This is a genomic window from Azorhizobium oxalatiphilum (assembly GCF_014635325.1).
Taxonomy (GTDB): domain Bacteria; phylum Pseudomonadota; class Alphaproteobacteria; order Rhizobiales; family Xanthobacteraceae; genus Azorhizobium; species Azorhizobium oxalatiphilum.
Map to the genome: position 1 here is coordinate 1 of NZ_BMCT01000006.1, position 56347 is coordinate 56347.

The 56347-nt window shown below is 63.2% G+C and carries 50 protein-coding genes, 1 tRNA gene and 1 pseudogene (1 of these 52 cut by a window edge); 29 read left to right on the forward strand and 23 right to left on the reverse strand.

Annotated elements, in window-relative coordinates:
• Window positions 1-308: 308 nt before the first annotated feature.
• Both IEW24_RS18790 and ybaK read right to left on the reverse strand, forming a co-directional pair.
• Window positions 309-833 carry a YciE/YciF ferroxidase family protein gene (locus IEW24_RS18790; RefSeq protein ID WP_188581510.1) on the reverse strand — a complete coding sequence of 175 codons (525 nt, stop codon included), beginning with the start codon at window positions 831-833 and terminating at the stop codon, window positions 309-311.
• A 98-nt stretch (window positions 834-931) separates the two neighbouring features.
• On the reverse strand, window positions 932-1405 hold the full coding sequence (gene ybaK, locus IEW24_RS18795) for a Cys-tRNA(Pro) deacylase (protein ID WP_188581512.1): 474 nt from the start codon (window positions 1403-1405) through the stop codon (window positions 932-934).
• Window positions 1406-2202: 797 nt separating this feature from the next.
• Between ybaK and IEW24_RS18800 the strand changes: the two genes are divergently transcribed.
• The gene (locus IEW24_RS18800) at window positions 2203-3159 is read left to right on the forward strand and encodes a hypothetical protein (protein WP_188581514.1); all 957 of its coding nucleotides are present in this window, start codon (window positions 2203-2205) and stop codon (window positions 3157-3159) included.
• 268 nt (window positions 3160-3427) lie between these two features.
• A complete protein-coding gene (locus tag IEW24_RS18805; RefSeq protein WP_188581516.1) occupies window positions 3428-4663 on the forward strand; it encodes a tyrosine-type recombinase/integrase in 1236 nt (411 codons plus the stop codon).
• On the opposite strand, the gene IEW24_RS18810 is transcribed toward IEW24_RS18805, so the two are convergent.
• Window positions 4658-4912 (reverse strand): helix-turn-helix domain-containing protein, encoded by a 255-nt coding sequence (locus IEW24_RS18810; RefSeq protein ID WP_188581517.1) that lies wholly within the window; start codon window positions 4910-4912, stop codon window positions 4658-4660. The genes IEW24_RS18805 and IEW24_RS18810 overlap by 6 nt on opposite strands.
• A gap of 164 nt (window positions 4913-5076) precedes the next feature.
• Between IEW24_RS18810 and IEW24_RS18815 the strand changes: the two genes are divergently transcribed.
• The 5 genes from IEW24_RS18815 (at window position 5077) to IEW24_RS18835 (ending at window position 7883) form a co-directional block, all read left to right on the forward strand.
• Window positions 5077-5856: a helix-turn-helix transcriptional regulator gene (locus IEW24_RS18815; RefSeq protein ID WP_188581519.1), complete on the forward strand. Its 780-nt coding sequence runs from the start codon at window positions 5077-5079 to the stop codon at window positions 5854-5856.
• A 169-nt stretch (window positions 5857-6025) separates the two neighbouring features.
• Entirely contained in the window at window positions 6026-6460 is a 435-nt protein-coding gene (locus IEW24_RS18820; RefSeq protein ID WP_188581522.1) for a hypothetical protein, read from the forward strand.
• Entirely contained in the window at window positions 6457-6852 is a 396-nt protein-coding gene (locus tag IEW24_RS18825; protein WP_188581523.1) for a hypothetical protein, read from the forward strand. The genes IEW24_RS18820 and IEW24_RS18825 overlap by 4 nt, the downstream gene beginning before the upstream one ends.
• A gap of 39 nt (window positions 6853-6891) precedes the next feature.
• On the forward strand, window positions 6892-7296 hold the full coding sequence (locus IEW24_RS18830) for a hypothetical protein (RefSeq protein ID WP_188581525.1): 405 nt from the start codon (window positions 6892-6894) through the stop codon (window positions 7294-7296).
• 56 nt (window positions 7297-7352) lie between these two features.
• Window positions 7353-7883 (forward strand): 3'-5' exonuclease, encoded by a 531-nt coding sequence (locus IEW24_RS18835; RefSeq protein WP_188581526.1) that lies wholly within the window; start codon window positions 7353-7355, stop codon window positions 7881-7883.
• Here the strand turns inward: IEW24_RS18835 and IEW24_RS18840 are convergent.
• Both IEW24_RS18840 and IEW24_RS18845 read right to left on the reverse strand, forming a co-directional pair.
• Window positions 7880-8773, reverse strand: coding sequence for a hypothetical protein (locus IEW24_RS18840; RefSeq protein WP_188581528.1), 894 nt, complete (start codon window positions 8771-8773; stop codon window positions 7880-7882). The genes IEW24_RS18835 and IEW24_RS18840 overlap by 4 nt on opposite strands.
• A complete protein-coding gene (locus tag IEW24_RS18845; protein ID WP_188581530.1) occupies window positions 8773-10017 on the reverse strand; it encodes an MBL fold metallo-hydrolase in 1245 nt (414 codons plus the stop codon). The genes IEW24_RS18840 and IEW24_RS18845 overlap by 1 nt, the downstream gene beginning before the upstream one ends.
• 346 nt (window positions 10018-10363) lie before the next feature.
• Between IEW24_RS18845 and IEW24_RS18850 the strand changes: the two genes are divergently transcribed.
• Both IEW24_RS18850 and IEW24_RS18855 read left to right on the forward strand, forming a co-directional pair.
• Window positions 10364-10612 (forward strand): helix-turn-helix domain-containing protein, encoded by a 249-nt coding sequence (locus IEW24_RS18850; protein WP_188581532.1) that lies wholly within the window; start codon window positions 10364-10366, stop codon window positions 10610-10612.
• Complete coding sequence (locus tag IEW24_RS18855) at window positions 10609-10914, forward strand: hypothetical protein (protein WP_188581534.1); 306 nt, start codon at window positions 10609-10611, stop codon at window positions 10912-10914. The genes IEW24_RS18850 and IEW24_RS18855 overlap by 4 nt, the downstream gene beginning before the upstream one ends.
• A 573-nt stretch (window positions 10915-11487) precedes the next feature.
• Here IEW24_RS18855 and IEW24_RS18860 read toward each other — a convergent pair.
• A complete protein-coding gene (locus tag IEW24_RS18860; protein WP_188581536.1) occupies window positions 11488-12363 on the reverse strand; it encodes a hypothetical protein in 876 nt (291 codons plus the stop codon).
• Between the two features lie 155 nt (window positions 12364-12518).
• On the opposite strand from IEW24_RS18860, the gene IEW24_RS18865 reads away from it, so the two are divergent.
• Complete coding sequence (locus IEW24_RS18865) at window positions 12519-13523, forward strand: PGN_0703 family putative restriction endonuclease (RefSeq protein ID WP_188581538.1); 1005 nt, start codon at window positions 12519-12521, stop codon at window positions 13521-13523.
• A gap of 333 nt (window positions 13524-13856) precedes the next feature.
• Here the strand turns inward: IEW24_RS18865 and IEW24_RS18870 are convergent, their stop codons facing one another.
• From IEW24_RS18870 to IEW24_RS18885, 4 genes are all read right to left on the reverse strand, one after another.
• Entirely contained in the window at window positions 13857-14996 is a 1140-nt protein-coding gene (locus tag IEW24_RS18870) for an esterase/lipase family protein (RefSeq protein ID WP_188581539.1), read from the reverse strand.
• A 286-nt stretch (window positions 14997-15282) separates the two neighbouring features.
• Window positions 15283-16797 (reverse strand): argonaute/piwi family protein, encoded by a 1515-nt coding sequence (locus tag IEW24_RS18875; protein ID WP_188581541.1) that lies wholly within the window; start codon window positions 16795-16797, stop codon window positions 15283-15285.
• Complete coding sequence (locus IEW24_RS18880) at window positions 16794-18206, reverse strand: toll/interleukin-1 receptor domain-containing protein (protein WP_188581543.1); 1413 nt, start codon at window positions 18204-18206, stop codon at window positions 16794-16796. The genes IEW24_RS18875 and IEW24_RS18880 overlap by 4 nt, the downstream gene beginning before the upstream one ends.
• Window positions 18203-18391: a hypothetical protein gene (locus IEW24_RS18885; protein ID WP_188581544.1), complete on the reverse strand. Its 189-nt coding sequence runs from the start codon at window positions 18389-18391 to the stop codon at window positions 18203-18205. Before IEW24_RS18885 ends, IEW24_RS18880 begins: the two co-directional genes overlap by 4 nt.
• Window positions 18392-18781: 390 nt before the next feature.
• Between IEW24_RS18885 and IEW24_RS18890 the strand changes: the two are divergent.
• Window positions 18782-19231 (forward strand): annotated as a pseudogene (locus IEW24_RS18890) (transposase); the annotation flags it as partial.
• Between the two features lie 314 nt (window positions 19232-19545).
• On the opposite strand, the gene IEW24_RS18895 reads toward IEW24_RS18890, so the two are convergent.
• The gene (locus tag IEW24_RS18895; RefSeq protein WP_188581548.1) at window positions 19546-21792 is read right to left on the reverse strand and encodes a hypothetical protein; all 2247 of its coding nucleotides are present in this window, start codon (window positions 21790-21792) and stop codon (window positions 19546-19548) included.
• 521 nt (window positions 21793-22313) lie between these two features.
• On the opposite strand from IEW24_RS18895, the gene IEW24_RS18900 reads away from it, so the two are divergent.
• The 9 genes from IEW24_RS18900 (at window position 22314) to IEW24_RS18940 (ending at window position 32654) form a co-directional block, all read left to right on the forward strand.
• A complete protein-coding gene (locus IEW24_RS18900; RefSeq protein WP_188581550.1) occupies window positions 22314-23222 on the forward strand; it encodes a (2Fe-2S)-binding protein in 909 nt (302 codons plus the stop codon).
• A gap of 147 nt (window positions 23223-23369) precedes the next feature.
• Window positions 23370-25784 (forward strand): TonB-dependent receptor, encoded by a 2415-nt coding sequence (locus IEW24_RS18905; RefSeq protein WP_188581552.1) that lies wholly within the window; start codon window positions 23370-23372, stop codon window positions 25782-25784.
• A 67-nt stretch (window positions 25785-25851) separates the two neighbouring features.
• Complete coding sequence (locus IEW24_RS18910) at window positions 25852-26799, forward strand: iron-siderophore ABC transporter substrate-binding protein (RefSeq protein WP_244644539.1); 948 nt, start codon at window positions 25852-25854, stop codon at window positions 26797-26799.
• Window positions 26796-27815, forward strand: coding sequence for a FecCD family ABC transporter permease (locus IEW24_RS18915; RefSeq protein ID WP_244644540.1), 1020 nt, complete (start codon window positions 26796-26798; stop codon window positions 27813-27815). Before IEW24_RS18910 ends, IEW24_RS18915 begins: the two co-directional genes overlap by 4 nt.
• Window positions 27812-28798, forward strand: coding sequence for a FecCD family ABC transporter permease (locus IEW24_RS18920; RefSeq protein WP_188581554.1), 987 nt, complete (start codon window positions 27812-27814; stop codon window positions 28796-28798). Before IEW24_RS18915 ends, IEW24_RS18920 begins: the two co-directional genes overlap by 4 nt.
• Window positions 28785-29600 carry an ABC transporter ATP-binding protein gene (locus tag IEW24_RS18925; RefSeq protein ID WP_280514985.1) on the forward strand — a complete coding sequence of 272 codons (816 nt, stop codon included), beginning with the start codon at window positions 28785-28787 and terminating at the stop codon, window positions 29598-29600. Before IEW24_RS18920 ends, IEW24_RS18925 begins: the two co-directional genes overlap by 14 nt.
• Window positions 29601-29789: 189 nt before the next feature.
• Complete coding sequence (locus IEW24_RS18930; protein ID WP_188581557.1) at window positions 29790-30341, forward strand: RNA polymerase sigma factor; 552 nt, start codon at window positions 29790-29792, stop codon at window positions 30339-30341.
• Window positions 30342-30403: 62 nt separating this feature from the next.
• A complete protein-coding gene (locus IEW24_RS18935; protein ID WP_188581558.1) occupies window positions 30404-31360 on the forward strand; it encodes a FecR family protein in 957 nt (318 codons plus the stop codon).
• A gap of 607 nt (window positions 31361-31967) precedes the next feature.
• Window positions 31968-32654 carry a hypothetical protein gene (locus tag IEW24_RS18940; protein WP_188581560.1) on the forward strand — a complete coding sequence of 229 codons (687 nt, stop codon included), beginning with the start codon at window positions 31968-31970 and terminating at the stop codon, window positions 32652-32654.
• Window positions 32655-32837: 183 nt separating this feature from the next.
• Here the strand turns inward: IEW24_RS18940 and IEW24_RS18945 are convergent.
• From IEW24_RS18945 to IEW24_RS18955, 3 genes are all read right to left on the reverse strand, one after another.
• Window positions 32838-32927, reverse strand: a tRNA-Ser gene (locus IEW24_RS18945).
• Between the two features lie 286 nt (window positions 32928-33213).
• Window positions 33214-34068, reverse strand: coding sequence for a 2,3,4,5-tetrahydropyridine-2,6-dicarboxylate N-succinyltransferase (gene dapD / locus IEW24_RS18950; RefSeq protein ID WP_188581561.1), 855 nt, complete (start codon window positions 34066-34068; stop codon window positions 33214-33216).
• A gap of 358 nt (window positions 34069-34426) precedes the next feature.
• The gene (locus IEW24_RS18955; RefSeq protein ID WP_188581563.1) at window positions 34427-36031 is read right to left on the reverse strand and encodes a peptide chain release factor 3; all 1605 of its coding nucleotides are present in this window, start codon (window positions 36029-36031) and stop codon (window positions 34427-34429) included.
• Window positions 36032-36292: 261 nt separating this feature from the next.
• Here IEW24_RS18955 and IEW24_RS18960 point away from each other — a divergent pair, with 261 nt between their 5' ends.
• Window positions 36293-37384: an HD domain-containing protein gene (locus IEW24_RS18960; protein WP_188581565.1), complete on the forward strand. Its 1092-nt coding sequence runs from the start codon at window positions 36293-36295 to the stop codon at window positions 37382-37384.
• 102 nt (window positions 37385-37486) lie between these two features.
• Window positions 37487-38368, forward strand: coding sequence for a hypothetical protein (locus IEW24_RS18965; RefSeq protein WP_188581567.1), 882 nt, complete (start codon window positions 37487-37489; stop codon window positions 38366-38368).
• A 45-nt stretch (window positions 38369-38413) separates the two neighbouring features.
• Here IEW24_RS18965 and IEW24_RS18970 read toward each other — a convergent pair whose 3' ends face one another.
• Window positions 38414-39820, reverse strand: a complete 1407-nt coding sequence (locus IEW24_RS18970; RefSeq protein ID WP_188581569.1) for an FAD-binding oxidoreductase — start codon at window positions 39818-39820, stop codon at window positions 38414-38416.
• 203 nt (window positions 39821-40023) lie between these two features.
• Here IEW24_RS18970 and IEW24_RS18975 point away from each other — a divergent pair, with 203 nt between their 5' ends.
• The gene (locus IEW24_RS18975) at window positions 40024-40512 is read left to right on the forward strand and encodes a hypothetical protein (RefSeq protein ID WP_188581571.1); all 489 of its coding nucleotides are present in this window, start codon (window positions 40024-40026) and stop codon (window positions 40510-40512) included.
• A 5-nt stretch (window positions 40513-40517) separates the two neighbouring features.
• Here IEW24_RS18975 and IEW24_RS18980 read toward each other — a convergent pair whose 3' ends face one another.
• From IEW24_RS18980 to IEW24_RS18990, 3 genes are all read right to left on the reverse strand, one after another.
• Window positions 40518-42650 carry a hypothetical protein gene (locus IEW24_RS18980; RefSeq protein WP_188581573.1) on the reverse strand — a complete coding sequence of 711 codons (2133 nt, stop codon included), beginning with the start codon at window positions 42648-42650 and terminating at the stop codon, window positions 40518-40520.
• Entirely contained in the window at window positions 42647-43054 is a 408-nt protein-coding gene (locus tag IEW24_RS18985; RefSeq protein WP_188581575.1) for a hypothetical protein, read from the reverse strand. The genes IEW24_RS18980 and IEW24_RS18985 overlap by 4 nt, the downstream gene beginning before the upstream one ends.
• Window positions 43055-43155: 101 nt before the next feature.
• Window positions 43156-44106 (reverse strand): methyltransferase domain-containing protein, encoded by a 951-nt coding sequence (locus IEW24_RS18990; protein ID WP_188581578.1) that lies wholly within the window; start codon window positions 44104-44106, stop codon window positions 43156-43158.
• A gap of 360 nt (window positions 44107-44466) precedes the next feature.
• Between IEW24_RS18990 and IEW24_RS18995 the strand changes: the two genes are divergently transcribed.
• The 3 genes from IEW24_RS18995 to IEW24_RS19005 all read left to right on the forward strand — a co-directional run bounded on the left by IEW24_RS18995 (window position 44467) and on the right by IEW24_RS19005 (window position 47557).
• Complete coding sequence (locus tag IEW24_RS18995) at window positions 44467-45171, forward strand: SDR family oxidoreductase (RefSeq protein WP_188581581.1); 705 nt, start codon at window positions 44467-44469, stop codon at window positions 45169-45171.
• Between the two features lie 416 nt (window positions 45172-45587).
• On the forward strand, window positions 45588-46820 hold the full coding sequence (locus IEW24_RS19000; protein ID WP_188581583.1) for an acyltransferase family protein: 1233 nt from the start codon (window positions 45588-45590) through the stop codon (window positions 46818-46820).
• Window positions 46821-46897: 77 nt separating this feature from the next.
• Window positions 46898-47557, forward strand: a complete 660-nt coding sequence (locus tag IEW24_RS19005; RefSeq protein ID WP_188582092.1) for an aspartate/glutamate racemase family protein — start codon at window positions 46898-46900, stop codon at window positions 47555-47557.
• Between the two features lie 72 nt (window positions 47558-47629).
• Here the strand turns inward: IEW24_RS19005 and IEW24_RS19010 are convergent, their stop codons facing one another.
• Both IEW24_RS19010 and IEW24_RS19015 read right to left on the reverse strand, forming a co-directional pair.
• Complete coding sequence (locus tag IEW24_RS19010) at window positions 47630-49807, reverse strand: caspase family protein (RefSeq protein ID WP_188581586.1); 2178 nt, start codon at window positions 49805-49807, stop codon at window positions 47630-47632.
• Between the two features lie 3 nt (window positions 49808-49810).
• Window positions 49811-50170: a hypothetical protein gene (locus tag IEW24_RS19015; RefSeq protein ID WP_188581588.1), complete on the reverse strand. Its 360-nt coding sequence runs from the start codon at window positions 50168-50170 to the stop codon at window positions 49811-49813.
• Between the two features lie 507 nt (window positions 50171-50677).
• Between IEW24_RS19015 and IEW24_RS19020 the strand changes: the two genes are divergently transcribed.
• Window positions 50678-51433 carry an SDR family oxidoreductase gene (locus IEW24_RS19020; RefSeq protein ID WP_188581590.1) on the forward strand — a complete coding sequence of 252 codons (756 nt, stop codon included), beginning with the start codon at window positions 50678-50680 and terminating at the stop codon, window positions 51431-51433.
• A gap of 50 nt (window positions 51434-51483) precedes the next feature.
• On the opposite strand, the gene IEW24_RS19025 is transcribed toward IEW24_RS19020, so the two are convergent.
• Complete coding sequence (locus IEW24_RS19025; protein ID WP_188581592.1) at window positions 51484-52224, reverse strand: SDR family NAD(P)-dependent oxidoreductase; 741 nt, start codon at window positions 52222-52224, stop codon at window positions 51484-51486.
• Window positions 52225-52306: 82 nt separating this feature from the next.
• On the opposite strand from IEW24_RS19025, the gene IEW24_RS19030 reads away from it, so the two are divergent.
• Together IEW24_RS19030 and IEW24_RS19035 are read left to right on the forward strand one after the other, a co-directional pair.
• On the forward strand, window positions 52307-52954 hold the full coding sequence (locus IEW24_RS19030; RefSeq protein WP_188581594.1) for a TetR/AcrR family transcriptional regulator: 648 nt from the start codon (window positions 52307-52309) through the stop codon (window positions 52952-52954).
• A 98-nt stretch (window positions 52955-53052) separates the two neighbouring features.
• A complete protein-coding gene (locus tag IEW24_RS19035; RefSeq protein WP_210324252.1) occupies window positions 53053-54015 on the forward strand; it encodes a CE1 family esterase in 963 nt (320 codons plus the stop codon).
• Between the two features lie 12 nt (window positions 54016-54027).
• Here the strand turns inward: IEW24_RS19035 and recN are convergent, their stop codons facing one another.
• Together recN and IEW24_RS19045 are read right to left on the reverse strand one after the other, a co-directional pair.
• Window positions 54028-55707: a DNA repair protein RecN gene (recN, locus tag IEW24_RS19040; RefSeq protein WP_188581596.1), complete on the reverse strand. Its 1680-nt coding sequence runs from the start codon at window positions 55705-55707 to the stop codon at window positions 54028-54030.
• Between the two features lie 4 nt (window positions 55708-55711).
• Window positions 55712-56347 carry the 3' portion of an outer membrane protein assembly factor BamD gene (locus IEW24_RS19045; RefSeq protein WP_188581598.1) on the reverse strand. The gene runs 219 nt beyond the window's last position, so only the last 636 of its 855 coding nucleotides appear in the window; its start codon lies beyond the right edge, outside the window; the stop codon is at window positions 55712-55714.

Consider the following 56347-nt stretch of genomic DNA (forward strand, 5'->3'; position numbering starts at 1 on the left):
GCGGCAACCCGTCGTCGATGAACCGGGTTATAGAGGCACCCCTTTTGGGTGTCAACACCCTGAAAACGGGAATGTTGATCCGCCCTCTCGCTGTGGACAGGAGAGGCCAAAGAACGCCACGAACCATTATGTAGGCGCATTTTGCACCGCCGCAAGGGCCTGTGCGAAATTCACTGCACCGCACACCTGAGCCTGAAATTACGCGTTCTGGCTGGCGTGGGACTTGTCGCGTCAAACCACGCAAACACAGCGTTTCAAGGCCAATCCGCCGGCAACGCGTTTTTTCCGCCGCGCGCCGAATCCGCGTTTCAGTGCGCGTGGGGCGCGTCCTCCCCCGCCCGGACGTTCAGTTTGGCTTCGGCAATGGCGGTGAGCTTGCGGTCTGCCGCCTTGGCATCGTCCAGCGTGCGCTGGAGCACCCGGGCGCAGTCCGCCCGGCCAAGACGCCGCGCCCAGGACGTCAGCGTGCCATAACGGATCATGGCGTAATGCTCAATCTCCTGCGCAAACACGGCCAGCGCCGCATCCAGCACCTCGGGATCGGCGATTTCGCGGACGATATATTCCGCCTCGTCCATGATGCCGTTGATGGTGTGGCACACCACCGTCTTCGCCTCCGCCCCATGGAGGCGAAACACCTCCTCCAGCCGGACCAGATGGTCTTCGGTCTCGGCAAAGTGTGCGCGGAGGGTGATCTGAAGTTCCGGGTCGCTCGCCTTGCCGATGATATCCGGAAGCGCCTTCAGGATGCGCTTCTCGGCATAATAGGCGTCCCGCAGACCATGCACGAACAGATCGTCCATCGTCCGGATGTCGCGCGAAAACAGACCCATCAGCCTTTCCTCCCGCCTGTGGTGCGAAGGGAGACCGCGCAAGGCGGTCGCCTCATCAACCGTTGAAGGCGTGGAGGGTTCCGGAAGGCGATGGCCCCTCAGGCGATCAGGGCCGCGGCCTTCGCGCCAAGCGCCAGGCGCGCTGCCTCCGGCGCCACTTCCACCTGCAGGCCCCGCTGACCGCCGTTGAGGAAAACGGTCTCCTCTGCGAGCGCTGCCTCCTCCATGGCGGTGGGCACCAGCCGTTTCTGGCCGAAGGGGCTGATGCCGCCCACATGATAGCCGGTGAGGCGCTCGGCATCGGCGGGCTTCATCATGTGCGCCGACTTGCCGCCGAAGGCTGCCGCCAGCTTCTTCATGCTCACCTCCCGGTCGGAGGGCACCACCACGCACACCGGCTTGCCGTCCACCTCGGCCATCAGTGTCTTGAGTACGCGATGCGGCGCCGCGCCGATGGCTTCTGCCGCCTGCAGCCCGATGCGCTCGGCGTTCGGATCATACGTATAGGTATGGGTGCGGAAGGCGACACCGGCTTTCTGGAGCGCCTGCGTGGCGCGGGTGGTCTTGGACATGATGGCCTGTCTTAAGGCGGGAAGAAGCTCCCAAACCTCTGGGCGCCCCCGGGGGCAGACGTCAAGGCCGGACATGGCAGCGCCGCCGTACCGCATATGGGCCATCAACCGCAGCGGGGGGAGGGTCGCCGGTCGGAAGCGGAGGGGCGAGGCCCGGCCGCTGGTGGTGCGTGTGTCAAAGAAGGTGCCGCCATCAACATCACGCCAACGGTGCGCGGCAACGGTGCACGGCAACAGCTGCCCGTGCCCGTTCGGCGGGACGCGCACCCGCGCCAAGCCGGGAAGACCGCCGCGTACTGAATCGTGCTGAATATGGAGAGGCCCACCCCCGCGCGAGGGTGGGCCTCATGTTGCCAGCGATACCGCTGCTCCCCCGCAGGGCATCGTCAGGGCAAGGGCTCAACCGAAGCTCCGGCGCATGGCGTCGTCAGCTCCGGCGAACACGCTCCGGCATGGTTCCAAAAAACAGGATGCGGCCGCGACAGGAGCGTCCGTGCCCCCACATCGCCCCGTCCGCCGGCGACCAGAGAAAATGAGCGGCCGAAACCATCATTTCCAAGTCAAGGCACCCGTATCCAAACGACTTCTGCCATGATCGCGAGAGGAACAGAAAACTGTTCTTCACCGACCAAAATCAAAAAAATCGCTTGAGAACATTTCTCGGCACATGCCTGATCTCTGTGCCATTTTGATCGGCGGTGTAGCAAGCTCAAGCCACATCCATGCGGCTGACCATTTTTGGGGGCATCCGTCTATGCGCCGTCGGGATGCGATCCGCGGCTACGGATGGATCATGGATGCCCGCCCCCCTTGCGCCCGCCTTGAACCGCAGCGGTGCGCCGCATAGGTTGCCCCTCCCCGCCCACAGCGGCTCCTCTTTGCGAGTGCCGCGCCCCGTTATGCAAGCCTGCGCCGCCATGAAGCGATCGGACATCATCATGCATGGCGGGATGCGGACGGCCATCCGCGCCCAGGCCGCGGCATTCCTTGCTCTCCACTCCGTGGCGCCGCGCCTCGGATCGGTCTTTGGGACACACCAGCGCTATCTGATGAGCCAGGCCTTTCTGGCCCTCGCCTTCCGGAGCAAGGACCGCAGTGTGCTCATGGCCGAGTTTCTGAAGGCGATTCGCATTCACAAGCTGGCCAGCCCGAACACCGCCGAAGCCTTCGTGCGGGAGATGCTTCATTATGGCTTCGGCTTCTATGGCATCTCCCGGCAAGACCGCCGGTGCCGGCCGATCTTCCTGACGGACTCCGTCTACCTGCTCATCGGGCAGTGGCTCGCGATTCACCTGCGCACGCTCGACAGCCTCGACGGGGGCGGCCGGCTGGCGGAACTGGAACGGCGCCCCGAACTGCTGGCGCTCGCCCATCCTTTCATCGTCGATGCGGTGATGGTGTCCGACACCGGCTCCCAGCCCACGGGCACCTTCTCCCTGTTCACCTGGCTCAACGAGGGCGGGCTGGTGATGGACAGGATGATGGCCACGCTGCCGGACTTTCCCGATGACGCCGAGCAGGTGCCCACCAACTTCACGCGCTATACGGATCTCGAGGAATCGCTGCGCATCTCCCGCACCCACCTGATCCGCAAGCTTGGCATGGCCGAGCGCATGGGCAGCCTGGGCTGGCAAGGACAGCGGAACCGTTCCACCCTCTGGGTCTCCCGCGCATTCATTGCCGAGTATGACGCCTATCAGGCGGAAAAGCTCGCAATCATCGCCCACTGCTTCGCCGCCGCCGCAGCAGCGTAGCGGAACGCGCAAGCGTCCTCTGTGCGGCACATTGGGCAAGCGCCTGTTACCGGCGGGAATCTGATGAGGATCTCGGGGGAGTTCAAGAGAATAGCTGGCGGAGAGAGAGTCCGAAATACTCCTGTCCGCCAAGGTCTGCTTATGATCTCCAATGTCCCACATATCCCATATTTTCCAAGACCATGGCCTCCCCTCCGTCTATCTGCGTTCTCTCGCATTCGCTAAAATCCCCGTTCAGTGCTGGGGCACTCGCTAGGGCAGGATAGATATGGGACGAGAGACCAAGCGGCTGAACGCCCGCACTGTGGCGACGCTGACTGCACCGGGCCGACATGCCGATGGCGGCAATCTCTATCTCTCCATCTCGGCCAATGGTGGCCGCCGCTGGATCTTCCTGTTCCGCTGGAACGGGAGGCAGGTAGAGATGGGGCTTGGCTCGGCGCGGGACGTCTCTCTGGCGCGGGCGCGCGAGTTGGCCGACACGGCGCGGGCCCGGCTGGCCGAAGGCGTCAATCCGCTGGAGCAGAAAAGAAGCGAGCGGGTCATACCGACGTTCGGCGAGGCCGCCGACGCGCTGGTTGATGACATCGCCTCGGGTTTCCGGAACGCCAAGCACATTGAGCAATGGCGAACGACACTCAAGGAGTATGCCGCGCCTCTCCGGTCAAAGACCGTCGATGAAATCACCACGGAGCATGTGCTCTCCGTCCTGAAGCCCATCTGGACCACGAAGAGTGAAACCGCGTCGCGGCTGCGGGGCAGGATCGAACGCGTACTGGATGCGGCGAAGGCGCAAGGAAACAGGACGGGTGAAAACCCGGCACGTTGGCGCGGGCACCTCGACAGTCTTCTGCCCAAGCGACAAAAGCTTCAGCGAGGCCATCATGCAGCGATGCCCTATCCAGCGGTGCCGGCATTCCTCGCCCGCCTCCGTGAGCTCTCCGGCTCCTCCGCACTGGCTCTCGAGTTTCTGCTCTACACCGCTGCGCGAACGGGTGAGGTGAGAGGCGCGAATTGGGAGGAAGTCGACCTGCGCGCGAAGGTCTGGACCGTGCCTGCAACGCGAATGAAAGCAGCCCGCATTCATCGCGTTCCCCTCTCCACCGGAGCCCTTCATGCGCTTGAACGAGCAAAGGCGTTACAGGAGGGCGATAAGGAGCAGAAGGGTTCGGCCTTCATCTTCCCGGGCGGGAAACCCGACGCAAACCTGTCCGTGATGGCCTTGGACATGCTGCTTCGCCGCCTGAAGGTCGACGAGACAGTGCATGGTTTCCGTTCGTCCTTCCGCGACTGGGTTGGCGAGGAAACCTCGTTTCCCCGTGAGATCGCCGAAGCCGCCCTTGCACATACGGTTGGCGATGCAGTGGAGCGTGCCTATCGCCGTTCGGACGCACTGGAGAAGCGGCGAAAGCTCATGCAGGCCTGGAGCGACTTCATTGCCCCCGGTGACAGCGGTGCGGCGGAGCCCGACCCCGACAGTGGGACGCCCCCGTCATCTTTATGATGGTTCGTCTGAATTGATCGAGGCGACCTCGCGAAGCATCTCAGCCGGGTCGAAGCCGATCGCTTCCGCAAGCGCCAGAAATTCGATGATATCGACCCGCCGCTCGTTGCGCTCAATATCCGCGATATAGGACTGGGGCCGCCGCAGGCGTTCGGCAACGACGGCCTGCGATAGCCCGGCACCCTTCCGCGCCTCGATCAACAGAGCGCGCAGCCGGGCATAGCGGGGATGTCGAATATCTCGCGGCAAACTGGGGCATCCGCTTCGGAGAGCGAATGCCCGATTAATCGGCTTTTCAGATAATCGAGATTTCAGATAACGTGTGCCCGTTGCCGTTTGGTGAGGCCACTCCTAGGTTGTGGGTGGCGGCAGGGGGGCGGGCTGAGGTTTGCTTGGCCCGTAGGTCTATGGGCTTGGACAAAGTGAGAGCGACGCTCGATCTGGTTTTCGATCTGGCGACGAGTTCGACAGGGCTGACCATCGAGGACATCCGCATTTCCCGAGGCGTTTCCCGCAGCACGGCGGAGCGCATGCGCGATCTGGTCGATGAAATGTTCGGCCCTCTGGAACGCCGACGCGATGGGAAGACGGTGAGGTTCCGGCTTCATCTGCCCAAAGGGTTGAACTTCGTAACTGCTCCGACAGTGGCGGAAATGTCGGAGCTGATGAGCGTGGCGCGCGCCGCAAAGGCCCATGAGCCAGCACGAGCGGATCGCCTCGAAAGCCTTGCCGGAAAGGTGCTGGTGGCCCTTCGTCCGGCGGATAGACGGCGCATGGAACCCGACATCGACGCGCGCCTTGAAAACGAGGTCTGGCACCACACGCCCCATCCTTCTGCGGTCAGGCACGACGTCCTGGAAGCCATCCGGCATGCCATGCTGACTGGCCGAGCCATCAATATCATCTGCCATTGCCCCAGCCATGGGACGCCGACCACCCACAAAGTGGTTCCGTTCGGGCTGGTGCTGGGAGACCCCGCCTATCTGGTCGCGGCGGCAGTCGGTGAAAGCGTCCCCTATCTGCTGCATCTAGAGCGAATAGCTGAGGTGCTGGAGTTGGACGAGGAGGGCCACCGCCCGGCGGACTTCGACCTTCGATCTTTCACCGAACGAACGATTGGAACCAATACCGACGGGTCTAACAGAGCATCAGCAGGAAGTCGGCCCGACGTGTCCGCGGGGCACACGCTTTAGGGCAAAGAGCGTTGCCGTTTTGTCACGCCCGGCGTCGACAGCACCGCGCCTGTAAATCCAAACGCTCCTGAAGTGAAATTACACTCTGCGGGGGAAGCCGCCGCGGATGATGCACGCCTCGATACTCCGTTGGCATGTGCGTGCACACCGCGCACTGGATGGTCGGACAATGATCAATAATGGCTTATTACGGCACTATCTCCTGGGCCTCTCGGCCTTGGCCTTCCTCGTTACGGCCTACGTTCCTGCCCTTGCGCTTAACCGGAAGCTGGAGCCCATACAACCGGGCCTCTATGCGTCAGGCATGGACGGGGGCTGCCGCGACCCCGATGGCAAGGACCGCCTCTTCATCGATAGAAGCGAGCTCCATGAATATGAATCTCACTGCCAGATCCGGAAGGTGAGTCCGGTCGCCTATTTCTACGTTCTGGAGACGGATTGCAGCATTGAGGGGGAATTCGGCCACGTCACCTATGAGATCGCGCCCGTTGCCAGAGGCACGCTCCTCGTGCAGGCCCGCAAGGGGTCCTTCATGCCAAGGGACACCCCGCCGACGACCTATCATCTCTGCCCCAAGGTGGGCACCAGCTCGGGGGCACGATGATGCGCAACGGGATCGCTTTCTTCCTGCTCGCATTGCTTTGGCCGGCAGCATGCGGAGCAGGCACATTCCAATGGCTGGTTCCGAGCCGGTATGAGCTGCCAGATGGTGCGACTTCGTCTGAACCAAACTTCTTCGACCTTCAGCCGGATGCCATTGAGACAGGCAGCGCACGTTGCGACATCATGGCTGTCGTGCAAGAGGGTGGGGTCTATGAGATTGTCGCAGACTGCTCCAACGAGCGGCGGCGAGGAAGGACGACCTTCAGCATTCGCCCCCTGAATGCCTATCGCATTCTCGTCGAGATCAAGTCGGGAAGTTCGCTGCCCGGCCCAATTAACCCTACGCTCTACGAGCGTGAATGGCATCCAACCCGTGTGGACGCACATGAATAAGAATGGAGCCACATAAGGGCACGGGGTGCGGAGGCTCCGATGAATGACGTCCCTTGCATCGGTATCTTCTGGTTCGTGATGCGAGGAGACCGACCCCAGCTATTCGCTTGCCTGAGGCCATGGCCGGAGGGTGAGGACTATGGCGACTTCAAAACCGAGCCAACGGCACATTATGACCTCTGGCCGCGTATCAAGCGAAAGCTCAATATTTCGGGAGAATATGAGGATTGGCCGCGCGGGCGCGTCGTCTACGATCTGCCGGGCAAGCGCTTCACCGCCTACATCGACCGACAGTTGGCCGGAGACACATACCGGACTGCCATTCTTCATGCGTTCCATCTCCCTATTGAGCGGACTCGGTTCGCATTCGACGCGCACTACGGGCGCGCCAAGTTCAAGGTGACAGGAACCTGCCCTCTCTGCCCTCCGATCGCCTTCAGGTGAGAGCAGCGAAAGGAAGCGAGAAGGCTCGCGCTTCAAACAGAAGGAAGCCGCCATCGATGTCGGAAAACACGAAGCTTACGTGGCCGGTGAAAGCCATCGACTTCGAGGCAAGCTCGTTGGAAGACGGCAGCTATCCCATCGAGGTGGGCATAGCCGTATGGCTCGATGAAAACGCCCCCGTCGCGGTCTGGTCCACCCTGATCCGCCCGACAGATGACTGGCGGCGATTCGGCCACTGGAGCTTGGCTTCACGCCGGGTGCATGGCATCACCATGAGCGAACTGGCCGATGGCATGTCGGCTTTGGAAGTCGCAAAATTTCTGAACGAGAAGTTGGGCGGCGGCATCGTATGGTGCGATGGCGGCCCCTACGACGTTCACTGGCAGCGGGCTCTGTTTGGAGCCGCCAGCATCAAGCCGAACTTCGCCCTCGGAAACTGGGCGGGCTTGCTGCGCACGTTGCCCGAGAGATGCCGCGAACGTGCCTTGGCGGCGCTGGAGGAAGCGCCGCCCCGACACAGGGCCGGGGCCGACGCTGAACAGCTGATCAAGGCTCTCGCCGTTGGATTGGCCGAAGCCGCATCCTAGAGCTTGATGCCGGCTGCATCGCCACGAGCGATAATGCTGCCGGCAGGCAATTCGCCTTCCAGCTCTTCGAGCAAGCGCCGCCACAAGCCATCACGCTGATCGGCGTTGAACCCAAAGACCAGAAGCTTCACATCGGCAGGCTCGGCGAGCGTGAGTTCGGTCCCTTTCGCCACCTTCTCAATCGACGAGGCAACCCTCCGCACACCGCCGCTCATCTCGCAGAAGGCAGTCAGATTTCCGGCGATCATTGTGTAGCTGGAGACGATGTCAGCCGCGTGCTCGGACAGGAGGCCGACGTAAGCTCCGATCTGTTTGACGACGTTCTTCTCTCCCTTCACGCGCAGCTCGGGATTGCCAAGCACCTTGGCCTCCCAGAAGACAAGCTTCACGTCGTTCCCCACTTCGTCGAAGCTCGCAATATCGATGCGTGGGACACTCTGCCCGCTGGTGCCAGCGGGGAAGGCAATCTCCACATCAACCACGTTTGCGTTTGATGTCGCTATGGCCTGCACCCCGCGTTTTTCCTCGGATGCGAAGAGGTTCGCCGCGCGCTTCAGCTTCCCGAGCGTTTCACCCGGCTGGTAGGTCTGGATCAGAGCGTTCTGGGCGGAGAGCCCGAATGTCCCCGTCTCCGGATCAAGCGAGACCTGCCCAGAGAGATCAGGATCGAGGAGATATTTCGGATGCGTTGAGGCGACGATCTGCCCCCGCTTCATCTCCACCTTGAACAGGGACTGGCCGCGCCAATAGACATTCAGATAGTCGTCTCGCACGCCGATGATGAGGCTGGTATCGAGCAGCACGTCACGCCACCAGCCCTCCTGCTTCGCCAACTCGCCCAGTGCATCCATCATGCCCAGCTTCCGGATGCCACGCTTGAAACTCGACATTACGCCCCCCACCACTCGCCGTCCTGACGTAGAACGACGTTCTGAAACAACGACGGAAACCGTTCCGCCTCGAAGGTGTGTATCGGCACGAGCGAACGCGGTGCGATGGCGCTCGCCAGACGCTTCAAATCCGGGATGGAGGCGTGGCCGGACGTATGGATAAGATCCAGTCCGATGCCGTGCTCGCGCAGTTTGGAGAGAAGAGCCTGGGTGGGCTCGTCCTTGATGTAGCCAGCCCATTGTGACCACACCGCGTGAGCGCCCCCCAGGCACCCCGCGCGGACAAGGTCATCGAAGAGGCTTCCCCGGAAGAGCATGACATAACGATGCGGGTGCTCGGCGAGCTGTTCCGCATAGACCCGTCCGCTGCTGTGTCGCTCGATCACGTCGAACCGGCCGCTCTGCTTGATCTTGCGGCGCTGATGAAACGGCACAAAGAGGCGCACATCGTCCCACGAGGTCTGCGGAATGCTGTGCCGGCCGGTCGCGTGAAGAATCTCGGCCGCATATAGGTCGACCAGCAGCGATCGGCCGCTTCTCTTGGCCGCGCGACAGATGCTGACGACCCGGTCAATATTCTGTGCCGACGCCGCGACCAGAACCATGCCGGGCACCGCGCGTATGCGATCGGTGAGTTCATTCTCGATGTCGGTCTCGGATGGGAAATGGGCATCTTCGTTCAGGCGCCCGAGCGACGAGCCTTCCATGAGCATCGCATCGATGCCCCGTGGCGGATGAGCAATCAGCTTCTCGAAGAGCGCACCCTTCCGACCGTGGCTGCGTAGGTCGCCGCTGTAGAACAGCCGTTTGCCGCCGGCCTCGACCGTCAAGGCATAAGCGTCGAAGGCCGAGTGGTCCACGAGATGCGGGGTGATGGTGAAGGGACCGATGTCAACTGGCCGCCCATCGCTCAGATGAGCAGTCCCTTTCACAAATGGGACGTCAGGCACGAAAAATGCTGAGGCATTCAGAATGCGTTCCGTCGCCTCACCCAGATAAACTGGCAGCTTGTCGTGCGCGCGAGCTAGCAGGCCCCAATGATCTCGATGGCCATGTGAGAGTACCACGCCAAGGAGTGTGGGATCCGGTGAGGCGAAACCCGCCACGGACGGTAGGACGGCTTCGTCCTTGATGTCGCCGTCGAGCGGTAGTCCGCAGTCGATCAATAAGCGCTGTCCTGCCGCCTCCAGTTCGACCACGCTGCCGCCGATCTGCTTCGTCCCACGGTGAATGCGAACGCGCATAATGCCAACTCAACAAGACAGTGGCGGAAGGACGACGGGCGACACGCATCGGACAGAGAGACAGATCTGCGCCAGCCGCACCATTCCATCCTCCGCCACCCGTTCATTGCTCCCGGCGTAGCATGCATGTACGTCAAATTCAGACGTAGGAAGCGGCGTGAGGGGTCAGTCAGAGTGCCATTTCCACTAATCGGCCGCATCCTGGCAACGCGACTGTCAGCTCCCCGATCTTGCCCCCCCCTGCGTGTCTGCGGGGCAGCGAGCGGCGGAATCTCTGCGAAGGCCGACGTGAGCGGCGTCTGACCCGGCTTCTATATGCCTCGTGCCACCGACAACGGAGCATGAAATGGCACAAACGGAAAACCCTGGCGCACTCTCGATAAACGACTTCTGCCAATGGGCAGGCATTGGGCGGACGCTGGCCTACAGGCAGATCCAGGCTGGGAGGCTCAGCACCAAAAAGGTGGGCCGACGCACGCTGATCACGATGGAGGCCGCGAGAAGCTGGCTGGATGCCCTGACTATGGATCAGGTCCAGACCAAACCAGGGGCAGCAAGACCCGCCCGCACCGCCGGTCAGGAGAGCCACCCGTGACGATCGCCCCCAGAAGTGACGCCTCGGATGCCGAGCTCGCGCGACAGTTCATTGACGGGGAAGAGTTCCTCGAAATCCTGATGATGCTGGGGATCGAGTGCACCTGCGATGATGATAGGACGTGGATCCAAGTGGGTGATCTCGCCTACTTCCCTGGCACGGGCTACATCGTGCGCGCAGAGAAGGTCAGAGGGATCGACGGGATGCTCCAACTTTTGGGCCGGTCCCGGAGTGAACTCCCACCGGAACCTGTCTTTAAACCCACGGCATGGGGGCCATTCGGCGATCCCGTAAGTAAGTAAGCCTCGGGGCCCCGACAATGTTAAGCCGCCCACGCGACTGAGCGCGGGCGGCTTTGTGCATTTGGCCGATCATGAGGCCGATGGTTTGCAGGCGACCTGCCATCGATTGCTCAATGACAGGCCAGCATTATAAAATCGAAAGGATGCGAAGGTCTGCGCGATTCTGAAGAGGTAGACAGTGTGCGCAGAGTGCTGCGGAGGCTACATTTCAATTACCCCCCCTCCTATGTAGGTATGCCCCACTCCCCTCTTTCCACCCCTACCTACCACGCACCACCGACGGCCATCAGCCCAGCGACCGTAAGAGCCCGAACTCTCCCACGATCCCACCTCAACTATGACTGGGGATGGATGGTAGTTTCAGAGGATTCGGGTGGATTGGCAGGCGCCTCAATGAGCAGCTTCGCCTGGAGGATAAAGGATAAAACTCACCCCAAAATCGTTAGCCATTTTCGGTCCTGTAACTGATTGTTTTGTATGGCGTATTTGCTTCAAATTTCCGGTTTAGGGGCAATTCCCTCCTCTTTCAAATCCTCCGCTTTCAAAAGCGGAGGATTTGAAAATTCGGTGCTCTTATACGAGCTCCTCCATACCTCGCAGTGCATATGACATGTCATCTGTCAGCCGCTTCTGTTTACCCCGGCGGTATTCGGCATCGCTATAATCCGGCTCCGGCACCTCTCGTATGATTTCCACCGCAGGCGTGTAACGGGCAAGAGATCGTGCCTGAGGTCCAAGCGCCCGAGCGATCCGAACTCGGTCCATTTCGACCACACCCGTGTTTTGCTTCTTGAGACCAAGGGCGGAGTTCATATCTCCATCATATCCGTCGGGAAACACGCCTCGCGGAATCTCAGGATCCAAGCCCTTCATGCAATATCGGAACCATTTCCACTGACTGACGATGTGATCGTCAGCGCGAACGCCGACGTGAACCAGACATCCTTCAATATCTGACGGGCCAAAGTCATGAACTATATTCTTTAAACATTTATAAAACTGTTGCATGAGTCGCTTTGGAACGTGAATACCCGAATGAAAATGACAACCATGCTGAACGCCATTCTCGAATACTCCGAAATAGTGAAACGGGACGCCCCGGTGATGCAGAAATTTACGGATCCTGTCCATTGCCTTCGTATTCAGGCGCTCCGCCTCGGCAGCAGTGGTAGCCCCGGCGTACTTCCACGACATCGTCAGGTGTGCATTCAGTACAAAGCCTTGGTAATTTGAGTACTGCACTGCGTGATACGCCCGCAAGAACTGATCAAATGTGATGTAGTGGGGTGATCTGTCCACCCGTTGGGACTTGATCTTTACAGCATCATTGACGATGCCATTCATTCGATAGAGCGCCTCCCTCTGAGCGACTTGGTCGAACTGAAAGTTCACCCTTATGGAGAACGGGGTGGAGGGGGAGAGAAACGTACCAGTAAGAAGACTGTTCATGGCTCAGCGTCTGCCTTAATACCAAGACAACGCTTGGGGATACCCAAGCCTATAATATATAACGATTTCACGGCAAAACACGCACATGAGGCATGCGTAAAAATAAGGCAGCCTCTTAGCGAAAGCATTGTCCCCACTCGAAGGACAATGTCTAAATGCCCGATCTTACAACCACTTATGGACGACCTGCGCTTCATCTCCCCATCGTCCCATCCGAAATCCTCAAGCGATTTTTCGTAGACGAAGCCGCCGATACCCGCTTCGCCAGCAACGCTCGTCTCCTTCAGGCGATCTGGCGCGAAGACATGGGCATGGAGGCTGGGAGGCATCAGGGGCGGGACGGTCGGAGCCGGATCTTAGGCAGCAGGCTCTCGCCTGCGGACGCGGCCAAGGGACGAAATTTCCTGACCCCCGACATCGCCCGGATCGTGTATCGAGAGGTCGCCTACCGTGAGATCGGCGCATTGATTGATGAGCAAAGGCTTTGGGCCAACCTGCTATCCAGCCAGCCACTGACGTTCAATCTGTTCGCACGCTGCCGGGCCAATCCGGACTATGCCTCCGACCTATTCTCGATCCTCTTCCCCGACTTCATCAGCCGCGTCACCGATATCGCCTTCGAGCACTCTCCCGGACGAGGCGACCCAGCCTTCCTCGGGGATGGCACTGCCTTTGACCTGTTTGTCAGTGGCATGTCCCCAGACGGAGCCCCTGCCTTCGTTGCCATCGAAGTCAAGTACGCCGAGGCAATGCATCAACCATTACGGGGCGCGCGGCAGCGTTATCGGGAGCTCGCCTCGGCACAGGGACTTCATGTCGATCCTGAGGCGGGGGCGCTGGTGTCGGAAGCCCTGTCGCAATTGACGGCCGAGCACCTTCTCGCAGGGCTAATCCGCAACCAGATGGGCAGCACTACCCACGGCCTCTTCGTGGTGCTGGCGCCAAGGCAAAACCGAGAAGCCTGGAATGCAATCCTGCTTTATAAAGCGCAGGTTCGTGACGATGCCCCAGTCGCCTTCCTGGCCATTGACCTCGACGCCGTCATCACTGCCATCGGCCAAGTTGAGCAGGATGACCTCGCCTCACGCCTCCGCGCCCGATACACAGACTTCACACCCGTTCATGCGCTGATCGATGGCTGGGAGCCCTTCGCTGAGTGATAAGCTGCGGCAGGGGCACGCCGACGAAGGTGGGGCGAAGCCGCACCTTCACCTTCGGCCACAACGCAGCTTTTCGCTCTGCGGAGGGCGGCCTTCGTGCAGCAATTCCTGTGGTCGCAGATACCGGGAGTAGGGTCGTAGATCGCCAGAAACGGACCTTGCCAAGTGTGGGTCGGAACGTCCGGTATGGGGCCGACAGCGGTCTGTCAGCTTTCGGCTGCAGCCGTGTCTGTAGCTGCTATTCCGCAGCCGACCCGTTGCGGACTCTTATAGCGCCCGCTTACGGCAGGCGCGTCCCTTCTTTGCAGCGCCGTTGCACAGAAAGGTCCTATACTAACCTCCAGGCAGTGAAGCTCTAACTCTGAGCCAAACGTGGCTCTCCTCAGGAGATGGGCCATTTATCTTAACATCAGCTACATAAAGTCGAGAACCTGGCGCTAGTGTTTTGCAAGTGTAATTGACCTTTCCGTTCAAAGTGAAAGGACTATCCAGAGCCCTTGCAGTGCCACTCGTATCGTAGTCGAGGATCATAGTTCTGCGAGATGTTGTCAGACGCACCCACTCTCCTTGCGTCACTGCACCAGAAGGAAGATTTGCACCCTCCCGGATATAGACTGGTTCGATTTTGAAGCGGCTCGTTTTTTGATCGAACTCGCCCGCATAAATCCAGGCTGTTTCGCCGGGCAAGCCAGCGCAAGTATTTTGATCAGAAAGCGCACTGGGTGGTGAATAATATTTAGTCAAAAATTCTGTGACATGGGGGTAGGCGTTATAAACAGCTCCGGCCAGAGCCAAGGCGACCAACACGTATTTAAGTTTGACCACATTCAGAAGGGCGATGAGTACTGTGGGCGGTTCTGGCGAGGGTGAGCCTGGAACTACAGTTCCATCTCGTAGAAAGGGGAGCCAGAATGTGCGACAGAACTTCTCGTTAAGGAAAAAGCCATGGCCGGCACCGTTATGCCAACGGTCATGGACGAATGGTCGCCTAAACCCGAACGATCCTGCGGAACCATAGCCTGTTGTGACGCTTTCCGCGACCGCGGGCCAAACATCTCGGGTGCCGACCTCGTTCAGTATAGTCGAATAGAATCTGTGATCAAAATCTTGAAACGGGAAATTGTATCGCAGAACGCTTCCGCAAAATATTATTTTATCAACTTTTATATTAAAATTATCTCTAAGTACATGCGCAGCAATATATGTCCCAAAGCTATGAGCTATGATCGATACCTTCGATCCAGGGTTTTTGTAAAAAACAGCGTTCAACCAGACCAGAATTTCAGCTACCGCTTGTCTTCGAAAAAAACCAAAGGGTAGCAGAAATTTAATTAGGTTGAATCGACCGTAGTTCGTCGCTTCGACGTGGAACCCGTCAGCTTCCAGAGTCCTGCGTATCTCCTGTTGCCACAATCCATAATCTCGGATTCCGTGGATCAACACGACAACCGGTCGCCCTTCCGTGGCCTGCATCGATTCCTCCACGGAGAGCTAAGCTACAAGCCCAATCTTCGACGACACGTCCCCGCCACCCCAACATTTCGCTTGTAGAAGGTCGCTCGCGCAAGCTCCATTTCCGCCTTGGCGCTGAGCCGCATGTCGGAAATGGCGCGCGCAGCGAACGTCGGCCTTCCACCCAAAGCAGACACGTTCATCACTAGCTGCCGAGTTTACGACGAGGGTTCGATTGCCTTCACCCGCTCCAAGCGGATCAGAGGTCTCGAGGCAAATTGCAGGCTGCCGAGAAGCCAGGCCCCACCTAGATGTAGTGCCGGAACGGCAGCCTAGATGACATGCCTTCCGGGCCAGCAGTCAGGATTTCGCCCACCAAGTCGGCGAACCTCAGCGTTACGGGCAGGCCATCGGAAAAGCCGGCGCTGTTATAGTTCAGCTTGGTCAACGCCATCACATCCTGCAGTACAGTCTCGATCTCGGCACTGCCGCGACGGAGTCTTACGGTCAGCGGGTTGGGTACCTCGCGCCCAGGGTAGGTTTCAAGCCGGGGGACGTAGCCAGCGGTCCAGAGATAGGCCAACTTCTCGTCGACGATGATGCCTGTACCACGGAGCACAGGGTTCTGGCCAAACCTGAAAAGCTTGATCTCGTTCTGGCGTCGAATCTGGACGCCGACTAGGTTGGTCTCGGCTGGCACCGTACTGGTGAAGCCGGCCCACTCCTCGTCCCCAAACTCGATCTTCCCATGGATGAAGAGTTCCTTGGGGTAACTCCCGTGGATATCCTTGTAGCCCTCGACGATCATGGTCATGAGGCGGGCCGCTTGGGCTCTATCGAGCTTGAAGTTGTGGTCGTTCTCCGAATACCAGGGCCCGACAGCGCCCTTGAAAACCACGCCCTCCCCGGAATGGAGGAACATCTGCGCGCCGCAGCAGGCGTTGTCGCGGCCACGGGCGGCCGCCAGCTTCTTGAAGACCAAACCCACATAGCAGACGCCCTCCCGGACATTCGCGAGGCGCCACGGCGTACCACTGGACTTGTAGAAGGCGGTCGCACCCAGATTCCACGCAACGGATGCGGGATCCTGCAGCGAGCGCCGGCGCAGTGTGGGGTCTCGCTCCGTGGTCAGCGTGGTCTCGCGCACCACCTGGATAACCTTGCCGGTATCAAGGAGACGCGCCTTCAACTGGTTGTGGAAGTTGGGCTCGTACTCGAACGGCTTGGCCTCGTCGTTGATCTCGTTGAACATGGTCGGCTGCTTGAGCAGACGGATAGCGGCCGTCTTCTTGATACCCATTGGGGAGTCGACGCGCTCGGCTTTTGGCACCACGGACTGTGGCCGTCCGTATGTGTAGACCTCCTCGGGGATGATCGCGAACCAGATCTTTGGCGACGCTTCCTCCTCGAGCAGGTGCTTGCGAAGGGCCCGTTGATAGATCTCCACGGTGTGATAGATGCCCTCATGGCGCGTACCGGTGCGGATGGCCTTGGATATCTCGTCTGCGCCCACCCTGCAGTACCCGAATGGCAATTCGGACCATTCGGCGCCGAACGCCGCTTGGAAGCCGGGCCAAATGTACTTGTTGGCCTCCTTACCTGTGCCGGGCGGTGCGATCGAGCCGTTGATGCTCTTCACCCAAGCCCCGTAAAGCTTCGCGCCTTCCTCGGTGGCGATGATGCCGATCTCCATGCGTCGGGGATTCAGGTTCGATGGCGGCGGGCCGTAGAGAAACAAGCCGTCCTTGGGGTGCGCCGCAGTCTGGCCGTGTGCGAACTCCAGTTCGGGCTCGTCGATGTGTACGATGCGCCACTGCTTCATGCTGCGTCCTCCTCATCGGGCTCGAACTGCGTCTGATCGATGTCGTCGAGATCATCGTCCTCGGGATCTTCGGGCTCGTCGGGTATGGTGTCGAGCTCTGTGTCGCCCACCAGCCGCCGCACGCCTGTCAACTGCAGAAGGCTGCCCTCCAGGTTGAGGAGCTCACGCCCGTCGAGCTCGATGGCGATGTCGCATTCACCCCCATTCAAGAACGCAATGAAGGCCTGCTGCAGTTGCCGCCAATGGCGGTTCCACCAGCTCTTGCAGAAGCGACGCCTGATCCCCGCCACCCTCTTAGGGTCGCCGATCAGCTTCTCGGCCCCCTCAGAGAAGCTGATGTACGGCTTGAACCGGACAAAGCCGGGTGGTCCTAGGTCGATGTTCACCAGCATGGAGAGGTGCCAGTTAAGCTGTCGCTTCTCGCTTCGGCCCGTGACCTGCTTCCAAGTCTGTTTCCCGTCGGGGGTGGAGTATCGGACCTTGCCATCAGGGATTAGGCCCAGAGGGAAGTAGAAGGCCACGCCTCGGGAGGTGTCGTGGGCCCTTAGCCCTTTCGATTCCAGGAACCTTTCGACATGTCGGCGCAGCAAGTAGGTCAGCATATTACGGGCGTCGAACCACTCGGGCGCTGTCTCATTACCCTGCCGACCCTTGAGGAACCGATCGATCTCCACCCGCCGGTCGAGATTCAGGGAGAACTGGGGCGGCAGGCCAGCTTGAAGCTCATCGATGGCGGCGAAGGTGAGGATCAGACGCTGGTGCCGCGAGTACGGAATGCCAGTGGCATCGAGCGCCTTGTTGATCTCTGTATTGGGACCATTAAACTCATAGAAGTTGATGTGTGTGGGCAGTGCCTTGATTGGCAATAGGTTTGTGAGGAGCAGCTCCGGGCCGACTTCGACCTTGGGCGCATCGCGGCCGTTGCGCTCCTTCCAATAAGCCATACGTTCGTCGATCCGGTCTCGATCGATCGGAACTCCTGCCTTCTCAAGCGTCTCGACGAGACCGGGCAGCATGCCGCCCCATCCAGAAGAGAAGTCGAGAGCATTCAACTGCAGCAACTGGATGGGGAAGTTGCCAAAGTCGACCTTGTCGAGCCGGACCGGGATAACGAACGCCGGATCCTTGAGGCGCCGCCCCGTGATGTCGGCTGCGGCCAGCTCGTCACGCACCCCCTTGCGATCCGGCTTCACGCTTTCGGTTGAGGCGACGAAGATCACCTTGATAGCCCGCGTGGTGATCGCCTCTTCAATGGTGTTCCAGAATGGCGTGCCGCCCTTCAGTTCAAAGACGTCAGCCCAGACGTTGTAGCCGAGCCCAATCAAGCGGGCGCCGAGCCACTTCACGAAGTCATTGTCCTGCGGGGTGGCGTGAGAAATGAAGACGACATCACGTACGGGACCAGTCATCTGCCGACGCCTTCATGTTGGGCAGCCCATTCACGCTCGCAACGGTGTTCGATGTCTTCGGTAAGGAAGAGACCACCTGCTATCCAGAGCCAGCTGCGACGAACCATCTGAATAGCCCTGGCGAACAGGAAGATCCGCCTGACACCCGTCGATTCGCATCGCAACACGATCATCAACATCGACATTTCGCGTTCCCGTGAACCATCGGTCCGATTCGTAGGCGCATTGTCCAAACAGGAGGAAAAAAGGGCCAGCGGATTTTCGGAATTCACAAATATCTCGGTCCGGATAACTGGCTCCCGCCTAATTCCGAGGAGACTCGGGCTCTGCCAATCCGCTTCGAACAATTAATTTATCTATTCCCAAAATGACACGGAGTTCCGCGGCAGGATACCGAACCGCCCGCTTCCCACCTCAATGCCGACAGCTAAACAAAGTATCCTGCGCGCCAAAGCAGCCATCCGCGCTACATTGGATGGCCGCCCAACGTCAGATTTCCGTCCGCTCTGCCAGTGACCTGAGACCCAGATCCTCCTCCAGATTTAGGTAGAGTCCGTCGACCATGGAGACGGACGATGCGAGCCTCACGGTTCACAGAGGAACAGATCATCGGGATGCTGAAGGAGCAGGAGGCGGGCGCGAAGACTGCGGACGTCTGCTGCAAGCACGGCATCTCCTCGGCGACGTTCTACAAGTTCAAGGCGAAGTACGGCGGCATGGACGTATCCGACGCCCGGTGGCTGAAGGCACTTGAGGAGGAGAACGCGCGGCTGAAGAAGCTGCTGGCCGAGCAGATGCTCGACAACGCGATCCTGAGGGATGTCAGCTCAAAAAAAATGGTGACGCCCGATGCGAGGCGCAAAGCCGTGGCTCATGCCTGTGCCGCGCACGGCATGAGCCAGCGTCGGGCGTGTCAGGCGCTGGGCGTCGATCGCACCAGCGTGCGCTACCGAAGTGTGCGTCCAGACGATGCAAGCCTGCGGGAGGTCATGCGGGCTGTGGCGGGCGAGCGCCGCCGCTTCGGCTAGCCTGTGGTCCAGAAATAGGCGACCTTTTCGTCGAGCAATAGCGCGGTCCCACGTAGCTAGATAGTCGCCGTCGCGAAACAGTTGGCTTTGCCCGCGGTAGTGCGCGATGCGCACGCTGACGACATTGGCCTCCCTCGGCGCGGCATCGCAAAAAGTCTGCCGCTCCTCACGATTGAAATAAGTCTGGCCCTGGAGGAAGATCTCCTTCCGCACACCACCATGCAAGTCCCTATAGGTCGCCAGCACCTGCCGAGCGATCCCCAAAAGTCGTCGTTACCTCAAGGGTGGTGGCAGGAACCCCGTGCGTCTAACTAAGACGAGAGTGAGTCCGCCAAGTCGTAGGGTTTCGGCCCAAAGCCGTAGCGGTAGAAGCTGACCCCGTCGAAGGTGCGGTCCTTAGATCGGCGCTTGAAGAGGAAGGTGGCGCATTCCACCATTTGGTCATGGTCGACGAACATGCCCACAATATGCCGCCCGAATTCCTGCCACTCGTCGGGTTCAGGTGCCACTTTGGCAAAATGGCATGCGACGACAAACAAACGTCGGCCAACAGCAAACCGGGTGATGGCGGTATCGCCGTTGTCCTCTAGCGGCACTCCGCGCCGGAACCGCCGTACCCTCCTCTCAAAGTCGAACAGAGCGGGCGGAAGCTGGTTGAGAACGGTGTCTACAATATCGAAACGATGGCGTTGGTTCGCGTCGAGGTACAGCTCCTTAACAATCTCCGTCCACATGGGGGAGAGCTGCACACCGAGGACTTCAGGTGTTCGGCGGTTGGTTCGAGGCACCTTCGGACCACGGACGATTGCATCGGACTCTAAGAACACAACCTTCTGGCCTTCCAGCGCAGCTGGATCGAGGCAAAGGCCATTAGTGAAGTAGAGGGACAAGATGTCCTGTTCGTCGCCTTCGAAATCGATCAACTCATCGACCGTGCTTCGACGCGTCAGATAGTGTTGGAAGGAAATTTCTGTATCAAGAAATCTATGAATCATTTGCAGCTCGCCCAAGGAAATCACCGGAGCCCAGGCCGTCGCGTTTTTGATGAGGCCAAGTTCCTTGAGGTAGTAGCGGGCACTGGTCAGGTTTGTGAAATGCTCGAAGCACACGCTGTATCGATAGACGACCTTTGGACGGTCGAGCTTGAAGTCGAGCAGGCTGCCGTCAGACTTCAAGCGCAGCACTGCATTTTGCCGCTGCGTGTCGAGATAGTTCTGTAGGCGCCAGCCTTGCTCGCCGGGTTCGACGAAGAGCTCTTTGAAGTTTTTGATCAGGCTTAGGTCGCCGCCACGTCGCGCCGCGTCCTTGATCTGTCCGGACTTGGCCTCGAGAACAAAGACAAAGTTTCCCAACAGGGCGACGACGTCATTCTCCCAGGTCTTGCCTGTGATCGGATCATCCCAAACGACGCCACGGTAGATCGTGGCCGAAGGCATTGCCTTAGTCAAAAGATCCGCGACAGCCTCTTCAAGATAATCCGCGCGCGCATCTTCATACGCCCTTTCCAGAGCCTTATGCCCCTCCATTACGCCTTCCATGATTGCGAATGGGAAGGAGAAGATCAGGTGCGGCAAGGCGACAAAGAGGTTGCCGTTATCAAGTCGTAGGTAGGGTTTTCGCCAGATTGGGTTATTCAGATAGATGTGCTCGGGGTTCTGATCCTTCAAATCCCCAGGGGCGAGTGACAGACGATACAGCATATCAACGATCTTGGAGTCGAAGTGCTGTTCTAGTGTCGGTCTATCGAGCGAGAATACCCAGGGCCACGCAAGCTCCGACATTTGAAATCCGGCGTTGCGCAGGTCCTCAAGGTTCGTGTATCTGTTTTTGCCATATCGCCAAGCACGCGCGGCCAAAGGGTAGCTGGCCGTGAAAAAAGCGATCGCGGCCAGAATCTTCTTGCGGTCCGGCGAATGCATCAGGTCATTGATGTTGCCCGCGAAGGTATTGAAGCGCTGCTCGATCAGCTCTGATAACTGAACCATTGATCGAAACAATACCGAAAGACGAAACCCAAGGGCTGTCTCGGACTGGCGTTCAAGCCGCTCTAGCAGTCCTGTAAGGGTCTTGTCGCAGTCATCCTTGGTGAAGAGGTTGCGATAGTAAAGCGTTTGGAGCCTAGCCTTGCGACGAACCGCCTCCGTGAGGTCAAAATCGTCCGACGTTTTTGGCTGCTTACGAATAAAACCATGAATGTGTCGACTCATCAGAGCCCAATAGCGAACGAAGTTGCCGGGCGATGTTGGTGCGGCTTTCAGAGGAGATGGCGTCATCAGGACGAAAGCTTGAGCTATCTCCACCTCTGCCTGATCGAGGGGGCGCACCTCGGAGGCGAGGTCTTTCTTGGCTTGGCCGCCTCCGATGAGAAAGCGAACAGCGGTCCTCGCCAGGACGACGAGCGGGTCACGCGAGGCGAAGAAGGTTCGCAGGTTAGTTCCGGTCCGATCAAACTCACTCTGCCACTGTTCATGAGACCAGCCGTCAGTGCCGTCCAATTCTTTGGGAATTGGGAACGCTGTGACGGCGTAGCCCGGCACGCCTCTTTCAACGTCGACCATCGGTTTGACACTCGAAATGGGTGGAACATTATTCTTAGCGTAGAAACTCTTCCATGAACCGCCCCGAGCTTCTAGACGCCAGCGCGAAAGGCCTACCTGCGGACGCTACTCAGCGCCGTCATTGTCGGGGAAAAGAGTGTGCGGATCATTGGCAGCAGGGACGTGCTGCACTCTGCGATTCTTGGAACTCGGCCCCACGAACCGAACGTTCGTGGCTTAAGATCGGAATGGCGCGCCCGGAACGATTCTAACTCTCTCGAAGTCGTGAGAATTTCAGAGCGACTATGTCCGCTTTCAGGCGCCGCCGCTTTCAGTTTGAATGACCAAACGGGGGGCGCAATCCAGCCGTAACGGCGCTAGTAAAGTCGTTCCCTTTCTTGCGGCCGTCACTCGCTCCGCTCCTGCTCGATCTGATTGCCATGCGGGAGACAAATGGAGAAACTTCAACAGTCCCATTTGCAAGGCATCATTCGTCAAGGAGTTGGGGGCGTTTGGCGCACCGCGGTGACGAAGGGACCAAAATGCCGACCGACGACCTGTATCGGCAGGCCTTGCAAGATCATCCCTTGCAACAAGCTCTGGAGGCCAATCTCTGCCTATCGGCTGAGGTTCCGACGGACCTCAGCTTCATCGAAAGCGGCTGGACGACTGCGGAAGCCTTCCGAGATTGCGATGCCGCAATTGATGAGTATCTGGCCTACCAGGGCTCGTTCAATGCCGGAACCGATGCCCGAAGCCGTGCCACGTTCCTCATGGCCGATTATGCCTACATCTTCTGCCTCGCGGTGGTTCCGGTCTTCGTAGGCTCGGATATCCTGCCCGACATCGCCGCCCGCAGTATGGCTCTGCACTTCTACATGACGGATCACCACCATGATGGGGTGACCCAAACTGTACGCCGCGCACGGGTCCGCTTTCTCTCGCCTCTGTTCACCACCAGCAGGACAGATCTGCGACATGGAGATGCTCACCATGTTTCGGGGCATCCCCAATTGTGCGATCTGTTCCGTCAGGAGCTGGAGGGGCACTTCGCCCCGCTTATCCAGAAACTCCATGCCCACAGCGGCCTCGCCCGGAGTGCATTCTGGCGCCTGCTAGGCGATGCGGTCGCAAGTCGCTTTCTCGACACGGGGCGCCAGCTTGGCTGCGCGGCACAGGCCCAAGCATCGGCCATGCTAATCCTCAAGACGCCGGGCTCGCCGCTCGCCAACCGGCAATTGGGCTATTTCGACGTGGTCGTACATGACGACACCGGCACGGAGAAAGGTCGCTGGACATTCCGCGCGCGGGGCGGCTGCTGCCGCTACTATACGGTGGAACGTGGCGAACTGTGCGCCACCTGCGTCCTGCGGGATAAGCGCGACCGGGACACCATGCTCGCGGATCTCGTTCGCCGTCATCTCAGCCTGGCCAGCCCCGGCGCGATCTGACACCCCTGCCCTAGCGGCAATCAAAAATATTTGACGGGCAGGGTCCCATCGTCCGCATGCGGATCGTCACCCCCATGAGCGGAAAGCCAGACGGCACCGTACGGAATGCGCACCGGCCCGAGATTGGCCGGCGAGACGGGGGTTGTGATGGAGATGACGACACATGCGGGCCGGACGGCGAACCAGTCGGCTCGCCTCAGGATCGCGCTTCTTGCCGGCAGCATGCTAGCCCTTTCGACGCCTCCTGCCCTTGCGCAGTCCGCCGCCCCCGCCCGCATCGTCCAACAGTCCGTGTCCATTCCTGCCGGCCCGCTCACCACGGCGCTCAATCGCCTAGCGGCGCAGACGGGCATCGAGATTCTGTTCGATGCCACGCTGACCAGCGGCCGGATGACCGCGGGCGTCAGCGGTACGCTCACCCCGGCGCAGGCACTGGATGCGCTGCTTGCCGGCAGCGGCATCACCGCCCGTTTCGCCGGATCCAACCAGGTTGTCCTCAGCCGCCCATCCGGAGCGGCCGTCGGCCAGGGGTCAAATGGGGATGGTGAGATCTCGCTAGACGCGATAACCGTCTACGGCGCCAAGATGAGCAACGTCCTGCAGGATACCAGCGCCAGCGTGGGTATCGTCACGTCCGGCGAGATCGTGGATGGCCAGATCCGCGACTTCCGTCAGGCATTTCGCCGCCTCGGCAACGTGATGGATGGCGACTGGGCGGACAACGGCTTCATCATTCGCGGCGTGAATTCGGAAGGGCTCGTGCCCGGCGGAGCGCCGCTCGCCTCGCTGTACATCGACGGCGTACAGCAGACCACGCGCGGCGCGCGGCGCGGCGCCCGTGGCCTGTGGGATGTCGAGCAGGTGGAGGTGTATCGCGGCCCGCAATCCACCCTCTCCGGCCGCGCGGCGCTGGCCGGCGCCATCTACATCAAGTCCAAGGATCCCACCTTCGACAAGGCGGCCGAACTGTCGGGCACCATCGGCACCGGTGGCCTGTATGGCACCGCCTTCATGCTCAATACGCCGCTGGTCGGCAATCAGGTGGCCATGCGCCTGTCGGGTGAGTTCGAGCGCAGCAAGAACGACATCAACTACCCCACCTTCGCCAATTACGACCGATACGACGAGTTCACCACCGATACGTACTATCAGCTGCGCGGCAAGATCCTCTTCCAGCCGGACCAGTTTCCGGACACACGGGCGCTATTGAGCTACTCGTTCGCCCACGACGATCCCTATGTGCGCGACATCGGCGGCCCGGGTCTGGGGTTCCGCTTCCCTGACCGGCGCGGCGACTATCAGGCGCCGGCCTATATCGAGTATCGCCCGACCGACGTCCACAACATCGGCTTCGAGCTGACGCACGATCTGTCCAGCACGCTGCGCTTCACCTCCATGTCCGCCTACAGCTACGCAAACGCCGAGCGCGCGTCGCCCAACTATGGCACCGCCGGCGAGATCAATACCTACAACGGCTACTACAAGGACGTCCTGGCCTCGCAGGAGTTGCGCCTCAATTATACCGGCGATCGGTTCACATGGGTCGCCGGCCTTTATGGTGCCTATGAGGACGAGAAGAACCATTACGACCGGACGGTGAGCAGCTTCCAGAACCAGATCCAGTACAACACGCAGAAGACCACCAACTTCGCCGGCTTCGGCGAGGCCACCTATGAGTTCCTGCCGAGTTGGAAGATCACCGCAGGCGGGCGCGTGGACTATACCAAGCAGGACATCACGCAGTATTTGCAGCGCATCCGGCCGCTGGGCGCGCTGCCGGTCGTGATGACCAACTATGCGACCGGCTTCGATGAGATCAACGTGGTGCCGAAATTCGGCCTCTCGAAGCAGCTGACCGAGGGCCAGACCGTAGGCGTGACCTATTCGCAGGGCTTTCGCACCGGCGGCGCGTCCTATGACACGATCGAGGCCGTGCCCTATACCTATGCCCCGGAATATGCCTCCACCTACGAGCTCTTCTACAAGGGCAACCTGCTTGATAACCGGCTGACCATCAACGCCAATCTGTTCTACACCCGCTATACGGATCAGCAGGTGCAGATGCAGTTCGATCCGGCCGACCTGCTGAGCCGCCGCATTCTCAATGCTGCCTCCTCGAAGGCCTACGGCTTCGAATTCGAACCCTCGTTCAAGGTCACGAACAACTTCACCGCCTTCATGTCGGTGGGTTATGTGCATACGGAATTCGAGGAGTTCGACAGCATCGTCTATGGCGATCTTGCCGGCATGCCCTTCCCCGAGGCCCCGGAATGGACAGTGGCTTTCGGTGGCCAGTACACATTCGACAACGGCATCTATGTGGGCGCGGACGCCAAATACACCTCCAGCTATCTCGCCCGCCTCGGCACCCTGCCGCACGACTATCTGGACAGCCGTTGGATCTTGAATGCGCAGGTCGGCTACAAGACCGGGCGCTGGGAGTTCATCGCCTTCGCCGAGAACCTGCTGAACGAGGAATACTTCGTCTACAACGACAATGACATTGCGGCCACGCTGGGCGAAGGCCGCAGGGTTGGCCTGAATGTCCGGGCGAAGTTCTGATGCGACTTGAACGGATGCCGGTGACGGAGGGGCGCGCCCCCTCCGAGATCCGCTTTGGGGCGGCACCATGATCTGCGTGGGGCGCGGCGGGTTTCTGCCGGCCGTTATGCTGGCGCTTGTCGTCAGCCTGCTTCAGGTCGTTCCGGCAGCCGCGGCCTGCGACGGGCGCCGCATCGACCAGCAGGTTCTGAACCCGCCGGCCTGCGTGCCCGCCGAGCCGCTTCGCGTCGTCATCCTCGACTCCTTCTACAATCTGGGCATGGCGCTGGAGCTGGGCGCGCCGGTGGTCGGCGCGCCCTTGTTTGCCGCCCATGATGCCCGCCTGACGGAGCTTGCGCGCACGGCCGGGGTCTCGGACATCGGTGATTTCCGCAGCCCCAGCCTCGAACGCATCCTCGCCTTGAAGCCCGACCTCCTGATCGGCGAGGCGCAGTTGCACGGCGCCCTCTATCCGGCCCTGTCGAAGATCGCCCCCACTGTGCTGATCGAGGCGCCGGACTGGAAGGCGCATTTCATGACGCTGGGCAATATTCTCGGCCGAACACCCGCCGCCGTGGAGCGGCTCGCGGCTTACGAGGCGCGCGTGGCGGCGATCCGCGCGCGCGTGCCGGACACCACAGTCTCCATCATCCGCATCGCGCCCCATGGCTTCCACGTCTATCTGGACGGGCCGCGTGCCTATGCGCCCTATGCCGTGCTGCGCGAGGCTGGCGTGAAACGCACCGCCTATGAGACCACCACAGACGATACGGTCCTTAAACGCCCCGACTGGGAAGACATCGGCGCCCTGGACGGAGGCATACTCCTCTATGTGGCTGCCGCCGGAAGCGCCCGCGGGCAGGATGATGCCCTGGCCGCAGAGACGGTCGCCAACCCGCTCTGGCAGATGCTGCCGGCCGTGCAGGCAGGACGAACCCATCGTCTTGAGCGCGGAACGTGGATGGGGTTCAACAGCCTCGCTTCCGCCCACCGCGTGCTGGATGACATCGAACGCTTCATCCTGACCACGCCGTGAGCCGCAGAACGCCTCTTTCCGCTGATGCCGCGAAGGCTCTCACGCTGGTCGCGCTGGCTGGGGCCGTGATGCTTGCGGCCATCTGGGCTGTCACCCTCGGCTCAGCCCGCACCAGCATGGGCGACGTAGTGGGCGCGCTAATCGCCTTCGATGGCTCACGCGAACATCTGGTCATCATGACACTGCGCCTGCCCCGCGTGCTGGCGGGGCTTCTGGTGGGGGCGGCGCTGGCTGTCGCCGGCGCCATCATGCAGGCGGCCACCCACAATCCCCTCGCCTCGCCCGGCCTCATGGGCATCAATGCCGGAGCCGCATTCGCCGTGGTGATGGTGACCACCCTTGGTGGCGCAACATCGGGCATGGCGATGGTGGGCTCAGCCTTCGGCGGGGCAACGGCTGCCGCCGGCATCGTCCTGCTGTTCGCCTCTGCCGGGCCGGCGGGCGCAACACCGCTCCGGCTTGTTCTGGCCGGCGCGGTGCTCACCGCCTTCATCACCTCGCTCACCACCGCCGTTCTGATCTTCGACCAGAGCACGCTGGATCAGGTGCGGCTGTGGTCGGCGGGCTCCCTGTCCGGCCGCACGCAGGCGCAGGTGGCGGGGGTCGCCCCCTTCATCCTCGCCGCACTTGGCATTGCCATCCTGCTTCGCGCCCACATCACCACGCTGAGCATCGGCAGCGACATGGCCCGCGCCGTCGGGCAGGATCCGAGGGTCTGGCGGGGCGTTGTCGCCATGCTCGTCATCGGCCTTGCCGGTGGAGCGGTGGCACTGGCCGGCCCCATCGGTTTCGTTGGACTGGTGGTGCCGCACCTGGCCCGCTTCGGCGTGGGCGTGGATTATCGCTGGATCATTCCCTTCAGCGCACTCGCCGGAGCGCTGCTCGTGGTGCTGGCCGACGCGGCAGGCCGCACCCTGCTTGCCAGCCAGAGCTTTCCGGTCGGTGTCACCATGGCGCTCATCGGCGGGCCGTTCTTCGTGTGGCTGGCCCGCACCCGCACCGGCGGAGCGTCATGAGGCGCGTCATCCTTCTTCTCATGGTTCTCCTGATGGCACTGGCCACGGCCAGCCTGTCCCATGGCGACTATCCCGTGCCATGGCGGGAGCTTGTTGACGTGCTGATGGGTCGCCCCGGCGCGTCGCCGCAGGCCCAGATGGCCGTGCTCGATCTGCGCCTGCCGCGCCTCCTGCTGGCGCTGCTGGTGGGCGCAGCGCTGGCGACAGCCGGCGCCATCGTGCAGGCGGTGATGCGCAATCCGCTGGCAGAGCCCGGCATTCTCGGCATCAACGCCGGTGCGGGTCTTGCCGCCATGGTGCTTCTGGTGGCTCTGTCCGGCCTCTCTCCCGCATGGCTGCCGCTGGCGGGCTTTGCCGGCGCCGCCGCGATGGCGGGGCTGATCTATGCGCTGGCGTGGCGCGGCGGCACCTCCTCGCTGCGCATCATCCTCATCGGCATCGGGCTCGGCTCGGTGGCGGGCGCGGGGGCAACCCTGCTGACCGCATTCGGCGAAATACGCGATGTACAGCGGGCCATGATCTGGCTGGCCGGCAGCGTCCATCATGCAGACTGGCAGACTGTCGAGACCCTCGCAGTGTGGATCGCCCTGCCGCTGGCGCTCACGCTGGCGATCGCCGGCGAACTGGACGTGATCCGCTTCGGCGATGCTCCCGCGCGCAGCCTCGGACAGCGGGTGCAACTCGCGCGCGCCCTGCTGATCGTGTTGTGTACGCTGCTGTCCGGTGCTGCGGTCGCCGTCGCCGGGCTGATCGGCTTCATCGGCCTGATCGCCCCGCATATGGCGCGCCGTCTTGTTGGCCCCACCCACTGGCGGCTGTTGCCGGTTGCCGCTTTCACGGGGGCCGCCCTGCTGGCCGCCGCCGATCTTCTCGGTAGGACCATCATCGCTCCGGCGCAGATTCCAGCCGGCGTGGTGACGGCCATGATCGGCGCTCCCTTTTTCGCATATCTCCTGTGGGGGCGGCGCCATGCAGCGGCCTGAACACACCGGCATCGGACTTTCCGCGCAGGACGTCGCCATCGCCTACGGGCGCAACCCGATCGTCAGCGGGCTCGATCTGGCCATTCCCACGGGATGCTTCACTGCGCTGATCGGTCCGAATGGCAGCGGCAAGTCCACCATCCTGCGCGCACTCGGCGGGCTCACCGCGCCCAACACCGGCACGATCCTTCTAGATGGACACTCCATAGCGCGCCTTCCCACGAAGGAGATGGCGCGGCGTGTCGGCCTGCTGGCGCAAGGGCCGGCGGCGCCCGAGGGCCTCACCGTGACCGATCTGGTCCGGCAGGGGCGTTATCCGCATCGCCCGCTGTTCGGGCGCTGGTCGGAACAGGATGCCGCCGCCTGCGAGGAGGCGCTTGCGCTCACCGACATGGCAGGGCTTCGCGACAGGCCGCTGGACAGCCTGTCCGGCGGCCAGCGCCAGCGCGCCTGGATCGCCATGACGCTGGCCCAGCAGACCGCAATCCTGCTGCTGGACGAGCCGACCACCTTCCTAGATCTCGCCCACCAGATCGAGGTCATGGAACTCATTACCCAGCTCGTGGCCACGCGGGGCAAGACCATTGTCGCCGTGCTGCACGACCTGAATCAGGCAGCCCGTCATGCGGACCACATGGTGCTACTTAAGGCTGGCCGAATAGAAGCCAGCGGAACGTCCGCCGAAGTGATGACCAGCGCGAACATCCAGCAGGTCTTCGCCGTTGCCAGCACCATCATACTCGATCCCCTGACGGGCACGCCGCTGTGCCTGCCGCTGCCACGCCGGCCGCCGCAGAGCTGATCGCGCCAGCGCCATTTTCGCAACGGAACCAGCACTATCCGGCGGCTTGGGCCGGCCGTATGGAAACATTCCAAGTTATTGTTGTTGAACGACTTTCCCTTTTGCGCAAGGATCATCCGCTCGCCATGGAATGCCTCTTCGGCGCACTGCCGGGCTCTTTTCACGCGCAAGGCATTTTCCGATCGCGCCATGACTACCGCATCCATTTCCGCCTCCGGGCTGAACGATCTCGACAGCAATGAGCTGCTGAATCGCGCCATCGAGGCCCATTACGAGGAAATCACCGCTGCGGTGCGCAGGCGCGGTCATTCGCGCGGGGCCGCGCTCGACATCGTCCACGACCTCTATGTGAAACTAGCGAGTCACCCGGACGTGTTGCGCGACAAGCGTTCGATCAGCGCCTTCCTTTGCCGTGCCGCAATCAATCTCGGCATCGACCGCTTTCGCCGCGAGCGTTTCGAAACCCAGTTGTTCTCCGGGACGCAGGAAGAGGCGCAGGCGGTTGCCGCCGACACCGCCTCGCCGGCCTACGGGCTTGAGGTGGAAGCGCGCATCGCGCTGCTGCGGGACGCCATCGGCGAATTGCCTGCCCGCCGCCGCGCCGTCTTCATCCTGCACCGGCTGCATCATCTCTCCCCCGATGAGATCGCCGCCCGCATGCGCATCAGCCGCAACATGGTAGACCGGCATCTGCGGCGCGCGCTTGCCCATTGCCTCGATCGTTTGCTGGAGATGGGCTAGAAGTCCCGAATGGACGGCTTCGTTCGTCTATCCAGATGAAGCAGCCAGAATTCGGGGTCCATATGCCGGCCAGGCAAGCCACGCGCGCCCAGAAGCGCCGCCATGAGGAGGCTGCGGACTGGCTGCTGCGCAATCGTGAAGCGGAGGGTTCACCCGCCGCGCAAGCAGCCTTCCAGCTCTGGCTTGCGCAGGACCCGGACAATGCCCGCGTCTATGCGGCGGCCGAACGCCTCATGGGCGATGCCAGCCGCGCCATCTCATCCGACAGTGCCCTGCGCGACTTCACCGTTCCGTCCCGCTCCGTCGCCAAGCCGCTGCTCGGCGTAGCGCTTCTCGCGGGCCTCGCGGGCGTCCTGTTCGTCGCCATGGACGGCCCCATGCGGCTTCAGGCCGATGCCATGTCCGGCCCCGGCGAGATGCCCGTGCTGACACTGGCGGACGGCTCACATGTCCAGCTCAATACCTCATCCGCCATCGCCTATGATATGGCAGGCGAGCGACGGATCGTGCGGCTGCTGCGTGGGCAGGCCTATTTCGAGGTTGCGCGTGATCCCGGCAGGCCGTTCACGGTGGAAGCGGACGATGCCCGCGTCACCGCGCTTGGTACGGCCTTCGATGTGCGCCTCGGCCAGACCGAGACGGAAGTCACCGTCACCGAGCATGCGGTGATGGTGGACTTCCCCGATGGCGCCCATGCGGGAACACGGGTCACCCAGGGCGAGCGTGCCGTCTTTGAGGATGGGGTGCGCGCCGTAGCCGTCTCGCCCAGCGATCCAACGACGGCACTGGCGTGGCGACGGGGCCAGTTGGTGATGAACGGAATGCCCCTGAGCAACGTCTTGGAAGAGGTCAACCGACACTTCCCTGGCCGTATCATCATCGCGGGAGCGGACCTAGGCAGAAGACGCGTGAGCGGCACAATGAACATCCGGGACACCGATGCGGCACTCGCCTTCATTGAATATGCGCTCAAGGTGAGTACTGTTCGGATCGGACCACTCATTATTTTGCGCGACTGAAATCGTGGCTTGCATAACTGATGGCAGCCTCAGTATCGGCATTCAATACGTCCGCCAATGTGGGGAGCGGCGGCACCATGGCTACGTCTAGGATGTCCGCTTGCCGGTAAACTCTTGGAGTCCGCTGCTAGCGCAACCAAGACCTCCGGAGCGGCAAAAGCAACGTCTGCTTTTGGGAAACCGCTAATCCGATCTCTATGGCAGAGATGGCGGCGCAAAGCCGACTTCGCTTAAAGCACAGTCGAGGGCCAGCTATGGATCAAAAACAGGCATAAAGGCCATCTTCTAAGCCAAACCTCAGCACAACACGTCACCAAAGGCGGCTCGTTGCTTCTCCGCGCGAATTGGCAGCAGCAATAAAAATTAAGAGGGCTGGAATCCTGCGAGGGTCAAAGGTTTTTATCCAAGGGCCAGCAAAATATATGGCCCTTGCCAACGCATTCGCGTGGCGGCGCCTCACTTCATGCCTGGGAGCACTTCTCGAACATTTTTCTATCTGGCAACTCGCTCTCCAAGCTACTTCTGCCAGTCGGCTTCCTAATGCACTTCTAGGCCCTCACGGGTCATCCCAGGCCGAAGTGAGGCGACCCAATATGGGAGCCGCTTAATGTTCGAGCCTGAAATTACCGAAGCCAGTCACCACCTTTGCCAGTTCGAATGTCGCATTGATGCGACGCCTGAGGAGGTCATCGAAGCTTGGCGTGATCCAGGTCTGTTCGACAGCCATGTCGTCGCAGCGCCGGACGCCGATGTCACGCTCGAACGACGCTCAGGCGAAAAGGTGCCTTCATCCATCTTTTTAGGGAATGCCGACGCAGCGATCGTTGAACGTCTCCCGTTGCGGATTGCGTATGAAACGACACCGGATCTCGCTTTGATGGTGTCGCACGAAGAATGCGCAGACGACGCCTTAACGGTCTGCTTAACCCTGACCGTTGCCACGGAGCCCAATCTCACAGGTCAAGGACAGAACACCACGCCGTGCGCTCTCACGCTCTCTCCCCCGCCTTTCCACTATCGACTGGCAATCCTTGAGACACTCGCATCTCTCGCCCAGTCTCTTTCGGAACGCGTGAAGGTGCGGATGGCGCAGCGGAAGGCGCGCGCGAAGCAATCTAGGGAAGCAGAAAGGCAGCAGCGGATAGCCGAGGGGCAGGTGCGCAAAGCGCAGCGGGCCGAGTGCCGATCCTGTGCCATCGAGAGGCATGTGTTCGGCTATGAGGGCGACCTCGCGACCGCGCATCGTTGTCGATGGTGCCTGGCGCGCCAGATGGCGGAGAATCCAAACTCCTGATCTCACCCCCAGCAACGAAGCGGGAGGGCGGCAATCCATATCGGAGGCCGGCCTCCCAGCCAGAAGCGAAGATCGCCTCATCAGACCTTGCTCGGACTTTGAGGCGCGCTAGGGCTGATGCTGGGGCTGAGGCCGCATCCTTCGGAGAAGTGTGTTTATTTTCAGTGAGTTGAAGAGAATAGCTGGCGGAGAGAGAGGGATTCGAACCCTCGATACGGTTTCCCGTATACACGCGTTCCAGGCGTGCGCCTTCAACCACTCGGCCACCTCTCCGCGGCACCCGCACGGAGGCGGACGCGGAACTGATGCGCATCCTCCAAACCGCCAAAGCGGAGGGGATGGCCCTTGCAAAGGCTGGATTTCTCCGCTGCGCCGGTTGAAGCGCAACGCCCTAGCAAGGCGGCGGAATATAGCGACAAAGAACGCTCTGGCAAGCCGCTTTCCACCGGCAAATGACAAGGCCCCCAAATCCTGCAAGGCTCGCTTCAGCCTCGCGCTGCCGGGGGCCCCAAAGGGCGGCCCGAAGGCCGCCCAAAATCTTGGCGCGAAAGAGGAAAGCTCAGTCGCGCAGCAGGTCGTTGATGGAGGTCTTGGAACGGGTCTGGGCATCCACCCGCTTCACGATCACCGCGCAGGACAGCGAGGGGCCGGGGGTGCCGTCCGGGAACGGCTTGCCGGGCAAAGTGCCTGGAACCACAACGGAATAGGCCGGAACCTCGCCCACGAACACCTCACCCGTGGAGCGATCCACGATCTTGGTGGTGGCCGAGATGAACACGCCCATGGACAACACTGCACCCTGACGGACAACCACGCCCTCGACCACCTCGGAGCGGGCGCCGATGAAGCAGTCGTCCTCGATGATCACCGGGCCCGCCTGCAGCGGCTCCAGCACGCCGCCAATGCCCACGCCGCCCGACAGATGCACGTTCTTGCCGATCTGGGCGCAGGAGCCCACCGTCGCCCAGGTGTCCACCATGGTACCTTCAGCCACATGGGCGCCGAGGTTCACGAAGGAGGGCATCAGCACAACATTGGGCGCAATGTACGCGGACTGGCGCACGATGGCCCCCGGCACGGCGCGGAAGCCGGCCTTGCGGAACTCCGCCTCGCCCCAGTTCGAGAACTTGGAGGGCACCTTGTCCCACCACACGGCCGCGCCGGGACCGCCGGGGATCACCGCCATGTCATTGAGGCGGAAGGACAAAAGAACGGCCTTCTTGAGCCACTGGTTGACCTGCCAGTTGCCGTCGGCGCCCTTCTCAGCCACGCGGGCGGTACCGGAATCCAGCAGCGCCAGCGCCGTATTCACCGCATCGCGGATGTCGCCGGTGGTGGCGAAGGAGATCTCCGCGCGGGCCTCGAAGGCCTCCGTGATGGTACGCTCGAGCGCGGACAGGTCCGTATGGGCCATGGAATTCCCCTGTTTGCTACATTTGCCGGAGCTGCGCCCGCCCTCGCGGCCGGCCCAGCGTTCAGAACCTTTTGGCACCCGCCGCGCCCGCGCCTGTCACAGGGACAGTCGCTCATGGCACACGGATGGTCAGGGACAGGTGCATAGAATAGGACACTCGCCCCGTCAGCCCCCAAATCGCAGGCAGGCCTATGGCGAGCGATGGATCGCCCGCCCCGGATCGCCCCCTCGGGCGCCGCCCTCAGCCATGGCGAGCCATCCAAGCCGCGCCCCGGAGACCGGGCGGACCGCCCTCCCCGGGAGCCCCGTCCGGTGCCCCCGCCCCGAGGCGCGGGCACTCGGCCGCAGGTAGCCTGCCTCAGCCGCGCTCTTTCACGGCGACGAACTTCAGTTTGGGATGCTCCTCGATGGCCCGGTCCAGCACCCACTGGCTGCGGGCGAGATAGACCGGCTTGTCGTCGCGGTCATGGGCGATGGACGAGCGGTTGCTCTCCACGAAGCGCTCGAGATCCGCATGCTCGCCCACCACCCAGCGGGCGGTCACGAAGGACACGTTCTCATAGCGGATCGGCACGCCATATTCCTTGTCGAGCCGCGAGGACAGCACGTCGAGCTGCAGCGTGCCCACCACGCCGACGATGGGCGCCGGATCGGTCAGGGGCCGCAGCACCTGCGTGACGCCCTCCTCCGCCAGATCATGCAGCGCCTTCTGGAGCTGCTTGCTCTTCATGGGATCGGACAGCAGCACGCGGCGCAGGATTTCCGGCGCGAAGTCCGGAATGCCCTCGAAGCGAATGGTCTCGCCCTCGGAGAGCGTATCGCCCACCCGCAGCAGGCCGTGGTTGGGGATGCCGATGATGTCGCCGGCCACCGCCTCGTCCGCCGTCTCGCGCTCCTGCGCGAAGAAGAAGATGGGGTTGGCAATCGCCATGTGCCGCTTCTCGCGGGCATTGAACAGCTTCATGCCGCGCTTGAACACGCCGGAGCACAGGCGCACGAAGGCCACGCGGTCGCGGTGGTTCGGGTCCATATTGGCCTGCACCTTGAACACGAAGCCGGAGACGTTGCTCTCCGCCGGCTCCACGGTGCGGCCATTGGCGTTGCGCGGCAAAGGGCTGGGGCCGAAGCCGCCGAGCCCGGCGAGGAGCTGCGCCACCCCCGCCTCCTTGATGGCCGAGCCATAGAAGACCGGCGACAGGTGCCCTTCGCGAAAACTTTCCAGATCGAAGGGCGGCAGCACGCCGAGCGCCAGCGACAGGCTTTCCACCGCCTCCTCGACGATGCGCTCCTCCACGCCCTCGATCCCGAGCAGATCCATGGGGTCCGTGAACGGCACGATGCGGGTGAGCGGGCCGCCGCGCTCTTCCGCCAGCAGGGCGCGCTTGCCGGGCACGTCGATGAGGCCGCGAAAATCGGTGCCGAGGCCGATGGGCCAGGTGAAGGGGGTGAGGTCGAGCGCGAGCGTTGCGGCGATATCGTCCATCAGGCCGAGCGGGTCCTGGCCCTCGCGGTCCACCTTGTTGATGAAGGTGAAGATGGGGATGTCGCGCAGGCGGCAGACCTCGAACAGCTTGCGGGTCTGGCTTTCGATGCCCTTGGCGACGTCGATGACCATGACCGCCGCGTCCACGGCGGAGAGCGTGCGGTAGGTATCTTCGGAGAAGTCGGAGTGGCCGGGGGTATCGAGCAGGTTGAAGACGATGCCGTCGCGCTCGAAGGTCATGACCGAGGAGGTGACGGAGATGCCGCGCTGCTGCTCGATCTCCATCCAGTCGGAGCGGGTGCGGCGGCGTTCACCGCGCGCCTTGACCTGTCCGGCCTGCCGGATGGCGCCGGAGGCGAGGAGGAGCTTTTCCGTCAGCGTGGTCTTGCCCGCGTCGGGATGGGAGATGATGGCGAAGGTGCGGCGCCGCGTAAAATCCGCCGCGCCGGCCTCGCCCGTATGGGCGGTAGGATCGAGCATGGCGCGGCTTATAGCGGGAAAGGGAGGGAAGGGGGAGAGGGGGAGAGGGATGACACTCCTAGGCCGACCGTTAATGGATGGAGCCATCTTCTGGCTGCACAAAATCTCGCCACCCGCATACTAGCGAGCAACCCAGGTTCAGCACAACGGCTCTAGTCATCATGGATGACACCATGTAGGATCCACCCTGAGCGATCTCGGCAGTCCACTCCAGATGGATTGCGTTAAGAACTGACGACCCCACAAGTAGAAATGTCCTATATGAATTCCATTCCTTCCCCCAGCTTTACGCGTGAAAGCAACGGGAAGCGGGCCGTTGATATCCCCTTGATGCTGGATACTGCTCCAGCAATGGATACTTTGCGCTCTGACGCATATTTCTGCTTCGATGATTATTTCGTATCTGAGCTATGTCAGACATGGCCAATGCGCCGCCTGCAACGCATTGGGTTCCTCGGCGCAATCGACTATCTAAGGAAGGGATCCGGACGCTCCCCACACCGTCGGCGGCACAATCGTTTTGAGCACAGTCTCGGCGTTGCCAGACTCGCGGAAGCGTATGCGCTGCACCGCGGCTTGAGTGGAAATGATCGCCGCCTTTTGGTGGCCGCGGCTCTGCTGCACGACATCGGGCACGGTCCACTTTCCCATACGCTGGAACCCGTCTTTGAGGAAGAGTTCGGCATCAACCATCATCGTATGACCCAACGCATCATTCGCGGTGAAACAAAATTTGGAGACAGTATTGGGCGAACTCTCAGGTCGCATTCTGTCGACCCAGAGGAGGTAATTGCCCTGATAGAAGGCCTGCATGACGGTCCTTTAAACTTTCTCTTTGGCAGCCATATTAATCTCGACACGCTGGAAGGCATCACTCGTAGCCGGGCATTCTTTGGACGTCGAACTGCGTTTGGATCTGCGCTTACGCTCACTGAGCGCCTATCCAAACTCGACGAGCTCCCTACATCAGAGCTGGATGATTTTTGGCGACTAAAACACTCCGTTTACAATTTATTTATAACGGCGAATGTCGGACTCGCGCTTGACTCCGTCGCTCAAGCCTATATGCGCGACAATATATCCAAATTTAACGAAGATGATTTTCTGTCCACCGAACACTCATTGAGAATAAAACACCCATACATGTTTGAAATTATTAAAATGGTTGCATGCGGCACACGTAATATTGAAAAAGAGATTTCGAAAAACTGGCTTAGCGTCGTATTCCCTTTCAAAAGGAGAGCCTTCTTCATCGACTGTAACGAATCTTTATCCGACACATCCGCCATAAATAGAAGATATCTGCAATCAAAGACGAAATCATCCGTGCGATTGGAAGATATAATTACGTAGCTAATAGGGATCGGGTGGGGCATTGTCATGTGTCTAGGGACGCAAAATCACGATCAATTACTGGATAAATTTAATAAGGATTCATTCGAAAAATTAACCCTTATGCGCAATCTAGCCAAAGAGATGTTCGGCGATAGATCCGACTTCATCATTGGCGTCAACGGAAGCCTTGCTCGCCGCGAATACACTAGCGGATCCGATGTAGACTTGTTCTTTCTTGTATTGAATCAAGAAATCGACCCCATTAAGGAAAAACAGAACGATTTTCGATCCAGACTTTGCGATATCGGGATCAAAATGCCCGCATCCGGAGGCGTATTTGAAGAGCCTCTCCCAAGCAATGATATGCTCGCCACCATAGGTGGAAACGATGATACAAATATATTCATAACTCGACGCCTACTGTTCCTTCTGGAAGGCGATTGGATTTTCAATAAGGAATCATTCGACTTAACGCGAAAGCTCTTAATCGAACGATATGTCGACGAAGGGATCGAGGACAAGAAGATATGCCTCTTCCTTCTCAACGATATCATACGCTACTGGAGAACTATTTGCGTAGATTACGAATACAAAGTATATGGCGGAGGAAAGGCAAAAGCAATTCGACTGATAAAACTACGCTTTTCGCGAATGCTTTTATATTTTGCAGGAGTTGTAGCGGTTGGTGAAACCAAGGACTTGTCATACAAAGATAAGCGAGACAAGCTGAACCTGCTGCTATCTGAGCCTCCAATTGAACGCCTACGATCTGTGATCGGTGATGATTTTATTTTACCACTACAACTTTATGCAGAATTTTTAACCGCATTGGACGATCCGGAAATTAGATCCCAGTTGGATCAGGTAGGAGATGAAGGCTTATCCACTGAGCAATATTTGTTGCTTTCAGAGAAAGCCAGATCATTCAAGAACACTCTACTTCATATCCTGCTAACAAAATTAGGCACAGCGCATCCTGTCATAAAGGCACTACTTCTGTGACGATTAGGGAGGCGCTATTGACACTGGCACCTCTCAAAATCCCCCTCACACCACCTTCCCCGGGTTCATGATCCCCTGCGGGTCCACCGCCGCCTTGACGGCGCGCATCAGCGCCGTCTTCTCAGGCGACCCGTAGCGCGCCATCAGGCCCTTCTTCACCAGCCCGATGCCGTACTCCGCGCTGTAGGAGCCGCCCATCTCCACCGCCAGATCATAGATGCGCGCCGCCACCTCGCGCTCGAACCACGCCTTGTAGTCCGACGCCACAGCCCCCTCGGGGGCCAGCACGTTGAAGTGCACGTTGCCGTCGCCCACATGGCCATAGATGGAGAGGCGTCCGCCTTGCGAATGCGTCTCCACCAGCGCAGAGGCCGCCTCGATGAAGGCCGGCAGGCGGGAGGTGCGCACCGAGACGTCGTGCTTGATGGAGCCGCCGAACGCCACCTCGGCCTCGGGGATGTGCTCGCGCAGCTCCCAGAGCGCGTCGCGCTGGGCGCCGCCGGCGGCCAGCGTGCCGTCGGTGACGAGGCCCGCCTCCATCAGGCGCTCCAGAAGCGCACTCACCGCATCCTCCAGCGGGAAGACCGGCGAGGCGGTCTGCGCCTCCAGCAGCACATAATGCGCGCTGGCCTCGGAGAGCGGGTGGCGGGCCTCGGGCTTTGCCGCCAGCAGCAGCTTCAGCGAATGGTCGGAGACATATTCGAACGAGGTGATGTTCTCGCCCGTATAGGCCTGCGCCTCGCCCAGAATGGTCGTGAGGGCGGCGATCTGCGAGATGGCGAGGAAGGCCGTCACCGTCTGCACGGGCTTGCGCACCAGCTTCAGCGAGACGGCGGTGATGATGCCCAGCGTGCCTTCCGCGCCCAGCAGCAGCTGCTTCACGTCATAGCCGGTGTTGTTCTTGCGCAGGGGCTGGAGCACCTCCAGCAGCGTGCCGTCGGGCAGCACGGCCTCCAGGCCCAGCACCAGATCGCGGGCCATGCCGTATTTCAGCACCGAGACGCCGCCCGCATTGGTGGAGAGGTTGCCGCCGATCTGGCAGGACTGGCGCGAGCCCAGATCCAGCGGCAGCAGCAGCCCGGCCGCATCCGCCGCCTCCTGCAGCACGGAAAGCACGCAGCCGGCTTCCGCGGTGAGGGAGAGGTTGGCGGCATCCAGCTCGCGGATGGCATTGAGGCGCTCAAGGCTGACCACCAGTTCGTCGCCGGCCGCGGACGGCGTGGCGGCGGCGCAATAGGAGGTGTTGCCGGCCTGCGGCACCAGCGGCACGCCGTGCTCCGCGCACAGGCGCACGATGAGGGCCACGTCCTCGCGGGTGCGCGGGCGCAGCACGGCGCGGGTGGCGCCGGTGAGGTATTTGCGGAAATCAGTGAGATAGCGGGCGGTGATGTCCGGGTCGCGGGTGACGAGGTCCTGCGGCAGTGCATTGAGAACGCTGTCGATCCTGTCCATGGCCCAAAACTCCGCTTCCGTCCGCTGCGCGTCGGCCCCCTTCTAGAGCAATTCCCGCGGCAGAATGTGCGGTTTTGCGCGCGAAATCACATCAAAGCAAAGCGTTAGGGCGCTGTGCGGCAGGCCCGCCCTTGCGCCGGGCGGGCGCACGGGCTTTGGTGTCCGGCGGGGCGGGACGCGGATATTTCGAGGATTTTTGCACCATGCGCACCAACCACCGGATCATGGGCGCGCTCGCCAAAGCTCCCATGCTGGCGCTGGCCGCAGCGCTGGTGCTGGCGGGCAGTGCCGTGCAGGCCGCACCGGCGGCCAAGCCCGCGACCACGGCGGAAGCCGAGACGGTGGTGGTGATCGCGGTGGGCGCGGTGAAGGAGCCGAAGGAGGCCTCCGGCGACTGCACGGTGAGCGGGCAGGTCCGGCAGGTGGAGAAGGGGCGCGCGCTCGGCATCGGGCAGAACGTCTCCCTCACGGTGCCCTGCCGCAAGGATTTCAAGCCCGGCACCAAGCCCCGCCCCGGCCAGTTGGATGCGGCGGCGCTCACCGCCGCGCCCTATGGACGGGTGCTGCTCGACGCCACCGGCACCGAACTGCGCGCGCCCTATGAGCCGCTGGCGGATGCGCCCCATCCGCAGCCGCTGGAAGCCGCGCCCGCCAGCGCCGACCCCGCCGGCGAGGCACCGGCGGCGGAATAGGCCCCTCAACCCAGCAGTTTGCGGATGTCGGTTTCCGACTTCGGCACCAGATCCACCGCACGCCGGCCCGCCTTGTCGCGGATGGTCTTGTCCACGCCCCGCTCCAGCAGCAGTGCGATGTCCGCCAGCGTGTCGGTGCTCTCCACCGCCACATGCAGCAGGGTCTGGCCGCTGGCATCGCGCGCGTTCACGTCGAGGCCCTGTCTGATCAGGAAGTCGAAATAGCCGACCTCCTCCGGGAAGGTGGCGCGCACGCTGGTGGTGCGGAAGAGATTGTGCAGCAGCGTGCCGCCGTCGGGCATCGGCTCCTTCGGATCGAGCCCTTTGGCGGCGATCATCTCGAAGCCCTCGATGGTGGTGCAGTAAGCGAGCGTGGAGCGGCCCCGGCCGTCGCGCACCCTGGCGTCCGCGCCCAGCTCCAGCAGGGTGCGGGCACGGGCATGGCCGCCGATGAGCCGGCCCAGCAGCACCGCCGTCTGCAGGGGCGTGGAGCGGCCATCGCCGCTCTCGCCGACATAGTCCTTCGGCGGCAGATCGTCGAGCTTGGCACCATGGGCCACCAGCAGGCGGATCTTCTCCGGCGAGGTGGCGCGGTGGAGCGGGGTGTCGCCATCGCTCTCGCGGGCCATCACGTCGGCGCCGGCCTTGAGCAGCAGTTCGCCATCCGCGACACCGGCCCACATCAGCATGGTGGTGCCGTTGTCCCAGCGGGCATCCGGGTCCGCCCCCGCCTTGAGGACGGCGGCCACCATGGCGAGATAATCGTCCCGCGTGACATGGCCGTCGAGCTGGCGGCGCAGGATCTTCTGCATCCCCGGCGAGCGGTTCGTCGCATCGTCCCAGCCTTCCTCCTTGGCGAGCCGCGTCTCCAGCTCGGCGCGGGTGGGGGCGATGAAGCGGGCGCGCGTCACGATGAGATTGTGCAGCGGCCAGTAGCGATCATCCTTCCAGCCGTTCACCCGCGCGCCGCGCGCGATCAGCCATTCGATGGTCCTGAGGCTCCCCGCCTTGGCCGCTTCCGCCATGGGCAGGCGGCGGGTGTCGAGGGTCGCGCCTTTCTCAAGCAGAAGCTCAAGAAGCGGGATGTTGCTGTGCCGCACGGCGAAGGTGAGCGCGGTGGCGAACTCCTCGTCCCAGCCCTGGTTCTCCAGCATCCACTGGCCGTTCCACACCACATCCGGCCGCGCCCCGGCCGCGAGCGCCGCCGCAACGCCCGGCAGGCTGTCGGCCATGGCGGCGGTGAGCAGCGCGCGCTCGGCCGGCGTTTCGGCGATGATGGCGAGCGGCGGCTCATCGGCGGCGACCTTGGCCGGATCCTGCTCCAGCCAGTCGCGCCATGCCTTGCCGCCTGCGCTGTCGGCGCGCAGATAGAAGGTCTGGTTCGGCTCGTCCCAGCTGCCGAAGGGGCCGAAGGAGGCCCATTCCGTACCGCCCATGCCGAGCTTCGACATCTCGCTGATGAAGGTGAGGAAATCGGGCGCCAGCGCCATGCCGTGCAGGGTTTCCAGCTCGTGGCTGAAATAGCGCACCGGATGCGGCCCCTCCGGCTTCGACATGTCGATGGTGAGCATGTCGCCATTGACGAGGCCGTAGAAGGGGAACTGGTGCTCCCACATCTCGGGGGTGTTCGGCGCTTCCGAGCGGTCGCGCGCGGCCAGCTGCTTCTTCCAGCCGAAGAAATTCGGAATGGCGTCCTGGTCCATATGCGCCATGTCCCACACCGCATTGCGGTTGGCGCTGGAGGTGGGGAGGCGCTGGTGATCCAGCGGATGCAGATGCGAGGGAATGTGCCAGCCGAAGGAAACGCGCGCCGAATAGCGGGTGAGCAGGGTGCGCAGCTGCGGCGGTACCTTCACGCCGTGGCGCAGCTCCATGAGGCGCACATCCAGCGCGCGGGCCGGCGGGGCGATGGCGAGCGGCGTGAGCTGCCACTGCCTGCGGCGGGCGATGGCCTCCATCCAGCGCCAGTCCGCCTGCCACTCCTTCCACAGCGCATCGGTCATGACCGCCTCCGGCGCGGCGCGCAGGAGGGCGGGAAAGGCCAGCAGCGCGCCGGCACCGAGAAGGCCGGCGGCGCCGGCCTTCAGCAGCGTCCGCCGGTCCGGCGGCGGACCGCCGCGTGAATCGCCGCCGCTCAAGGGGCCGTCTTGAGTTCGAGCGTGGCCTTGCCGGAGAGGATGTCCGCCACGATCTCCCGCCGCTCCGTATCGCTCATGGGCTTGCCGATGGGCAGGAAGGGCGTCTGGATCGGCTCCTTGATGGTGGGCGAAATGAGCGTGCGGCCACCCACCACCACGTCGATCCTCTTGCCCGTGTTGCGCTTCTGGAAGGCGCGGAAGGCGGTCAGGCTGTCGGGGGTGAGATAGAGATCCAGCCGGCCGTCGCTGGCATTGGTGATGGTGCTGATGCTGCCATTGGTGATCTTGAGCGCCACCGTCTCCGCCTGCGCCGCGCCGATCGGCAGGGTCGCGACGAGGAGGGCCGCCGCCGTGCCGAGGATGAAGCGGCGGGCGGCGGGGCGGGCGTTCGTTCTGGTGTGCATCGGGGTGTCCTCGATGAAGGGGCGCCTACCCTCTCCCGCGATGACGGCCGAAATTTGGACGCGCCCGCGCCGGCGGCACGCTTCCCCGCCCCGCTTCCCCATCAGGCGAAGCTGCGGCGGTGGCGCGGCAGGAAATTCCTGATGATGCGCGAGAGGAAACGCGGCAGCACCACCCTCTTGTTCAGCGCCTGCTCCATGCGCAGATAGCGGCTGCCCGGGATCTGGCGGCACTGCTCGGCCAGCTCCATGATGGTGCGGTTCATCAGCTCGATGCGACGGGCCTTCAGCGCCTCGGCGGACAGGTGCGCCCGCCCCTTGCGCAGGCGGGCATGGAATTCCACCGCCGGCGCCTCGGCGACGAACTCCACCCGCATATCGAGAAAGCCCAGCGCCGCCAGCTCGAGGATCATCAGCTCGAAACTCGCGGGCGTGAAGATCCAGTTGTGGGCGTCCACATATTCGCTGCTGTTCGCTAGATCAAGAGTGTCCAGCGCCGCGCCGAAATCATGCTCCAGATGCGGTGCCCGCAGATCGTCGATGGGCCAGCCGTGGCCGCCCTTGCTGACGCAGAAGACGGAGGCGTCGAACTGGGTCTTGGCATTGTGCCGGGTGCGCCGCTCACGATGGGCCGCGATGGCATCCCCCGTGGTGGACACCGGGCGATAGAAATCGAAGCATTTGCGCTTGTCCGGCACGGCCAGAATGATGGCCCCACCGGCACTCACCACGGTTTGCGCCGAGCGCAGGAAGGACACCACATCGGTCGTATGCTCGATGACATGACTGGCGATGAAGGCATCGAAGGTGCCGTGCTGGTCGGCGGGGATGGCCTCGGACAGGTCGCCGTCGCTCCACACATAATCGACCTCCTCGATCCGCGACGCGCCGGGATGGTCGCCATACTTCTCAAGCAGGCCGTCGCGCGTGTCGTGATCGGCGATGAAGACGTTCCATCCCTCTGCCTTGGGCACCAGCGGATTATAGCTGGCCCCGATTTCCATCACCTTGTCGGTCTTCCCGAGACCCGACAGCAATAACGCCCGGCGATCCATCGCAATTCCCCACCACAAGGAATGAAAACACTCTAAACAAGCGCCCGACACACCCGGCGCCATCGCATGATGTTCATTGGCATTGGCGATCTGTATTCGCAATATATGCGAGGTTGAACCTGACGCAGGGAGACTGCTTTCCGGATTGCAGGCCAACGGGTCGCATGCCATGCCGGCCGCCCCGCACGCATCTTGACGATGTCTGTTGCCACAGCGCCGCCGCGCGCCTGCGGCGCCCCACCCCGCCGCGCCCCCTCATGGGCACGCGTGCCCGCAAGCCGGTGCAATTGCGGCCATTGATCGCTAAATGGAGGCAGACACGGGAGCGGTCATGCCGCGCCACGGACGGAGGATGCGCACATGAGCACGGACAAGGTTGCACTGGTGACGGCGGGCGGCAGCGGCATGGGGGCGGCGGCAGCGAAGAAGCTGGCGGCGGATGGCTACAAGGTCGCCATCCTCTCCTCCTCCGGCAAGGGCGAGGCTCTGGCGGCGGAACTGGGCGGCATCGGCGTCACCGGATCCAACCAGAATGTGGAGGATCTGGAGAAGCTGGTGCTCGACGCCATGACCCGCTACGGGCGCATCGACGTGCTGGTGAACAGCGCCGGCCACGGCCCCCGCGCCCCGGTGCTGGAGCTGACCGACGAGCAGTGGCACAAGGGCATGGATGTGTACCTGCTCAACGTCATCCGGCCGACGCGCCTCGTGGCGCCGATCATGGTGGCGCAGAAGGGCGGCACGATCATCAACATCTCCACCGCCTGGGCGTTCGAGCCGAGCCCCCTGTTCCCCACCTCGGGCGTGTTCCGGGCCGGGCTCGCCACCTTCACCAAGCTGTTCGCGGATGAATATGCGCCGCATAATGTGCGCATGAACAACGTTCTGCCGGGCTGGATCGACAGCCTGCCGGAGCAGGAGGCCCGCCGGGCGGGCGTGCCCATGGGCCGCTACGGCACATCTGAGGAGATCGCCGCCACGGTGGCCTTCCTCGCCTCCGAGGGCGCGGGCTACATCACCGGCCAGAACATCAAGGTGGATGGCGGGTTGATGCGGGGGGTGTGAGGGACCTGTTACCCCCGCGTGGGCTCGGGCTTGTTTTGGAATGACCGCCATCGCCTTCCCGGTGACAGGCGTCTTGCCCATGGCTCCGAGCCGCCACGTATCGTCATATTGCGCGCCAGCCGCATCAGGCGCGCAATACCGTCACAGCCTGAACCGGGAGCAGGACCCCAGGCGACGAAAATACAACCTACACAATATATCGCACAGGAATGAGCGGCATCTGTTGGGTTCTGAGGCGGACAAACCGCTTTATTTTTCTGCATTTATGGGGCCAGGCGCGCTCCTGAAACGACCTGTTACATTCCGTTCCATCTGCCGCCCGCTCGTTTGGCTTTGATCTTATTCTGGGATAAATCGGGACCCGCCCACGAGGTTGTTCCGGTGCGAGAGCGCCCGTCGGGCTGCTGTGGGGTGGGATGAAAGCCGATTGTCTGGAGACCGGCCTCGTTGCCGGAGATGTGGCCGTGCGCAAGCCGCAGGCGGTGGCCGCCGCCGCACACCCCTTCGACACACGGGACAATGCATTTGATCTGATCCGCCTCGTGGCGGCGCTGGCGGTCATCTATGGCCACGCTTTCTATCTCGTGCGCCCCACGCCGGCACGCGACCCGATCGCCGTGCTGTTTCCCTTCACCTATTCCGGCGCGCTGGCCGTGGATGTCTTCTTCCTGATCAGCGGCATCTTCGTCACCCGCAGCTTCGTCGTCAGCCGCAACCCGCTGGCATTCGCCGCAAAGCGCATGGCGCGCATCTTCCCCGCTTTGGCGCTGTTCGGCGCCGTGGTGGCGGTGCTGCTGGCGCTGTTCGCCACCCGGGCGCCGCTGGATTTCCTGCTCAGTCCGCTGCCATGGGTCTATGCGTCCAATACGGCGGTGCTCAAGATCACCTACAAGATCCCCGGCGTGTTCGAGGCCAATACGCTGGCCGGCGTCATCAGCGGCTCGCTCTGGACGCTGCTGGCCGAATTCCGTCTCTATGTGCTGGTTCTGGTGATGGGACTTCTGGGCGCGCTCACCATTCCCGCCCGGCATATCCTCATCCTCGGCGTGATAATCGCCTTCGCCGCCAACGGAAAGTTCTTCGAATTCGTGGGCGATGCCCGCGTGGCGCCGTCAGTCTTCATGTTCCTGGCCGGCATGGCGAGCTACGTCTATCGCCACACCATCCCGGTGACGCTGCTCCACGTGGGCACCCTGCTGGCCACCACGCTCATGACCTCGGGCGAGATCCACAAGCTCTGCTTCTACGCCTTCGTCTACGCACTGGTGATCTGGCTGGGATGCCTGCGCCTGCCGGCCGCGCTGCGGATCCGCAACGACTACAGCTATGGCATCTATCTCTATGCCTTCCCGTTGCAGCAGATTTTCGCGCTGCACCTGCCGGACAGCGGGCCCTACCTGAATTTCGCACTCTCAGCTGTGGCGGCCATCTGCTGCGCCATTCCCAGCTGGCATCTGGTGGAGAAACCCTGGATCCATAGCGTCCATGGCGCCGTGGCGGGGCGATGGCCGGAGCGGCGGCAATGGCTATACCTCGGCATTCCCGTGCTGTGTTTCGCCGTGGCGCTGATCGGCACGCAGTTTGGCAGTCCCGCCCGCGAGGCCGCCTATCTGCGGGCCCAGCAGGTTGCTGCGCCCGCAGCGCCGTGAAAGGACCGGCGCCCATGGCGCGGGGCGTTGGAAGCTGGCACAAGGCGCGCACCGCTCACCCCATCCGCGACCGGCCCATGACGCCCCATCTCCTGCTCATCAACCCCAACAGCAACGCCGCCACCACGGCCATGATGCAGGACATCGTGCAGCGGGCGGCGGGCGGGCGGATCGCCATCGAGGCCGTGACCGCGCCCGACGGCCCGCCCATGATCACCACCCCGGCGGCCCTTCAGGCGGCGGCGACGGGCGTGGTGGAGATGGGGCGCGCCCACGGGCCGGGTTGCCGGGGCATCATCGTCGGCGCCTTCGGCGATCCGGGCCGCGAGACGCTGGCCGCCGCAGTGACCGTGCCGGTGGCGGGCCTGTGCGCCGCCTCCATGCAGGCGGCGGCGGCGGGTGGGCGGCGGTTCGCGGTGGCAACCGTCACGCCGGATCTCATCGCCTCCATCGCCGAGGCTGCCGAACGGCTCGGCCTTGCCGGGCAGTTCGCGGGCACGCGCTGTTCGACCACCGATCCGCTGGCGCTGGCCGCCGATCCCGACGCGCTCACGCGCACGCTGGCGGAATTGACGCAGACGGCGATCGCGGAGGATGGCGCACAGGCGGTGATCATCGGCGGCGGCCCGCTGGGACAGGCGGCGGAACAGCTGGCACCGCGCTTTGCCGTGCCGGTGCTGGCGCCGCTCACCTGCGCGCTGGAGCAGTTGCTGGCGCGGCCGGACGTGGCGGGGTGAGGCCTGCTCCGGAGCGCAGGCGGCTTTGACCGCTCCGCAATCCGGGCCGCCGGAGGGTCTTCATCAGGCTTTTCAGCGGCGGTTGATCAGGCCGCCGATGCCGCCGCCGACGATGCCCATGACGGCGCCCATGGCGGCCGCGTTCGCGGCCTGCTCCTGTGCGGTGGGTTGCCGCTGCGCAGGCTGTTGCTGGACCGGCTGGGGCTGCGGGCGCGGCTGGCTCTGGCTCACCGGGCGCTGCTGCGCCGCCGCGCGCTGGGCGGCCGCCTTCTCCTGCGCGGCCTTTTCCTGCGCCAGCCTTTCCTGCGCCGCCTGCTCTTCCTTCAGCGCCGCCTGATAGGAGCTGGCCGCGCCGGGATAGCCCAGCGCAGCCGCGCGCCGGTAAAGCTCGGTCCTGCCCTCGGCCGGCGTGGCGGGGGTGAAGCGCTTTTCCTCGATCATGCGGGCGAGGCTGACCATGGCGGTCGGATCGCCCAGTTGCGCGCCCTTGCGGAAGGCGTCCACGGCGGCCGGATAGTTCTTCTGCAGCTGGACGGTGAGCCAGCCGAAGGGATCGAACGCCGCCGGATAGCTCAGGGACACCAGTTCCGCCTGCAAGGCGAGGGCGCCGCGCGGGTCGTCCGCCTGCAGCGCGCGGGCGAGCTGATACTTGAAGCGGGGCTCGGCGGGGAAATAGCCCACCGCCCTGCCGCAGGCGGCGAGCGCATCCTTGGCCTGCAATTGCAGGGTCTGGGGATAGACGCCGGCCACCGTATCGGGCTTCGCGCGGTCATTGGGATTGGCGGCGAGCTGGTCGCAGCGCTCGGCTTCGCTGATGCGGGCGATGCGCACGCGCTCGGCTTCCGCCTGTGCCTCCAGTTGCGCCTGCCGCCGCGCATTCTCCGCTTCCGCCGCCTTGAGGCGTGCGGTCTCGGCCTCGATCTGCTGGCGCCGGAGCGCGGCAAGCTGCTCTTCCTGCGCCCGCTGCTCGGCGGCGAGACGCTGGCGCTCGGCCTCGGCGGCGGCAGCGGAGGCGGCGGCCTCCTGCGCGGCCTTCGCGGCCGCCTGGGTTGCCGCCGTGTCCACGGCCGGGGCCACCACGGAGGCGACGGGCGCAACCGCGACGGACGGCGTCGCGACAGCGGCCTGCGCGGGGCGTGCGGCGCTGGAATCGCGGACGTCCATGTCCAGCTTGAGGTCGGTGAGGCGCTGGCTGTGGCGCTGGTCGATCACATAGAAGCCGCCCACGCCGCCGCCGACGACGGCCACCACCGCCGCCGCGATGCCGGCCATCAGGCCGACCCGGCGGCGCGGAGCCGGGGCCGGCAGCGCGAGCACGGGCGCCGGGGAGACGGGCGCGGAACCGACCGGCACCGGGCTGGCCGCCGGAGCGCCGAAGGTGGGCTGGCTCACGGTCGGCGGGCTGAGGGTGGCGGGACTGAACGTCGCCGGGCTCAGCGTGGCCTCGCCCATGGCCCGCGCATGGGCGCTGTTGGCGAAGAAGGGCATGGTGGTGATGTCGCCATCATCGCTCTTCACTGCCGTGATGCTGGGGCGCGGGGCGGCGATGCCGAGCCGTTCCTTGGTGAGCTTGCGCACCTGCTCCACCGCATCGCGCCAGGAGATGAGGGCGGCGTCCCTGCGCGCCTCCAGCCCTGCGCCCAGCACGTTGACCAGCGTGCCGGTGAACAGGGTCATGGTGTCCTGCTGCTTGGACAGGGCCACGTCGCCGCCGGACGTGGCGTAGATCACCGCCGTGCCGCTGCGCGGAAAGCTCTCCATCAGATAGTCGTCGACGAAATTGTCGAGGAAGCCGGGGGCCATGAACTCCTTCACCGCATCGCCGGAGAAGCAGCTGTCGAAGACGATGAAGGTGCGCTTGCCGATCAGATGCTCGTCGAGATCGTGCGCCAGATTGCGCACCAGCAGGCTCGATGAGGTCTTGGTCAGCTCCTTGGTGCGGCGGAGCGTGACGCAATAGCCCTTGCGGTCGGCGGAGATGAAGCCGTGGCCGCAGTAATAGATGATCACGTCGTCAAAATCGGACTGGGCGACAAACTCGACGATCTGGCTGGTGATGTCGTCCGCCGAGGCCGGGCTGTCGTACAGATCGAGGATCTGCGCCTGCTCATGCACGTTGCCGCCGAGCGTGCCGGCATGGGTGAAAAGCCGCCGAAACGCCTTCGCCGAGGCGGCGAAGCGCGGATCGTCGAGACTGTGCCAGTAGTCGTACGTGCTGGCTCCGAGGATGACGACACCGATCTGGCGCATGGCTCAGGCGTCCGGCTGCTTGAGGCGGCGCAGCAATTCCTCCAGCTGCTCCAGCGAGGGGGTGGAGGGCGCGACGGTGGCCGACCTGTCGCCCAGCCCGGTGATGTTCACCGTCACACCGTTCTTCTTCACCAGATTGAGGATGCTCTGGGCAAAGGCGGCCACGCCGCCGGTGGCGGACAGGATTTCCAGCGCCATGTTGAGGTCGATGCCGAGCAGCGTGCCGAGGTCCATGCTCTCGGATGACTCGCGGCGGATCTGCACCCCCTTCGCGGGCAGGCCGAGCATCTTGAGGTCCCGACTGAGTTCACGCGCAAGCAGGCCGGCCTCGGCAGCCGAGACCCCCTCGAAAGAGATTTCCATGATCGTCCCCACCAGAACGGATCGAAGTTCTTAGCACCGATGGCGGGCGCCATTCAATAGAGTCGAAACGATTACTTGATAGATGCCGGCGACACACCGCCATTCCGCAGAGAGAGGTTGAAAACGTTTGATTATTTCGCCGCCGCGAGAGGCGGTAATCGCAACGAATACATCAAATGGAGGATACGATATTGTTTGCTATGTATCGGCATCAGATCGCGGATGGGACGCGGCGGGCGCCCCGCCGGACGCCTTGACGCTTCTGCGGGCAGCCGATAGCACTGTCCTCGCAGCCGCTCCGGCGCGCTGCCGTAGGCGTTACCGTCATCCAACGCGTCCTTCTGCCGAGAGGATCCCCGCAGGGAAATCCCGGCTCAACAGACGCCACGGTATGCCACAGCTTCCGAACCACTGTTCGCAGTCGCGCGCTCCGGCCCATGCGCCCTCCGGTCCATGCGGGATCCGGGCGGCGGGGACCGCCGTGGCCTTTCTCGCGAGAGGCTTCACATGAAGATCACCGGCAACACCATCCTCATCACCGGCGGCACCAGCGGCATCGGCCGCGCGCTGGCCGAGGCCCTTCACGCGCGGGGCAACCGCGTCATCATCACCGGCCGCCGGCAGGCGCTGCTGGATGAGATCGCCGCCGCGCATCCCGGCATCACCGGACTGCCGCTCGATCTCGACGATCCCGGCTCCCTGCCCCGCCTCGTGGCGGAGGTGCGGGCGCGCTTTCCCGGCCTCAATGTGCTGATCGCCAATGCCGGCATCTCGCGCACCGAGGACATGGCGGCGGACGGCTGGGATGCCACCGACGCCGAAGCCATCGTCGCCACCAACATCCTCGGCGTGCTGCGGGTGACGGCGGCCTTCCTGCCGCTGCTGAAGGGCAAGTGGGGCGCCACCCTCATGGCCACCAGCTCGGCGCTGGCCTTCGTGCCGCGCGCGGACTTTCCGGCCTATTGCGCCAGCAAGGCCTTCCTGCACTCCTGGCTGCAGTCGCTGCGCCATCAGCTGCGGGATGTGCCGGTGGAGGTGCTCGAACTCTCCCCGCCTTATGTGCAGACGGAACTGACCGGCCCGGCGCAGGCCGCCGACCCGCGCGCCATGCCGCTCGATGCCTATGCGGCGGAGGTGATGGACCTGCTGGAGCGGGAGGCGCACCCGCGCGATGAAATCCTGCTCGATCGCGATCTCCCGCGCCGCTTTGCGGAACGGGACGGGCGCTATGACGCGGTGTTCGCGGCCCTCAATCCGGGCTGAGCGCATCCCCCAGAAGCGCCGGCCGGCGCGAAACCGGCCGGCGCATGGGATCAGCCGTTGGCGCCGCCATCCACCACGATGCCGGTGCCGGTGATCTGGCGGCCGGTCGGGCCGGCAAGGAAGGTGACGGCGGCCGCGATATCCTCCGGCTTGCCGAAATGACCGAGCGCCGACAAGGCGCGCTGGCCGTCCGCCGTTTCCCCGTCCGCCGGGTTCATGTCGGTGTCGGTGGAGCCGGGATGCACGAGGTTCACGGTGATGCCGCGCGGCCCCAGTTCCCGCGCCAGTCCACGGGTGAAGGACAGCAGCGCCGACTTGGTCAGGGAATAGACCGTGATCCCCGGAAAGGGCACGCGCTCGGCCAGGTTCGAGCCGATGGAGATGATGCGCCCGCCAGCGGGCAGATGGGCGATGGCCGCCTGCGAGGCCAGCACCACGGCGCGCACGTTCACGTCCAGCAGCGCGTCGATGTCGGCAAGGCTCATGTCCGCCACCAGACCGGCGCGGGCGATGCCGGCATTGTTCACCAGCACATCGAGGCCGCCGAGCTTTTCGGCCGCCGCGTCCACGGAACGCTTCACCGCCGCCGCGTCGGCGCTGTCAGCCTGAATGGCGAAGCCGCGCCGGCCCCTGGCCTCGATGGCCCGCACCACCTCGGCGGCCCTGTCGGCCGAGCGCTCGTAGGTAATGGCCACGTCCGCCCCCTTGTCCGCCAGCGCCAAGGCGATGGCCGCGCCGATGCCGCGCGAGGCGCCCGTTACAAGGGCGCGCTTTCCAGCCAGTTCACTCATGTCGTCACCATTTTTGTGTCGATTGATACATAAATGGCTAGAGGCGTTGCAACCGAGGGTCAAGGGATTTATTTATCGATCGATGCAGAATTCAGATTCCCCGTCCAGCCCCACGCCCGCCCGGGGCCGTGGCCGCCCCCGCGCGTTCGACCGCGCGGCTGCGCTGGCGGCCGCCACGTGCCTGTTCTGGCAGAAGGGATTTGCCGCCGCCTCCATCTCGGACCTGACGGAGGTGATGGGCATCAACTCGCCGAGCCTTTACGCCGCCTTCGGCTCCAAGGAGGCGCTCTATGCGGAGGCGCTGGCGCATTATCAGGCCAATTACGAGCAGTGGGTCTGGGGCAATTTCCGCGCCGCGCCCACGGCCCGCGCGGCGGTTGCCGCCTATCTGATGGATTCCGCCGCCGGCCTCACCGCCTTCAGCGGGCGGGAGGAGCCGCTGGGCTGCATGGTCGCCCTCTCCGCCGTGGGCAGCGAGGGCCATGCGGAACTGGGCGAGCAGGTGCGCGCGGCCCGCGCCTGCGGGCTGGCGCAGATGGAACAGCGCCTCGCCCGTGCGGTGACGGAGGGCGAGATCCCCGGGTCCGTGGACGTGGCGGGGCTGGCCCGGCTGCTGGTGAGCGTGCAGGTGGGCATGTCCGTGCAGGCCCGCGACGGCGCCAGCCGGGAGGATCTGGAACGGGTCGCCCGCATCACCATGCAGGGCTGGGACGGGCTGATCGCGGGGTGAGGGGCTGCACCCCGGCGCCGTTACAAAACGTTTCACACCGCCAACATTGCCGTCCGGCCGCCGGGCCTATGACCGGCGCGCGGACCGGATGTCCGCGCGTGGTGGAACCCCTCATGGACCAGTCCGATTTCAGGCGATTCGCCCGGCGTGTCATCGCCGCAGCCTTTTTCGTCGCCGCCTTGCCCTTCGCCCCCGCCCCCGCGTCCGCCATGGACGGAACGGGGCAGATCGCAGTGGGCGGCACCCTGCGCAGCTTCGCCATCCATGTGCCGGATGGCCCGGCCCCGGCGGGCGGCTTTCCCCTCATCCTCGCCTTCCATGGCGGGGGCATGCAGGGCGAAGGCATGCGGCGGCTGACCGGGCTCGACCGCATGGCCGATGCCCGCCGCTTCATCGCCGTCTATCCGGACGGCGTGGACGGCCACTGGAACGATGGCCGCTCCACCATCCGCAACCCGCAGGATGATGTCCGCTTCGTCGCAGTGCTGCTCGACCAGTTGGCGCGCGCCCATCCCGTCGATCAGGGCCGGATCTATGCCACCGGCCTCTCCAACGGCGCGCTCTTCGCCGAGCGGATCGGCTGCGACCTCTCCCGGCGCATCGCCGGCATCGCGCCCGTGGCGGGGACGCTCCCGGTGGACATGTCCGGTTGTCGCCCCGCCCGCCGGGTGGCGGTTTTGCAGATCGGCGGCACGGCGGATCCGATCATGCCGTTCAACGGCGGGCCGGTGGCCGATTTCGGCGGCCGGGGCGAAGGCGGCAGCGTGCTCTCCGTGGCCCGCACGGCGGCTTTCTGGGCACAGGCCAATGGCTGCGGCGGCGCGGGTGCGCCGGAAGCGCTGCGGCCTCTGCGGCCGGTGCTCGATCCCACCCGCGTCCTGCGCACGCGCTATGGCTGTCCGGCGGCGAGCCGGGTCACGGTGCTCACGGTGGTGGGCGGGGGACACACATGGCCGGGCGGCCCGCAATATGCGCCGGTGTTGGTCGTGGGCCGGGCCAGCCACCAGTTCGATGCCACGGGGGCCATGGTGGACTTCTTCCTCACCCTGCCGCGCCGGTGAGGCGGGAGAGGCTTAGCCCTCCGCGCCCAGCAGGCGGTCCGCCGCCGCGCGGGCTTCGGCCGTCACGGTGGCGCCGGCCAGCATGCGGGCGATCTCCTCGCGGCGATGATCGTCGGTGAGGGGGGCGACGCGGGTGGTGACGGGGGCGTTCTTCTTCGCCCCCGGCGCGCTGGCCTTGGAGATGAGCAGATGCTGACCCGCCCGCGCCGCCACCTGTGGCGCATGGGTGACAGCCAGTACCTGAACCTTGGACGCAAGCCGGGCGAGGCGCTGGCCGATGGCATCCGCCACCGCGCCGCCAACGCCTGAGTCGATCTCGTCGAAGATCAGCGTCGGGGCCGAGCCGCGATCCGCCAGCACCACTTTGAGCGCCAGCAGGAAGCGGGCAAGCTCGCCGCCGGACGCCACCTTCATCATGGGGCCGGGACGGGTGCCGGGGTTGGTCTGCACCCAGAATTCCACCCGGTCGTAGCCATCCGGCCCGGCATTATCCGGCGCGCTGTCGATCTTGGCGGTGAAGTGGGCGCGCTCCAGCTTCAGGGGAGGGAGTTCCGCATCCACCGCCTTGTCGAGGGCGGCGGCGGCCTTTGCGCGGCGCTGGGCGAGTTTCGCAGCCGCCGCGCGATAGGCGCCTTCCGCTTCCGCCGTGCGGGTTTCCAGTCCGGCGAGGGTGGCGGCGCTGCGATCGAGCGCGGCCAGATCCGCCTCGAACTTCTGCTGCACCTTCGGCAGATCGGCGACCGCCCCGCCATATTTGCGGGCGGCGGCGCGCAAGGCGAACAGGCGCTCCTCGATCTGCTCCAGCTCGCGCGGGGAAAAGGCGGTAGCCGCAAGGGCCGCCTCCAGATGGGCGCGGGCCGTCTCCAGCGCGTCGAGGGCGATGTCGATGGCCTCCACGGCCGGCTGCACCAGATCCTGCGACTCGCCCGCCCGGCGCTCCAGCCGGCGCACGGCGGCAGCCAGCGTCGGCACCGGCGAGCCATGGCCGCCCACCATCTCCAGCGCCTCGCCGAGATCACCGGCGATCTTTTCCGAGCGCATCATGAAGGTGCGGCGCTCCGAGAGCGTCGTTTCCTCGCCCTCCTCGGGGGCGAGCTTGGACAGCTCTTCCACCGCGTGGCGGATGAAATCGGCTTCCTTGGCGGCGGCCTCAAGACGCGCGCGCTCGGCATCCGCATCCGAGAGCACGGCGCGCCATGTGCGCCACAAGGCGGAAACCTTCGCCACGTCGGACGCCAGGCCGCCGAAGGCATCCAGCAGGGCGCGATGGCTGGCGGGATCCACCAGCGCGCGGTCGTCATGCTGGCCGTGCAGCTCCACCAGCAGCGCGCCGAGCGTGCGCAGGGTCTGCACCGAGACCGGCTGTTCGTTGAGGGTGGCGCGGGTGCGCCCGTCAGCCATCTGCACCCGGCGCACGATCAGCTCGCCCTCATCGGCGATGTCGGCGGCGGCCAGAAGCGCGCGGGCGGGATGATCCAGGGGGACGTCGAAGACGGCGGTGATCTGGCCCTTGTCGGCGCCGTGGCGCACGAGCGCGCCATCGCCGCGACCACCGAGGGCGAGGGAGAGGGCGTCCAGCAGAATGGACTTTCCCGCTCCCGTCTCGCCGGTGAGGATGGTGAGACCGTCCGTCAGGGCGAGGTCGAGCCTCTCGATAAGAACGATGTCCCGGATCGAGAGGGACGAGATCATGGGGTCAGCCGAGGCCCATCTTCTTGAAGGACTGGCTGATCCAGGACGCCTTGTTTTCCTGCGGCTCGAGGCCACGCGACTGAATCAGCTTGTAGGCGTCCTTGTACCACGGGCTGTCGGGATAATTATAGCCCAGCACGGCGGCGGCGGTCTGGGCCTCCTGCACGATGCCCATGGCCATATAGGCCTCGGTGAGGCGCATCAGCGCTTCTTCCGTCTGGCGGGTGGTCTGGTACTGGGTGATCACCACCTTGAAGCGGTTGATGGCGCCGGTGTAGTTGCGCTGCTCCAGATAGTAGCGCCCGATCATCATCTCCTTGCCGGCGAGCTGGTCGCGGGCCACCTCCACCTTGCGCTTGGCGCCGGCGGCATACTCGGTGTTGGGATATTTGCGAATCACGTCGTCCAGCGCATCCAGCGCCTGACGGGTGCGGCGCTGGTCGCGGCTGATGTCGGGAATGCCGTCATAGAGCGCGGAGGCCACCAGATACTGCGCATAGGGCGCATCCTGCGAGCCGGGATGCAGCGCCAGATAGCGCTTGCCGGCGGCGACGGCGTCGTCGTACTTGCCGGCCTCGTAATAGACATAGGTGTCCATCAGGAGCGCCTTGCGGGCCCATTCCGAATAGGGATGGGTCTT

Bases quoted from the DNA above. Each gene is read 5' to 3' on its own strand.
- IEW24_RS18790 (WP_188581510.1), bottom strand. From the start codon at position 833: ATGGGTCTGTTTTCGCGCGACATCCGGACGATGGACGATCTGTTCGTG.
- ybaK (WP_188581512.1), bottom strand. From the start codon at position 1,405: ATGTCCAAGACCACCCGCGCCACGCAGGCGCTCCAGAAAGCCGGTGTC.
- IEW24_RS18800 (WP_188581514.1), top strand. From the start codon at position 2,203: ATGCCCGCCCCCCTTGCGCCCGCCTTGAACCGCAGCGGTGCGCCGCAT.
- IEW24_RS18805 (WP_188581516.1), top strand. From the start codon at position 3,428: ATGGGACGAGAGACCAAGCGGCTGAACGCCCGCACTGTGGCGACGCTG.
- IEW24_RS18820 (WP_188581522.1), top strand. From the start codon at position 6,026: ATGATCAATAATGGCTTATTACGGCACTATCTCCTGGGCCTCTCGGCC.
- IEW24_RS18825 (WP_188581523.1), top strand. From the start codon at position 6,457: ATGATGCGCAACGGGATCGCTTTCTTCCTGCTCGCATTGCTTTGGCCG.
- IEW24_RS18830 (WP_188581525.1), top strand. From the start codon at position 6,892: ATGAATGACGTCCCTTGCATCGGTATCTTCTGGTTCGTGATGCGAGGA.
- IEW24_RS18835 (WP_188581526.1), top strand. From the start codon at position 7,353: ATGTCGGAAAACACGAAGCTTACGTGGCCGGTGAAAGCCATCGACTTC.
- IEW24_RS18840 (WP_188581528.1), bottom strand. From the start codon at position 8,773: ATGTCGAGTTTCAAGCGTGGCATCCGGAAGCTGGGCATGATGGATGCA.
- IEW24_RS18845 (WP_188581530.1), bottom strand. From the start codon at position 10,017: ATGCGCGTTCGCATTCACCGTGGGACGAAGCAGATCGGCGGCAGCGTG.
- IEW24_RS18850 (WP_188581532.1), top strand. From the start codon at position 10,364: ATGGCACAAACGGAAAACCCTGGCGCACTCTCGATAAACGACTTCTGC.
- IEW24_RS18860 (WP_188581536.1), bottom strand. From the start codon at position 12,363: ATGAACAGTCTTCTTACTGGTACGTTTCTCTCCCCCTCCACCCCGTTC.
- IEW24_RS18865 (WP_188581538.1), top strand. From the start codon at position 12,519: ATGCCCGATCTTACAACCACTTATGGACGACCTGCGCTTCATCTCCCC.
- IEW24_RS18870 (WP_188581539.1), bottom strand. From the start codon at position 14,996: ATGCAGGCCACGGAAGGGCGACCGGTTGTCGTGTTGATCCACGGAATC.
- IEW24_RS18875 (WP_188581541.1), bottom strand. From the start codon at position 16,797: ATGAAGCAGTGGCGCATCGTACACATCGACGAGCCCGAACTGGAGTTC.
- IEW24_RS18880 (WP_188581543.1), bottom strand. From the start codon at position 18,206: ATGACTGGTCCCGTACGTGATGTCGTCTTCATTTCTCACGCCACCCCG.
- IEW24_RS18885 (WP_188581544.1), bottom strand. From the start codon at position 18,391: ATGTCGATGTTGATGATCGTGTTGCGATGCGAATCGACGGGTGTCAGG.
- IEW24_RS18895 (WP_188581548.1), bottom strand. From the start codon at position 21,792: ATGGTCGACGTTGAAAGAGGCGTGCCGGGCTACGCCGTCACAGCGTTC.
- IEW24_RS18900 (WP_188581550.1), top strand. From the start codon at position 22,314: ATGCCGACCGACGACCTGTATCGGCAGGCCTTGCAAGATCATCCCTTG.
- IEW24_RS18905 (WP_188581552.1), top strand. From the start codon at position 23,370: ATGGAGATGACGACACATGCGGGCCGGACGGCGAACCAGTCGGCTCGC.
- IEW24_RS18910 (WP_244644539.1), top strand. From the start codon at position 25,852: ATGATCTGCGTGGGGCGCGGCGGGTTTCTGCCGGCCGTTATGCTGGCG.
- IEW24_RS18920 (WP_188581554.1), top strand. From the start codon at position 27,812: ATGAGGCGCGTCATCCTTCTTCTCATGGTTCTCCTGATGGCACTGGCC.
- IEW24_RS18925 (WP_280514985.1), top strand. From the start codon at position 28,785: ATGCAGCGGCCTGAACACACCGGCATCGGACTTTCCGCGCAGGACGTC.
- IEW24_RS18930 (WP_188581557.1), top strand. From the start codon at position 29,790: ATGACTACCGCATCCATTTCCGCCTCCGGGCTGAACGATCTCGACAGC.
- IEW24_RS18935 (WP_188581558.1), top strand. From the start codon at position 30,404: ATGCCGGCCAGGCAAGCCACGCGCGCCCAGAAGCGCCGCCATGAGGAG.
- IEW24_RS18940 (WP_188581560.1), top strand. From the start codon at position 31,968: ATGTTCGAGCCTGAAATTACCGAAGCCAGTCACCACCTTTGCCAGTTC.
- dapD (WP_188581561.1), bottom strand. From the start codon at position 34,068: ATGGCCCATACGGACCTGTCCGCGCTCGAGCGTACCATCACGGAGGCC.
- IEW24_RS18955 (WP_188581563.1), bottom strand. From the start codon at position 36,031: ATGCTCGATCCTACCGCCCATACGGGCGAGGCCGGCGCGGCGGATTTT.
- IEW24_RS18960 (WP_188581565.1), top strand. From the start codon at position 36,293: ATGAATTCCATTCCTTCCCCCAGCTTTACGCGTGAAAGCAACGGGAAG.
- IEW24_RS18965 (WP_188581567.1), top strand. From the start codon at position 37,487: ATGCGCAATCTAGCCAAAGAGATGTTCGGCGATAGATCCGACTTCATC.
- IEW24_RS18970 (WP_188581569.1), bottom strand. From the start codon at position 39,820: ATGGACAGGATCGACAGCGTTCTCAATGCACTGCCGCAGGACCTCGTC.
- IEW24_RS18975 (WP_188581571.1), top strand. From the start codon at position 40,024: ATGCGCACCAACCACCGGATCATGGGCGCGCTCGCCAAAGCTCCCATG.
- IEW24_RS18985 (WP_188581575.1), bottom strand. From the start codon at position 43,054: ATGCACACCAGAACGAACGCCCGCCCCGCCGCCCGCCGCTTCATCCTC.
- IEW24_RS18990 (WP_188581578.1), bottom strand. From the start codon at position 44,106: ATGGATCGCCGGGCGTTATTGCTGTCGGGTCTCGGGAAGACCGACAAG.
- IEW24_RS18995 (WP_188581581.1), top strand. From the start codon at position 44,467: ATGAGCACGGACAAGGTTGCACTGGTGACGGCGGGCGGCAGCGGCATG.
- IEW24_RS19000 (WP_188581583.1), top strand. From the start codon at position 45,588: ATGAAAGCCGATTGTCTGGAGACCGGCCTCGTTGCCGGAGATGTGGCC.
- IEW24_RS19005 (WP_188582092.1), top strand. From the start codon at position 46,898: ATGACGCCCCATCTCCTGCTCATCAACCCCAACAGCAACGCCGCCACC.
- IEW24_RS19010 (WP_188581586.1), bottom strand. From the start codon at position 49,807: ATGCGCCAGATCGGTGTCGTCATCCTCGGAGCCAGCACGTACGACTAC.
- IEW24_RS19015 (WP_188581588.1), bottom strand. From the start codon at position 50,170: ATGGAAATCTCTTTCGAGGGGGTCTCGGCTGCCGAGGCCGGCCTGCTT.
- IEW24_RS19020 (WP_188581590.1), top strand. From the start codon at position 50,678: ATGAAGATCACCGGCAACACCATCCTCATCACCGGCGGCACCAGCGGC.
- IEW24_RS19025 (WP_188581592.1), bottom strand. From the start codon at position 52,224: ATGAGTGAACTGGCTGGAAAGCGCGCCCTTGTAACGGGCGCCTCGCGC.
- IEW24_RS19030 (WP_188581594.1), top strand. From the start codon at position 52,307: ATGCAGAATTCAGATTCCCCGTCCAGCCCCACGCCCGCCCGGGGCCGT.
- recN (WP_188581596.1), bottom strand. From the start codon at position 55,707: ATGATCTCGTCCCTCTCGATCCGGGACATCGTTCTTATCGAGAGGCTC.